This window comes from Citrobacter sp. T1.2D-1 (assembly GCF_950098555.1).
In the GTDB taxonomy this organism is placed as follows: domain Bacteria; phylum Pseudomonadota; class Gammaproteobacteria; order Enterobacterales; family Enterobacteriaceae; genus Citrobacter_A; species Citrobacter_A telavivensis.
Genome location: NZ_CATNHH010000045.1, coordinates 115344 through 173014, shown reverse-complemented (window position 1 = coordinate 173014; position 57671 = coordinate 115344). Strand labels below are relative to the sequence as shown.

Genomic DNA, 57671 nt, shown 5'->3' with positions numbered 1-57671 from the left:
GGTTCCAAGCCCCACCGGCACTCCGGCGGCCAGCATTTTCGCCACCGGCGGCGTATGTTTCACGGCCTCTTTCCCGTAGCGGTCGATAAAATATTCGCCCTGGAACGCCATGCGATGCTGTACCGCAATGCCGCCGCCCAGCGCTTTCACGCGATCGATATTGCGCTCGCTGATGGTTTCGGCGTGATCGAAGAACCAGTGCAGGCCATTGAACGGAATATCACGGTTCACTTTCTCGAACACATCCAGCATCCGGCTGATGGACTCATCGTAAGTGGCATGCAGACGGAATGGCCAGCGGTGTTCCACCAGATGGCGCACTACGCGCTCCAGCTCATCCTCCATCCCTTCCGGCAAATCCGGGCGCGGTTGCAGGAAATCTTCGAAGTCCGCGGCGGAGAAGACCAGCATCTCACCGGCACCGTTCGCACGATAGAAATCGGTTCCCTGGCCCGGCTTGAGCATATCGGTCCAGCGTTCGAAATCGTCCAGTTCCTGCTTCGGTCGCTGAGTAAACAGGTTATAGGCAATACGCACCGTCATCTGGTGATTAGCATGCAACTGCTCGATGATCTCGTAATCTTCCGGGTAGTTCTGAAAACCACCGCCTGCGTCAATGGCGCTGGTCAGCCCGAGACGATTCAGTTCGCGCATAAACTGGCGGGTGGAGTTCACCTGCATCTCCAGCGGTAGCTTCGGCCCTTTGGCCAGCGTCGAATAAAGGATCATGGCATTCGGTTTGGCGATCAGCATCCCGGTGGGATTACCGTTGCCATCGCGGACGATCTCGCCGCCCGCCGGATCGGGCGTTGCTTTGGTGTATCCCACGGCTTTCAGCGCCGCGCGGTTTAACAGCGCGCGATCGTACAGATGCAGAACGAAAACGGGGGTATCCGGCGCGGCGTCATTGAGCTCTTCCAGCGTCGGCATCCGTCGTTCGGCAAACTGAAATTCGCTCCAGCCACCCACCACGCGAACCCACTGCGGCGACGGGGTGCGGTCAGCCTGTTCTTTCAGCATACGCAGCGCATCGGCCACGGACGGTACGCCTTCCCAGCGCAGCTCAAGGTTGTAATTCAACCCACCACGGATCAGATGCAGGTGGGAATCATTAAGTCCCGGAATCACAGTGTGACCTTTCAGATCAACCACCTGCGTACCGTCAGCGGCAAAACGCATTACCTGATCGTGCGTTCCCGTGGCGAGAATTTTTCCATCCTTGATGGCCACGGCGTCAGCCTGTGGGCTGTGACTGTCGAGGGTATGTATTTTTCCGTGGGTCAGAATCAATGAGGCAGTTTGAGACATAACACTCTCCTGACGAACCGATCAGGCTTTTTTCAGCCAGCCGGCAAACAAACGGGTCACGATGGGCATCCACAACCAGACCACCAGCGCAACCACACAGGCATCGTTAATCAGATGCAGTAACAGCGTTCCCTTCAGCGAGGGCAATAGCATGCCGGTCAGCCACGGCACCAGATTGGTGCTGGGGAAGATAACCAACAGGGTGATCAGAAACTGCTTCCAGCGCAGCGGTTGACGAACATGCGGGGCGGGAGGCGTAAACCAGAACGCCGCTTCGGTGTGGATCTCGGTTTTATCGCCTTCCGCCAGCAGCGGGGCTATCTCCTCGACCAGAAGTCGCCGCGTATCCGACTGCGTCCAGTTGTAGAGATGCTCAAGCGTGTCGAAACGAATAATGATGTTCCACAGATTTTGCCCGTCCGTCGGACGAATCACATTCGCCCCGAGATGACCGGGAAACGAGGCGGCAATGGGCATAATTTTCCCTAGCCATAGCTCATAGCGCGCTGCCTGGTCAGGCTGCAGCGTATGCGTAATCACCAACGTCACATGTGTATTTTGCGCCATGACAGATTCCTTGCTGAAGGTTAATGACGGGTTGCCCCGCCATAAGCCATACGTTCACTACACAAAATCATTCATGATGCGTCGAGGCGGCAAGGTTGCGCATCCTCGGGAGCTCACATAAGTGAGTGACCGGGGTGCGCAAACAAAGCCAACAAAGAGGCAGCGTGAAGGATGAAGTGTATTTATGCTTTGCGTTCCGGTGCGCCATGTACCATGGTGTAGGCATAATCCACGCCCATACCGTAGGCGCCGCTGTGTTCACGAACCAGACTCATCACCGCGTCATAGGTCTCTTTACGCGACCAGTCACGCTGGTACTCCAGCAGAACCTGCTGCCAGGTCACCGGTACGGCACCGGCCTGCACCATACGGTCGATGGCGCGTTCATGCGCATCAACAGAGGTGCCGCCGGAAGTGTCTGTTACGACATACACTTCGTAACCGGCTTCCAGCGCCATCAGCGCCGGGAAGGTCAGGCACACTTCGGTCCATAGCGCAGAGATAATCAGTTTTTTACGTCCGGTCGCCGCCACGGCTTTCACAAATGCCGCGTCTTCCCAGGAGTTCATGGAGGTACGTTCGATAGGTTTCACATCCGGGTGCACAGCCAGTAACTCAGGCCAGATGTAACCACTAAAACTTTTTGTTTCGACTGAAGTATAAATGACCGGCACATTAAATATTTTGCCTGCCTTCGCCAACGCAACGGTATTATTTTTCAACGTCTGGCGATCAATATTAGCCACCCCAAATGCCATTTGCGGCTGATGGTCAATAAAAATGAGCGTCGAGTTTGATGGATTAATCAGTTCCCGAATAGACATAATATACTTCCTTAATTAATCAGTTAGAAATTAATGTTTGTATCTGTCGTCAACCATCAAATCCTGAATCAGAAAGCCTGTTTAGTATAGTTGGAAATTTCTAACAACTTATTAAAGAAAACTTACCGTCGTGTGAAATAAGCCTTGTCCGGACGATATATCTTTACACTTTCAAAAAAATGCGCATCTTCCATCTAATTTCTTCACTGGTTTTGTTTCTCGCCATTCGGTACAACAGAGGGGTTTACTTTCAGGGATATTTTCAGCCATGCGCATAAATCTGGACGTTCTGCTTATCCTGGACGCCATCGACAAATACGGTACTTTTGCCGCCGCAGCCGAATCGTTGTTTAAAACGCCTGCAGCACTCAGCTATATGATTCAGAAGCTGGAAAAAGACCTGAACATCGAACTGCTTGACCGCTCCGGGCATCGGGCCAAATTCACCGATACCGGGCTGATGATGCTGGAAAAGGGGCGCTTGCTGCTCAGTGCGGCAAAAGATCTGGAAAAGCAGGCGCTGCAGTTGAGCTCCGGCTGGGAGAAAGAGCTGGTCATTGCGCTGGATGTCTCCTTTCCCTTTGAGGTGCTGTTACCCCTCATCGACGCCTTTCACGCGCAGAACAAACAGACGCAGCTTAAATTTTCGTACCACACGCTGGCAGGGTCATGGGAAGAGTTAACGCATAATGGCGCGGATATCATTCTTGGCGCGATTAACGAACCGCCGACCTCCGCCGCGTGGTCCTACAAAATGTTAGGCACTCTGGATAATGTCTTTGTGGTGGCGCCCGATCATCCGTTGGCCGCAATCTCTGACAAATTGACGAATGAACAACTCTGCCTGCACCGCGCCATTGTCATTAGCGACAGCGCACGCTTTTGCCACCCGATACAAACCAACCTGATGGAAGAACAGCCGCAGATTCATGTCGATGATTTTCACAGCAAAGTGGCGCTACTGCGCGCCGGGATGGGCTGCGGGTTTCTGCCGCGGCATATCGCCAGCCCGTGGCTTGCCACGGGCGAACTGGTCGAAAAAAGCGTCATCTCTTTTCGTGAAAAAGATGTCGCCTATATGGCATGGCGCGATGGGCGAAACGGGCTGGCGCATCGTTGGTGGCGGGAAACGCTGCTTGCCAGCCACGACATCGCGCGGCTGTATCAGTGATTCAGCCAGAGCGTGGCGGAAATGGCCGGCAGCGTCAGTATGTCGTCAGACAACTGCCCTTTCCCTTCTTTACAGCCCCATTCTGTCACGTTCAGCAGCGGTGAGGCCGGGAGCACCACTTCACAGGCCTCGCCGCGGTTAATGGCCACCAGCACGCGCTGCTGCTGGTAGACGCGCAAAAACACCACCACGTTATCTTCTGCATAGATAACCTGACATCCGCCGTAACGCAGCGCCGGGATGCGATGTCTCAACTTCGCCATCCGCTGATACAGGGCAAGCAATGCGGCATCCTGTTTTTCCGCCTGCCAGGGAAACGTCTTGCGGCAGAACGGATCGTTATCGCCATCCAGCCCCACCTCATCACCGTAATAGATACAGGGCACACCGGGCCAGCTAAATAGCCAGACTACCGCCAGCGGCAGGCGGGCGGCATCTTTGCCCAACAGCGATTTGAAACGCGCGGTATCGTGGCTGTCGAGCTGATTGAACATCCGCAACTGCTGTTGATGAGAGAGACCGGCGCGGTAGTTATCCATCCACGCCATACAGGTTTGCGCGTCAATCTGCTGGGGATCGTAAGAGATATCGGTATTGGCAAGAAAGCCCCATAGCGGGAAGGTGAAGCCACGGTAGTTCATGGCGGCATCTTCAGCATCCGCCTGTAGCCACTGTCGCGCATCGCCAAAGTGTTCACCAAAGACGTAAGCTTCCGGCTGCGTTTCCTTTGCCGCCTGGGCGATCCCCGCGACGTGCTGAAGGTTATTACGCGCGCCGCCCGCTTCTCCCAGCATATGCACGACGTCAAGACGCCAGCCGTCCATGTTCCACGGCGCTTTCAACCAGTGACGAACGATGCTGTCTTCACCGCGATACATTTCATTGACCAGACTTTCGGACTGATAATCCAGCTTCGGCAGACTGGGGTAGCCCAGCCAGTCCAGCGCGACGCCGTCCGGCGAGAAGCTGTACCAGTCGCGCCAGGGGGAATCCGGATGGTGGCACGCGCCGCCAGAGCCACGATGATGACGATCGAACCACGCGTGGGAATCACCGCTGTGGTTAAACACGCCGTCCAGCACCAGGCGCATCCCCTGCTGTTGCGTTTTCAGCCGCAGTCGCATCAGCGCCGGGTCGCCGCCAAACTGCGGGTCAACGTGACGGTAATCCTCGGTATCATATTTATGCACGCTCGGGGCGGTGAATACCGGGTTCAGGTACAGCGCGGTGACGCCCAGCTTTTTCAGATACGGCAACTTTTCGCTGATACCGTCGAGATCGCCGCCATAAAACGTGGATCCGCCGGCCTGCGCGGTCAACGGTTCGTCCCACTCTCGCAGCACAATCTCCTGCCCGGCCGCGTGATGGTAATAGACCTTATCCTGCTGGGCGTCGCGTGACGAACTACGAGCAAAACGGTCAGGAAAGATCTGGTAGAAAACCTGATCGGCAACCCACTGCGGTCCACTGTCCGGCGCATCCACGGCAAATTGCTCCAGACGGGCAGGTGGAAAGCGGCTGAACCCTTGCGGCGTGAACCACAGCTGACGATCGAGCCAGAGCAGCTTGAAGCTGTAGCGTCGACGCGGCTGTCCGCTGCGAAGATCGATCGCCGCACGCCAGGCGGTCACGCCCGGAGACGGCGGCGTGCGCAGTTTGTGCATCGCCAGCGCGGTTTCTTCGTTGTCATTTTCCGCACGTAGCGTAACGCGCTGCGGCAGGTTCTCCCCCGTCAACCAGAGCGTAATGGTCAGTTGGTCTTTGTTTTGCTTAACAAATGGGGCAACCGGTAGGTGCCAGGCGTTCAACATCACGTATCCCCTTTGATGAAAATGAGCTCACCTTGCCATAGCGATTTACAGGATAACTCATCATCTGAAGGTTTATTGGGGGAGGAGTTCGGGGGAGGAGAAATGACCGGATGGCATTCATGCCACCCGGCACAACATTACTGCGCTTCGGCGACCTGACGGTCACGACGGCGCTTGAACATCCAGCCAATCATCAGCAGAACAATCCAGCCACAGCCAACGTACAGCGAAATGCGGGTGTCCGGATGATAGCCAATCAGCCCAATGATAAATACGAGGAAAATCAGGCCCACAATGGTCGTTGCCACACCGCCCGGCACTTTAAACTTCAGCGCCTTCACCTCTTCCGGCGGCAGACGACGACGGAAAGCAATTTGCGACAGCAGGATCATAATCCACACCCACACCGTCGCGAAGGTCGCCAGCGACGCAATCACCAGGAAGACGTTTTCCGGCATGATGTAGTTCAGATACACCGCGAACAGCAGGGCGATAGTCATCACCATCACGGTGACCCATGGGATCCCCCGGCGCGAGGTTTTAGCGAACACTTTTGGCGCACTGCCCTGCTCTGCCATCCCGTGCAACATGCGACCGACGCCAAAGACGTCAGAGTTGATCGCCGATAGTGACGCGGTGAGCACCACAAAGTTGAGAATGCTGGCAGCAAACGTAATGCCAAGATGCTGAAAGGTCAGCACAAACGGGCTGCCGTCGGTTCCCACCTGATTCCACGGGTAGATAGACATAATGACGAACAGCGTCCCCACGTAGAACACCAGAATACGCATCGGCACCGAGTTAATGGCGCGCGGAATGGATTTCTCCGGGTCCTTCGCTTCCCCGGCGGTGATACCGATGATTTCAATACCGCCGTAGGCGAACATCACCATCTGTAGCGACATCACCATCCCCAGCCAGCCATTGCTGAAGAAACCACCGTTGCTCCACAGGTTATGGATCCCGGTCGGTTGTCCGCCGTTGCCAATCCCCCAGATGATGATGCCGAAGCCGGCCACAATCATGATGATGATGGTGGCGACTTTAAAGAAGGAGAACCAGAACTCCAGTTCGCCAAACACTTTTACGCTCATCAGGTTGATGGCGCAGATGATCAGCACCACGCTAAGCACCCAGATCCAGTGCGGAACCGTCGGAAACCAGACGCCCATATAGATACCGAATGCGGTCACATCGGCAATGGCGACAATCAGAATTTCAAAGCAGTAGGTCCAGCCGGTAATGTAACCCGCGAGTGGGCCGAGGTTTTCCTGCGCATAGCGTGAAAATGAACTGGCAGAGGGATTGTGTACGGACATTTCCCCCAACGCGCGCATAATGATATAGGCCGCCACCCCGCCGATAATGTAGGCCAGCAGCACGCTCGGCCCGGCCATTTTGATGGCGTCCGCAGAGCCATAAAACAGCCCGGTGCCGATTGCTGAGCCCAGGGCCATAAAGCGAATGTGTCGGGTGCTTAGCCCACGCTTCAGCTTGTTATTACTTTCCATCGATTCCTAACCCATCAACACAATAAAAAACCACGGGGCCAGTAATAGCCCCGTGGTTAAAACAGATTTTCCGCAATCTTAGTGTGCGCTGGAGGTCACCTGCCGACCCGCCGCGCGATCCCAGACAACCGCCAGGACCACCATCACAACAGTGGGCATTAACCACGCCAGACCTTGTTCCGCCAGCGGTAAGCGCTGGGTCCAGGCCGGTAACACGTCGCCGATTGCCGATGCTTTAATACCATCAAGGATACCAAAAATCAGGCTGATAAACATTGCCGGTGCAATGACGCGGGTCGAATTATGCCACCATGAGCGGGTAAAACTTAACACAACGAGTGCGATACACGGGGGATAAATCGCCGTCAGCACCGGAATAGAGATCTGGATCAGATGGCTGAGCCCCAGGTTGGAAACCACCATCGAGAACCCACCAAGAATGAACACCAGCGTGCGGTAAGACAGCGGCACATACTGAGCGAAGAACTCTGCACAGGCGCAGGTCAGGCCGACCGCCGTCACCAGACAGGCGATAAAGATCAGCGCCGCCAGCAGCAGGCTACCCGCACCGCCAAAGGTGTGCTGGACATAAGCGTGCAGAATCGCTGCGCCGTTCGCCGACTGATCGACCAGCGTAGCGCTGTCTGACCCGAGGCGGAACAGCGCCAGGTACAGCAGCGTTAATCCGACGCCCGCCATCAGTCCCGCCCAGACGGTATAGCGGGTCAGCAGACGCGCTTCGGTCACACCGCGAGAGCGCGCCGCGTTAACAATAACGATACCAAAGACCATCGCGCCCAGCGTATCCATCGTCAGGTAGCCGTTAACGAAGCCATTGGAAAATGCCGCCGTCTGATAAGCTTCCATCGCATGACTGATCGGGCCAGCAGGCCAGATGATTGCCGCAACGGAAAGCACAATCAACGCCAGAATCTTCAGCGGCGCCAGGAAGTTCCCCACGGTATCCAGCAGTTTACCCGGATACAGCGACACCAGAATTACAATTGAAAAATAGACTACGCTGTAGATAAACAGCGGCAGAGTCGAGTCGCCGGTCAGTGGGGCAATGCCCACTTCAAAAGAGACCGTTGCGGTGCGCGGCGTAGCGAATAACGGACCGACGGCCAGATAGCAGACGGTCGCCAGCAGAACGCCAGCCACTTTGCCGATAGGCGTGCTCAGACTGTCAACACCACCACCGACTTTCGCCAGCGCGACAACCGTCAGCACCGGTAGCCCCACGGCCGTGATCAAAAAGCCGACAGCCGCCATCCAGACGTTTTCGCCAGCCTGCAAACCAACCATTGGAGGAAAGATGATGTTCCCTGCGCCGACGAACAGCGCAAAAGTCATAAAGCCCAGCGCAATAATATCGCGCGATTTTAACTGATGGGTCATAAAGCTTACGGCCTGTGGATGTGGTGTTGATTAAATTAACGTAATGTCTTTCCCTGTGGGAAGAAACAGCGGTTTTTTTAAGCAATTCCAGCGGGATATGCTCCTGGGCTGGGACTGCGAAGAATAGTTTTTCGATTTACCGCCTGAATGCAGTCAGTCTGACAGCATCTGGGGCGCAATTTAAACGCTTATAACGTTTTAAAGCAAGGAGGGATCTAAAAACTGGAAGATTATAGTGGTATCAAATAAAGAACCAGTGCAAAACACTATGTTAAAGAAAAAGTCATGGCTTATCATTCGAACAAAAAACAACCAGGCGCGGATAAATTCAGCAGACTTATCTTAGCCGCAAAGAAAATAAGCCAGCATTGGCTGGCTTATGGAAAGAAAACCTTACGATTGTACTTTAAGCACTTTTTTTGGCAATTAATCGTTCCGGCAGCACAAAACTAAAGCGCGTGCCTTTGCCCAGTTGACTCTCGATATTCAGGCGACTTTCATGATGATTCAGCGCATGTTTTACGATAGCCAGTCCCAGTCCACTGCCGCCCGTTTGCCGCGATCGCGCTTTATCAACGCGATAAAACCGCTCCGTTAACCGCGGGATATGTTCCGGCGCAATGCCTGGCCCGTTATCTTCCACGCTAAACTCCGCGCCGTACGGCGCCGCGTGCCAGCGGACGGTGATATGGGTTCCCGCTGGCGTATGATTCACTGCGTTATACACCAGGTTGGACATTGCGCTACGCAGTTGTTCTTCATTCCCCAGCACTTTGAGCTGGTTATCCACCTCAAAGCTGAACGTGTGCTTCTGCTGGCTGAGCGTCTGCGCTTCACGTTCGACCATACGCAGCATCATCGGCACATCGACCTGTTCATTGAGCAGAAGCGTCGGTGCGGCTTCAATTTTCGACAGCGTAAGCAACTGTTTCACCAGTCCTTCCATGCGCGAGGTTTGTTCACGCATTGTCAATAGCGCTTTTTCGCGCGTTGCCCCTTCCAGCGTCTGTTCGTGCATCATCTCGAGATAGCCCTGCAACACCGTTAGCGGGGTGCGCAGTTCATGGCTCACGTTGGCAAAGAAATTGCGTCTCGCGCCTTCAAGCTGGTGCATCTGTGTCATGTCGCGCGCCACCATCAGCAGTTGCTTATCGGTGTACGGCATGACGCGAATTTCCAGGTGTCGACCGGTATTGAGTACCAGATTTAACGGTCGGCTAAAATCCCGCAGCTTAAGGTACTGCGTAAACTCCGGGTAGCGCAGCAGGTTCAGGATGTTTTGTCCGCTATCGTCCGGCCAGCGTAAGCCCAGCACCTGTTGCGCGAGGCCATTACACCAGAAGATCCCACCCTCTTCAGTGGTCAACACCACCGCATCGGGCAGTGACTCTGCCCCGCTGCGAAAGCGTTTAATCAGATTGCCCAGCTCGCGACGGCGCTTTTTATTGCGCAGTTGCATCTGATGCAAACCGTACAGCAGCGGTTCCCAACTGCCTCGTCCCGGCGGCGGCGTCATGCTTCTGTCGACCCACAGCCACCATGAGAGGCGTAATAAATTCCAGAAATGCCAGATCAGCAGTCCTGTTACCGATGCCAGTAAAAACCACGGCAGGTAACCAAAAAATGCACTTAGGATCAAGGCCGGGATACAGCAAAGTATCAGTTCCAGCACCAGCCTTTTCCATGACAGCCGTTCCAGCACGGGTCACTCTCCCTTCAGAGCCAGGCTCTTATTTATTCTTGTCTTTCAAAAACGGGTCGAAAAACGATACCCTGTCCCGCGAACCGTTTGTACCATCCGATCGTGGCCGCTGGTTTCCAGCGCCTTGCGCAGACGGCGAATGTGCACATCGACCGTACGATCCTCAACGTAGACGTTGGTGCCCCAGACGTGGTTCAGCAGCTGTTCGCGGCTGTATACCCGTTCGGGGTGGGTCATGAAGAAATGCAGGAGTTTAAATTCCGTCGGCCCCATATCAAGCGGATTTTCGCCGGTCATCACGCGGTGCGATGTGGGATCCAGGCTTAGCCCCTGCATCTCGATGACTTCTTCCACCGCCATCGGCGAAATCCGGCGCATCACCGCTTTGATACGGGCAACCAGTTCTTTCGGGGAGAACGGTTTAGTAATGTAGTCGTCCGCACCGGTTTCCAGGCCACGTACGCGATCCTCTTCTTCCCCTCTGGCGGTCAACATCATGACCGGAATATCCCGGGTCATCGCTTCACGCTTGAGGTGTTTAATAAACTGTAGACCAGAACCGCCGGGCAACATCCAGTCAAGAAGGATCAAATCCGGCCAGGGTTCATTAAGCTGGTTCACCGCACTGTCATAATCTTCAGCTTCAACGGGCTGAAAACCATTTTGCTCAAGCACGAAACAGACCATTTCGCGAATTGGAGCTTCATCTTCTACGACCAGAATACGTCTCGCCATGATTTGCCCTGTTATATAAGTTGCTTATCATCATCTGTCTTAATGCGGCGTCATTATGCGTCAGTTTTATGACAGATTTATGAAAATGCGTGCTGACGTTAACCTTAGGTTGTTGATTTATGACACCCGAGAAACGAGATATTACAGCCCACGAATGGTTATAATCCCCTTTATGCTTTTTTGCCATGGAACCGTTATGCGCATCCTTCACACCTCTGACTGGCATCTGGGACAAAATTTTTACAGCAAAAGCCGCGCCGCTGAACATCAGGCCTTTCTCGACTGGCTGCTGGAAACGGCGGTCGAACAGCAGGTGGATGCGATAGTCGTTGCAGGCGATATCTTCGATACCGGCTCACCGCCAAGCTATGCCCGTGAGATCTACAACCGTTTTGTGGTCAACCTGCAGCAAACGGGCTGTCATCTGGTGGTATTAGCAGGAAACCATGACTCCGTCGCTACGCTGAATGAATCCCGCGAGATTCTGGCGTTTCTCAATACCACGGTTGTGGCCAGCGCTGGCTGCGCGCCGCAAATACTGAATCGTCGCGACGGTCAACCTGGCGCAGTGCTGTGTCCGGTGCCGTTTCTACGCCCGCGCGACATTATCAGCAGCCAGGCGGGCCTGTCCGGTCAAGAAAAACAGCAGCATCTGCTGGGTGCCATCACCGACTATTACCAACAGCAATACGAGGCTGCCTGCGCATTGCGCGGCGATCTCGCCCTGCCGATTATTGCCACCGGCCACCTGACCACCGTCGGCGCCAGTAAAAGTGACGCCGTTCGTGACATTTATATTGGCACGCTGGATGCTTTTCCGGCACAGAACTTCCCGCCCGCCGATTACATCGCGCTGGGCCACATCCATCGGGCGCAGAAGATTGGCGGCACAGAGCATATCCGCTACTGCGGCTCCCCCATCGCGCTGAGTTTTGACGAATGCGGCAAAAACAAATACGTGCATCGGGTGGACTTCCTGGACGGCAAGTTAGCCAGCGTCGAAGAACTCACCGTTCCGGTCACACAACCGCTGGCGGTGTTGAAAGGCGATCTCGCCGCGATTACCGAACAGCTGGAGCAGTGGCGCGATAGCGAGCAAAGCCCTCCGGTCTGGCTGGATATCGAAATCACCACCGATGAATACCTGCATGATATGCAGCGTAAAATTCAGGCGCTGACGGAAACGCTGCCCGTTGAGGTGCTGTTAGTCCGCCGCAGCCGGGAGCAGCGCGAGCGCATGTTGAGTAACGAACGCCGGGAAACGCTGAGCGAACTGAGCGTGGACGAGGTATTTTCACGCCGCCTGGCGCTGGAAGAACTTGAGCCGCCTCAGTGCGAACGTTTGACATCACTTTTTCACCGCACGTTACAGACACTTTCCGGGGAGCATGAGGCATGAAGATTCTCAGTCTACGCCTGAAAAACCTCAACTCACTGAAAGGGGAATGGAAGGTCGATTTCACAGCAGAGCCGTTTGCCAGCAACGGTCTGTTTGCCATTACCGGTCCCACCGGGGCCGGCAAAACCACGCTGCTCGATGCGATTTGCCTGGCGTTGTACCACGAGACGCCTCGCCTGAATACCGTGTCGCAATCGCAAAACGATCTGATGACCCGCGATACGGCGGAATGTCTGGCGGAAGTGGAGTTTGAAGTCAAAGGCGAAGCTTATCGTGCGTTCTGGAGCCAGAACCGCGCGCGCAACCAGCCCGACGGCAATTTACAGGTTCCGCGCGTTGAACTGGCGCGCTGCGCCGATGGGAAAATCCTTGCCGATAAGGTGAAGGACAAACTGGAGATGACGGCGGATCTGACCGGGCTGGATTATGGTCGCTTTACCCGCTCAATGCTGCTCTCGCAGGGGCAGTTTGCTGCGTTCCTCAACGCTAAACCGAAGGAGCGTGCGGAACTGCTGGAAGAACTGACCGGCACGGAAATTTATGGCCAGATCTCCGCCCAGGTTTTTGAGCAGCACAAAACCGCGCGCACCGAACTGGAAAAATTACAGGCGCAGGCCAGCGGCGTTACGCTGTTAGCGCCAGAGGCGTTGCAGACGCTGACAGAAAGTTTGCAGGCGCTCACTGACGAAGAGAAACAGCTGGTCGCCCAACAGCAGACCGGACAGCAGCAGTTAAACTGGCTGACGCGTCAACACGAACTACAGGCCGACGCAAACCAGCGTCAGCAGGCGCAGCGGGTTGCGCAGGAGGCGCTGGAAAACGCCCAGCCACAGCTGGCGACGCTCAGCCTGGCACAACCTGCCAGAGCGTTACGCCCACTGTGGGAGCGCATTCAGGAACAATCGGCTACCGTCACCCGCACCCGCCAGCAGATAAACGAAGTGAATGCTCGCTTACAAAGCAGATTCTCGCTGCGCGACCGCATGCGCCGCCAGGCTGAGCGGCAGTCCACCGCCCTGCTCGCCACGCAACAGACGCTGAACGAATGGCTAATCGCGCACGATCGCTTTCGCTTATGGAGCAACGAGTTAGGAGGATGGCGAGCCCTGTTTGCTCAGCAGGCCAGCGATAAGATTCAACTGGCAAAATGGCAGCAACAGCAGGTAAACGATAGCCGTAAGCTGGAAGCACTGCCGCCGGTGACGCTCAATATGACGGCAGATGAGGTTGCGACGGCGCTGGCGCAGCATGCGCAGCAGCGTCCTCTGCGCCAGCAATTGCTTTCGCTACACGGTCAGCTCGTTCCCCGGCTGGCGCGTCTGAGTCAACTTCAGGCAGCGATTGCGCACAACAAGCAAGAGCTGGCCCGGCGCAATACCCTGCTGGAGGCAAAGCGTCAGCAGTATAAAGACAAATATCAGCAGTATCAGGATGTTAAAACCCTTTGCGAACAGGAAGCGCGGATCAAAAACCTGGAAAGCCAGCGTGCGCTGCTACAGTCCGGTCAGCCCTGCCCGCTTTGCGGTTCAACCGCCCATCCCGCAGTCTCGGCGTATCAGGCGCTCGAGCCAGTCGTTAATCAGGCGCGACGCGACGCGCTGGAAAAAGAGGTTAAAGTGCTGGCTGACGAAGGTGCCGCCCTGCGTGGACAGTCAGAAGCGCTAAACCAGCAGCTACAGCGTGACGAAAGCGAAGCGCAGACGCTGGCTAAAGAGGAGCAAGCGCTCACTCAACAGTGGCAAACCGCGATCGGCGCACTGAACGTCACGTTACAGCCGCATGAGGATATTCAGCCCTGGCTGACGGTACAGGACGAGCACGAGCAGCAGCTCTATCAGCTCAGCCAACGCCATGAGCTACAGGCACAAATCACCGCCCATGCGCAACAGGTGGAGCAGTTCCGTCAGCAAATCGATCGGCGCCAGGCAACGCTGTCGGCGCAGTTAAGCCACTATACGTTGTCACTTCCTGAAGAAGGCAGCGAAGAAGCGTGGTTAAACGCCCGTGCGGCAGATGCACAAACGTGGCAGCAGCGGCAGACGGAGTTGACGGCGTTGCAGGCGCGCATCGCGCAGCTCACCCCGCTGCTCGAGACGCTGCCTGCCGCCGGTACCGACGCAGAAGATGATGAGAGCGTGACGCTGGAAAACTGGCGTCAGGTTCACGATGAGTGTGTATCGCTGCACAGTCAGTTACAGACGTTACAACAGCAGGAGCAGCAGGAGACTCAGCGCGCCGCCGATGCGCAGGCGCAGTTCGATACCGCGCTTGCGCACAGCCTGTTTGCCGATCGGGCGGCATTTCTTGCCGCGCTGCTGGATGACGAAGCGATCGCGCGTCTGGAACAGCTTAAGCAGTCGCTGGAAAACCAGCTTCAGCAGGCACAGACCCTCGCCGCGCAGTCAGCCCAGGCGCTGGCGGCGCATCAGCAACAGCCGCCTGCGGGACTGGATCTCACGCAGTCGATTGAACACATTCAGCAAGCCGTGGCGCAGCTAAATGACCGGGTGCGAGACAATGCCACACGTCAGGGTGAAATACGCCAACAGCTAAAACAAGATAGCGATAATCGCCAACAGCAGCAGACGTTGATGCAAAAAATCGACAACGCGATGCAACAGGTTGAGGACTGGGGCTATCTGAATGCGCTGATCGGCTCTAAAGAGGGCGATAAATTCCGCAAATTCGCCCAGGGGCTGACCCTGGATAACCTGGTGTGGCTGGCGAACAATCAGTTGACCCGCCTCCATGGACGCTATCTGCTGCAGCGCAAAGCCAGTGAAGCGCTGGAACTGGAGGTGGTCGACACCTGGCAGGCCGACGCCGTGCGTGATACCCGTACCCTTTCCGGTGGCGAGAGCTTCCTGGTCAGCCTGGCGCTGGCGCTGGCACTCTCCGATCTGGTCAGCCACAAAACGCGCATTGACTCGCTGTTCCTTGACGAAGGCTTCGGCACGCTCGACAGTGAAACGCTGGATACCGCCCTCGATGCGCTGGATGCGCTCAATGCCAGCGGAAAAACCATCGGCGTGATTAGCCATGTGGAAGCGATGAAAGAACGTATTCCGGTGCAGATTAAGGTGAAGAAAATCAACGGGCTGGGCTACAGCAAACTCGACAAAATGTTTGCAGTGGAATAGTGGGTGACGTCATGTCTGCGGGTGCCGCAGGCCGGATAAGGCGCACTGGCGTCGCCCTCCGGCCTCCCCCTGCCACTATTTCTGTGGCCACAGCCACGCGGCGCCACGCACGCCGCTGGAGTCGCCGTGCAGGGCTTTGCGCACCGGCGTTTCGCACTCCCCGCCGAACACAAACTGTTTAATCAGCGGCGGAATCGTTTTGTACAGGCGATCAATGTTGCTCATCCCGCCGCCGAGGACGAAAACATCGGGGTCGAGAATATTCACCACATGGGCCAGCGATTTCGCCAGACGCCGTTCATAGCGGCTGAGCGCCAGTTCAGCCAGCGCGTTTTGCGCCTCCACCAGGCGGATAATCTCACTGCCTTTAAGCGGATTGCCGCTCAGGCGATGGTAATCGGTGGCGAACCCGGTGCCGGAAATAAACGTCTCAATGCATCCCTGTTTTCCACAGTAACAGGGGACTTCTTCACGATAGCGAAGCTCATCCTCATCCATCCACGGCAAAGGATTGTGCCCCCACTCGCCCGCCGTACCGTTGCCGCCGATGTGCGCCCGACCGTTAAGCGCCACGCCCGCGCCGCAACCGGTACCAATGATCACCGCAAAAACCGTCTGCGCCCCGGCAGCGGCGCCATCGACCGCCTCAGAAACCGCCAGACAGTTCGCGTCATTCGCCAGACGTACGTCACGTTGCAGACGTGCGCTGAGGTCTTTATCAAACGGCTGACCGTTCAGCCACGTGGAGTTGGCATTCTTCACCACACCGGTATAGGGCGAAATGGAACCGGGGATGCCGATCCCCACCGTGCCCGTTTGCCCGGTGGCTTTTTCCGCCATCGCCACCAGCGTGGCAATGGTTTCGATGGTTTGCTGATAGTCGTTTCGCGGCGTCGGCAGACGATGGCGGAACCGTTGCTCCCCGGCCTCACTGAGCGCGATGACTTCCGTTTTGGTGCCGCCTAAATCAATCCCAATACGCACACGGTGTTCCTCATTTTTTAGGGAATATCAACAGAGTAGAGCGAGGCATTGGGAATGGCAATGCAAGCCCGCCGACAATTCGTTACTATACGCGCTGAATTTAACGACAAGGCCGTGGAAATTATCATGCTGTGGTTCAAAAATTTAATGGTTTACCGTCTTAGCCGCGATATTTCATTGCGTGCCGAGGAGATGGAAAAACAGCTAGCCTCGATGACGTTTACCCCTTGCGGTAGCCAGGATATGGCAAAAACGGGCTGGGTGCCGCCAATGGGATCGCACAGCGATGCGTTGACGCATACCAACAACGGCCAGATTTTGATTTGCGCGCGTAAAGAAGAGAAGATCCTGCCCTCTCCGGTGATCAAACAGGCGCTGGAAGCGAAGATCGCCAAACTGGAAGCCGAGCAGGCGCGCAAACTGAAGAAAACCGAGAAAGACTCGCTGAAGGATGAAGTGCTGCATTCGCTGCTGCCACGCGCCTTTAGCCGCTTTAGTCAGACCATGATGTGGATCGACACCGTGAACGGGTTGATCATGGTGGACTGCGCAAGCGCGAAAAAAGCGGAAGATACGCTGGCGCTGCTGCGTAAGAGCCTCGGTTCTCTGCCAGTGGTTCCGCTGGCGCTGGAAAACCCGATTGAGCTGACGCTTACCGAATGGGTGCGTTCCGGCACCGTGGCTCAGGGCTTCCAGTTACTCGACGAAGCCGAACTGAAAGCGATGCTGGAAGACGGCGGCGTGATCCGGGCGAAAAAACAGGATCTGGTGAGCGACGAAATAGCCGTCCACATTGAAGCCGGTAAAGTGGTGACCAAGCTGGCGCTCGACTGGCAGCAGCGTATTCAGTTTATGATCTGCGATGACGGTTCGATCAAGCGTCTGAAATTCAGCGACGAACTGCGCGATCAAAACGAAGATATCGACCGGGAAGATTTCGCCCAGCGTTTTGACGCGGACTTTATCCTGATGACCGGTGAACTGGCGGCGTTGATTCAGAATCTGGTAGAAGGGTTAGGCGGCGAAGCGCAGCGCTAAACAATATTCCCTCTCCACACGGAGAGGGAAAATCATTACAGATAGCGGCAAAGATATGAGGTCGGTTCGGCGACCTGTAAGTGAAACTCGCTATGACCCGGGACGTTGAACACCTCTCCTGCGGCATACACCTTCCATTCGGTAGCATCCGGCAACAACACATTCAACGCGCCGCTCACCACCGTCATCTCTTCAGGCTCTGCGGTGCCGAAGGTGTATTCCCCTTCCAGCATCACGCCCACACTGGCACGGCCAGTACTGCTGCTGGTAAAGCCGATTGATTTTACTTTGCCGGAAAAGTATTCGTTACTTTGAAGCATAAACGGGCCCTGTCTCGTTGGTAAATTGACAACCAATATAGGGGCCAGCCCTTTGGCCTGTCACGTAAAATTAAACCAGCAGTTCTGAAGCCAGCCGCGCGATCAGCACATTAGAGAGCAGCACCGGAACATCCAGCGATTTTTGCAGGACATCGCGGTGGTGCTGATGAAAACCAAGGCAGTCGAGCATAATGACATCCGCCCCTTGCTCCAGCAGCGCTTTGCCGGCATCAATCAACTGCTGCGTGCTTCCATGTACCGGATTTGCCAAAGAATAGACAGGAGGAGACTGCAAAACCTGCCATTTCTCCGTCTGGGCCGCCATCAGCTCTTCCACCGGCACAATCACCCCCACCTGATGCCCATCGACAATCGAGGCCACCAGCGGCGGAATAATGCGCAGCGGCTCCAGCAGAATACTGTTACGCGCCGTCATGCTGTTAATTGAAGCTGTACTCATCAACAGAATGACATCGTAGCCCTGGTTATCCAGCACTTCGACGACGCTTTGCAGGTCGCGTTCCACTTTCTGGCGCGAGACATAAGCCAGTTGATTATCGTTAAGCAGAGTGAGCAGCGGCTCCTCGCCGGAATCGATTGCGTACTCAGCCAGAACGTCATCACGGCTCATTTTTCCCAGCAGGCTGTGATGGGTGATATGTTGTTCGTCGATGTACTCGGTCAGAAGCGGTAAAACTTCACTCATGGGTACAACACCGATGGTGAGGATAGCCAACGACGCACTCATTTTTTCCACCTTCTTTTTTACTTCGTCGTTTATTCCCGGGTAAATGCGCTGCACCACTGCCGACACTTACCTTTGCAAATGCAAAAAAGCGTAGCAGGTGCAGCACAAATCGCTGTGTAAAGATTCCAGATAATTCCAGTAATAGATTGTTATTGTTTGATGTTAGTTTTCAGGTACAACGATTCTTCGGTGAAAAATGTGATGCTGGTAGGGTTTGCACTCACTCAGATTCCATTCCGAGCCGTTCAGTCATCAGGTTTTATCGGGATCTTCGTAACGGGCTTTCGCATCCATCGCTTCCTGCGCGCTGGGATGCTCGCTGATTAACGAATCCGGTTTCGGGTGATCGGCGCGCAGCTGATACCAGGTGACCGTCTGCCCCGGCGTCCCTTTCTCAATGGTGACAATATACGCTTTACGTGGATAAGGCGGTTTGGTTGGCATAGTGCTTCCTTCTGTCGAATGAAGTTTAAGTATAGACCCCGCCTTGTCTGCGCAGCGCGCACTGCGCCAGCCTGCGCTGAATTTCAGAAATCACCTGGCTGGGTGATTTCGCTGCATCAATGATGAAATGGGCCGCCTCGCGATACAACATGTCCCGCTGTTGCAGCACCTCCTGCACCTCTTCGCTCAGGGGTTTACCGGTCAGCGTGGGACGCAGCTCCTCTTCAGGCGACGCCTCAAGACGATTAACCAGCGTTGGGACCGGCGCGCTTAAATAAATGACGATGCCGTTATCACGCATAAAATGGCGGTTATAGTCGGTGAGAATAATTCCTCCCCCCGTCGCGACGACCGTCGACGGCGCGGTCACCGCCTCCAATGCGGCCGTTTCTCTGGCGCGAAATCCCGGCCAGCCTTCACGCTCGACGATTTCCGCCACGGTCATTTGTACCTGCGACTGCAGCCATTGATCGGTATCCACAAACCGACAGCCAATTGCCGTAGCCAGCGCCATGCCAACCGTTGTTTTTCCACAGCCGCGTGGGCCAACAAGATAAAGCGGTTGCGTCATAGTGGGCGTTCCCCAGAAAGCCGCAAAGCTGCGGGATCAGATGTCATTAAAGGAATAATCATACCATCAAACTAGTACAGCGTTAAGTGTAAAGAATTTATTCCACTCAAAGTAGAAACATCAATGCATGCCCTACTATATCAAGAAATGGCGCTGAGGAAAGTGTAAAAAATAAATTACATTCACGCTTTTCTGCGCTGAACTTCCAGCCACCACTTTTCCAGCTCCGCCGCAAAATGCTGGCGATCGCGCGCAGAGAGGCTATCCGGCCCACCCGTCTGGATCCCGCTGGCGCGCAACGTATCCATAAAATCGCGCATCGTCAAACGTTCACGAATGGTCGATTCGGTGTAGCGTTCACCACGCGGATTGAGCGCAGATGCGCCTTTCGCCAGCACCTCAGCGGCCAGCGGGATATCGGCAGTGATGACCAGATCGCCTGCCGCGCACTGACGCACAATCTCGTTGTCCGCCACGTCAAAGCCCGCAGGAACGCGCAGCGTACGGATATACGGTGACGGTGGCACGCGCAGGCTCTGGTTCGCTACCAGAGTCAGCGACATTTGCATGCGCCCGGCAGCACGATAGAGGATCTCTTTAATTACGTTCGGACACGCATCCGCATCCACCCATATGGTCATACTGTCTCCCGTTTCTTGTGCAATCGGCTATTGTCTCGTGCTTTTGCGCTGCGGCAAAGTGCTGTTTATCCTTCATGCGTCTTTCAATCCGCGCTAAGCTAGGCTTTATCAAACAAAACAACAACTATCACCCATAGGGAGTGACGAGATGGAGAAGAAAATCGGTTTTATCGGCTGCGGTAATATGGGGAAAGCGATCCTCGGCGGCCTGATTGCCAGCGGTCAGGTGCTTCCCGGCCAGATCTGGGTCTACACCCCTTCCCCCGATAAAGTCGCCGCGCTGCATGACCAGTACGGTATCAACGCCGCGCAGTCCGCTCAGGAAGTGGCCCAGGTGGCGGATATTGTTTTCGGCGCCGTGAAGCCGGGCATCATGATCAAAGTACTCAGCGAAGTCACCTCCAGTCTCAATAAAGAGTCGCTGGTGGTCTCTATTGCAGCAGGCGTAACCCTCGATCAACTCGCCCGCGCGCTGGGGCATGACCGGAAAATCGTACGTGCGATGCCGAATACGCCATCATTGGTTAATGCCGGGATGACGTCGGTGACGCCAAACGCGCTGGTTACCCCGGAAGATACCGCTGACGTGTTGAATATTTTCCGCTGCTTTGGCGAAGCCGAAGTCATTGCCGAGCCGATGATTCACCCGGTGGTTGGCGTCAGCGGCTCCGCCCCGGCGTATGTTTTTATGTTTATCGAAGCAATGGCCGATGCCGCTGTACTGGGCGGGATGCCGCGCGCGCAGGCTTACAAATTTGCCGCTCAGGCGGTCATGGGTTCGGCAAAGATGGTGCTGGAAACCGGCGAGCATCCTGGCGTACTGAAAGATATGGTCTGTTCGCCTGGCGGCACGACGATTGAAGCAGTCCGCGTACTGGAAGAGCGAGGATTTCGCGCGGCAGTGATTGAAGCGATGGCGAAGTGTATGGAGAAGTCAGAGAAACTCAGTAAGTCCTGAGTGAACAACCGGACGTCAGGCCGCCACTTCGGTGCGGTTACGTCCGGCATTCTTTGCTTTGTAGAGTGCCAGATCGGCTGATTTCAGCCATTCCCGATAGTGACCGAACTGCGGGGTTAACGGTGCAACGCCGACGCTGATATGCAAAATAACCTGCGGCGCGCAGGCCAGGCGTAGCCCTTGTAACCCCTCATGAACCCGCGACATCGCCGCTATGGCGCTCTCCGCTGGCGTACCGCACATGATCACCGCAAATTCATCACCACCAAAACGCCCGATCACATCGCTCCCGCGCAGGGTCATTCTCAACTGCTGGGTCAGCGCCAGAATGGCTTCGTCGCCAACGTCATGTCCCCAGGTATCGTTAATGCTCTTAAAGTGGTCGATATCGATGATCAGCAGCGTGGCATCCCGATGCTGGCGACGACTGTGCTCAAATTCATTGCGCAGTAATATTTCCCAGTGCCGCCGGTTGTAGACCCCCGTCATGCCGTCACAGGTGCTCATCACCTGCAACCGACGCTTGTGCTGCGCCAGTTTTGTCGCGGCCTGATAGCTGACCCAGGAGAATAACAGCGGGTATATCACCATGACCGGCAGCGTCAGCCCTCCTTCCAGTGGTGCGCTTCTTAAGGCCAGAGAGACGCCCGTCAGCTGCAGCGTGACCAGACAAGCGATCACCATCAGGGCAAGCCCGGTGATAAACAGTCGCGCGCCGCCTGCGCCCATCAGATTCATGCACATGATCATCAACAGCGCGGTGGAGGGCAGTGCATTGGCCCCCATCAGACCTATCCACATTCCGGCGAGGACCGCATCCGTTTTTAAATTGGCAAATTCCCGACTCAGCGGATCGACGGCCCTGCTGGCGATTTGCCAGGCCAGGTGCGGCCAGACGAACGCCCATCCCACCAGCAACAGCCACCAGACGCCGGATACGGGATTCGCGACCAGCGCTGCGGCGACAGGGAAAAACATCCCCCCCAACGCCACTGCACGCGGCACTCTCACTCGCCGGGCGAATCGCAGTCCAGAGCGTTGATGGTCATTTTGCTGCGATGAAAAAGACTCTTCATCCAGGTCGACCGCTTTTTTGTAAAAGTTTTCGTCATTCATTATTTTTTGGGAACATTCTGAAACAATTTTCCCAAATTATAGAGACGGGTCTGGCGGGGAAAGTATGATATTTCGGGTGAGCGTTTTTCTTTGCTCACCCGTTAGCACTACGTCGGGGCTACGCCGCTTTCTTCAGGCAGGCACTCATAAACTTACTGCGGTCGTCACCTTTCAGCGATTGTTCCGTCGCCTTGACGTTGCATTCGCGCATTTTTTGCTGTTGCGGCGTCAGGCTTTTTTCACCGGGAGCTGACTGACTGTTTTTAAGGCAATCGCTCATGTATGTCTTACGGGCATCGCCTTTCAACGTCTTCGCCGTCGCCTGTTGATTACAGGTGGTCATGCGCTGCTGCTGCGGCGTTAATGTTTTCTCCGCCGCACCAACGGTCGTTAAAAAGATCAACCCAAACAATAGGGTAACCAGTAATGTTATTTTCATAGCACCATCCTTTTTGAGTATTCACTCGACTATCTCCCGCAGGTAAACGCGGGGATATTCAGATAAGTCTGGCTGCTAACAATAAAAAAACCACCCGACAGCAAACGTTATCCTGCCGGGGGCTGGATTATTTCAGGCCTAACGCCGCTTTCATGGTATAGAACAGATCGGTTTGATCGGTCAGCCCGACCACGTTGGCCGCATGAGGACCGTAGGCCGCAATGCGCAGCTGGCTGCCCGTATGCTCCTGAGATTCCTCTTCGGAGTTACCGTAGCTGATTACCATCACGGCGCCATCTTTGGTGTTTAACGCCTGGGTCAGACCCGGCGCTTTTGTCTCCGGCGCGACGATCTGGCTGGCGTGGGCGTGATCGGCGGTGACGATCACCAGCGTGTTACCCTCTTTCTTCGCAAAGGCCAGCGCGCGCTGTACGGCTTCGTCCAGATCCACCGTCTCGCCAATCTGTCCGCAAGGATTGGCGGCGTGATCCTGTTTATCGATAGAGGCCCCTTCCACCTGCAGGAAGAATCCTTTCTCATTTTTACTGAGCAACTCAATGGCTTTGTCGGTCATTTGCGCCAGCGTCGGCACGGTATCGTCGCGTTTTGGATTCGGCGTACAGGTCACGGCGGGCTTATCAATATTGCCGTGATAAGACGCTTTAGGGCCTTCCCAGCGCACAGGCATGTTGCCGTCAGAGAACAGTCCCAGCAGCGGTTTGTCCTGGCTGGCTTCGCCGATTGCCGCCAGTGAGGCCGCGTCGCCGACCAGTTGGTAACCCCGGGCCAGAGCCTGTTCACGCAGCGTTTTCCCCTGCCACTCGCCCGCCGTCGCGGTTTCGGCGAACGTTTTCGCGCCGCCGCCCAGCGTCACATCCGCACGGGCATTCAGCAGTTGTTCGGTTATTGAGCCTTTGCCACCTTTTTCCAGCGCATTCGTCGGGCATTTCTCGCTCGTTACGCTCGGGCCATAGCATTTACGTGACGTGACGTGCGCCACCAGCGCGGCAGGCGTGGCATCCTGCAACTCTGCGGTTGAGACGTTACCCGTCGCCAGCCCCGCCGCTTTCGCCATTTCCAGCAGCGTCGTGTGATCTTTTTCGTGAATATCGACGCCCAGCGCGCCGTTATAAGTTTTCACGCCGGTTGTCCATGCGGTTGCCGACGCAGCAGAATCTGTCACGTAATCCGGCTTACCGGTTTTTTTATTCAGCGCATAATGGGTGTATTGACCGGTCAGCGGTAAGGCATCAATCCCTTTAAAATAACCACCTGCACCTTCAGCATAATTTCGCGCAGCGGTAATTTCTGAATCACCCATACCATCGCCAATCAATAAAATAATATTTTTTGCTGGTTTATCATTCAGTGATTCGCGCAATGCTTGTGTTTGATCGGCCGATAATCGGCGTGCTCCGCCTGGCGTTGTAATATCACCCTGCGCGGCACGGTTTTCCAGTACCGACATTGATGATGTTTCAGAATGACTAACGGGGATATACAGCAGCGGTAACAATGCAAGAGCGATAGCGCTTTGTTTCACTTTATTTTCTCCATGTACTTAATACACTTAAAATAAAAAACAAAGCGACTATAGGTCTCTGACATGACAGGTATATGACAGCGTAGAAGCTGAATAAAACTAGTAACGAGGATGCCTCAACAACTTCTGTACATACTGGCGCAGCAGCTCCGTATCGTTATCCGGAACGCTGGCATCGGGCTTTACGCCATCAAGTGCGCCCTCAACCTGATGAATCAACAGTTGCTGCTCGTTCTGAGCCATATTGCGCAGCATCGCTGTAACGATAATCTCTAATGCTTCTACCTGAGCAACCAGTTCTTTTGACTCTTCCTCTTTCTGGGCAAGCTTAAGCAACAACTCAGCTATTAGATTTTTCATGACCGCATTTCCTTATCTAAAGAAGGCTGACGGTATCACTATGAATCCATGCTGCCTAGAGGCTGAAAGTAGTATTTTTATAAGAAAGGAAAGACTTTGCGTAAATAATCACAGAATACGGTGAGCGAAACGTTTCTCGCAGAAAAACAGAACCCGAAATTAAAAGTCATGAATAAAATAGTCACCCCCGGCCATAAGTTAAAGTTATGATAAAAAAAATGACCAGTTTTACTTAAGTCATTTTTTAATCGTTTTACACCTGCTTACGGATATTTCGCCGCTGGCGCAGGACAAGGGCTAACTGACAAATGTTAATCATCACAATGACCGCAGTGGCAATAAATACCCAACGAAATCCCGCCATTGCCGACACCGTTGCCCCCATTAGCGGACCCGCGACATTACCAAGATACATAAACGATTGGTTATAACCAAAAATACGCCCGGTTATTTGGTCGCTGGAGTATTTGACCAGCAGCGTCTGGACGGCAGGCAGCATTGCGCCATCGGCAAAACCGAGCAGAAAACGTAAAACCCCAAGCTGGAAAGGCGTCGTGACCCACGACATGGCAAAGAACAGCACGACCGCACAAATCAGCGTCGCCATCAGGATCCTTTCGGTGCCGATGCGATCCCCAAGCTTACCAAGCCGGGGCGCAGAAATCAGTGCCGACACCCCAGGCACCGAGGCGATTAACCCACTCAAAAAGGCAATATTGTTACTGTCCGGGGCCATCGACTTAATAAATAGCGCCAGAATCGGGCTGATTGAACCATTGCACAACTGAATCACCAGCGTGGTGAAAAACAGACTGACAACCAACGCCGGATATGGCAGAGAAGCAAATACGGCTTTCCCGCTCAACCGCTCGCTCTTTTTCAGCGTCGGGCGGACACCTTCTTTAATCAAAAAGAGGGTGACCAGAAAGCTGACGACCAGCAGTATTGCGGTGATAAAAAAGACCGGGCGTAAGCCCACATGATCGGCAATAAAACCGCCCATCAGCGGGCCGCCAATCACACCGCTGATTTGCGCAGTCGCCAGAGTACTGAGTGCCCATCCGCTACGTTCACGAGGCACCTGAGACGCCACCAGCGCCATCGCATTTGGAATATAACCGGACGTTAAGCCCATGATGCCGCGCAGCAGAAAAAGCTGCCAGACGTTGGTGGCAAAGGCTTGCAGCAGTATCGCAATGGCCATGCCAAGCGAAGCGCGCAGCAGCATCAGCTTGCGACCTTTGCGGTCTGCCAGGCTCCCCCAGAGCGGAGAGACTATCGCGGAGATTAAGAATGTGACACTGAAAGTCAGACCAGACCACATCGAGAGCGCTTCATGGGAGGTCACCCCGAGCTGCGAAATATACAGCGGCAAAAATGGCAGGATTTGACTGATTGCCAGACCGGTAAAAAAGCAGCCGAACCAGACGGAAATGAGATTAACTTTCCAGGATTCCATAAACGCTCATCGTGATAAATAGCAGAAAACGCCGGTTAGTTTAACAATCTCCGCGTCTGTCAGGGGATCCAGAGGTGCGCTGTCGCGCAATTTACTATTTTATCTTCCCGTTCACCATTTTTGTGAAATACATCACATTAAAACCCAACAAACCACAGGGCTTTATGCTTAGCGACAGAGGCCAACTCCCCGCATTCCCAGATGAAAATGGTTGGCGTGGGCGGCGTTGTAGTCCGGTCCTAAGCCGTTGCCATAGTACTGACAGCTCACGCTGAGCAGTGCCCGCAGCCACGGTGCGCTTTCCTCCTGCTTCCAGCCGCGCAGAACGGTGAAGTGCCGGCCGTCGGCAAGGCTAAAACCGCTGATATCCAGGGCCTGCGCGCTGGCGTGCTCGCTACGACGCGCGTCAGGGCGATGGTAAATATTACGACAGGCGAAGCTGCCGAGATGCTCGATCCGGGTCAGTCGGCTCATCATCAGACGTTCCGTCAACGGCACAGCCTGTTGCCCGACATACAGCGCAGAACTCAGCGCTAACGAACAGGAAGCAAGGAAGCTGCTGCTCAGTTTGACGGCGCCGAAATCCCGCACCCGTACCACGTCGGTTAAGGGGCATTCGCCGGTACTGTCGGCCACGGGCTGTGACGTAATCAGCTTCTGCTGGTTTGCCTGCAGCAACAGCGCCTGGCAACGCGCTGGCGTCAGACGCTTAAGCTTAAATTGAGTGAGCCAGTTTGGCGGGTCAGATAACTCAAGAGGGGTGAGCGGGTTGTAATAAGACGGCAGATAGCGATATCCCACGCCGCACGCCACGCCCAGAAGCATCATCAACAGCCAGCCTTTTCCTTTCACGCACCCTCCCGTGCAATTCTCCCTAACATTATGGCAGAAGCCCGCGAATCCCTCGTTTTGTCGTGGTAATGTATACGCTTTGCGTTCGGGGGAATGGGTTTAAGATGGCAAAGTTGCGGGTAGGAATCGTATTTGGTGGTAAATCAGCGGAACATGAAGTGTCATTGCAATCGGCAAAAAATATTGTCGATGCCATCGACAAGACCCGCTTTGATGTCGTGTTGTTAGGCATTGATAAACAAGGGCAGTGGCACGTCAGCGATGCCAACAATTACCTGCTCAATGCAAACGATCCGGCGCATATTGCGCTGCGTCCTTCTGCGACCAGCCTGGCACAGGTTCCAGGCAGACACGAGCAGCAGTTGATTGATGCGCAGAATGGCCAGCCGCTGCCAACCGTGGACGTGATTTTCCCGATTGTGCACGGCACGCTGGGTGAAGATGGTTCATTACAGGGGATGCTGCGCGTGGCGAATCTGCCCTTCGTCGGTTCCGACGTACTGGGCTCTGCGGCGTGCATGGATAAAGACGTCACCAAACGTTTGTTGCGGGATGCCGGACTGAGTATCGCGCCGTTTATTACGCTGACGCGCGCCAACCGCAATACGATAAGTTTTGCAGAGGTGGAAGCCCGTCTTGGTCTGCCGCTGTTCGTTAAGCCGGCTAATCAGGGATCGTCCGTCGGCGTCAGTAAGGTCACCAGCGAAGCGCAGTACGCGCAGGCTGTCGCTCTGGCGTTCGAGTTCGATCACAAAGTGGTGGTAGAACAAGGGATCAAAGGGCGTGAGATCGAGTGCGCGGTATTGGGCAACGATCATCCGCAGGCCAGCACCTGTGGCGAGATCGTGCTCAACAGTGATTTCTATGCCTACGACACCAAATACATTGATGATAACGGCGCGAAAGTGGTGGTCCCTGCGGCGATTGAGCCTCAGATCAACGACAAAATCCGTGAGATTGCCATTCAGGCGTATCAGACGCTGGGCTGTGCCGGCATGGCGCGCGTCGATGTCTTCTTAACTGCCGATAATGAGGTGGTGATTAATGAGATCAACACCCTGCCAGGTTTTACCAACATCAGTATGTATCCGAAACTCTGGCAGGCCAGCGGTTTAGGTTACACCGATTTGATCACCCGTTTGATCGAACTGGCGCTGGAACGCCACGCTGCAGATAATGCGCTGAAAACGACGATGTAATCAGCGCTGTCCCGGTAAGCCTGATGGCGACTTTACTCATCAGGCTTATGCCGCTTCATCCTCCACGCGACGACGAATAATCAATCCTGCCAACCAGAAGCTGATGACCCAGGTCACCAGACCCACGGCATAGGTTTGCCAGCCTTTGGCTTCAAAGCCCAGCAGCCCAACAACACCGTTCAGAATGAAAATCAGTCCGATAGCAAAGGCATAGTAATGCCAGTCACGGCGTATTTTTACAGGCAGGTTCATGGCAACTCCCGAGCGAAAAAAAGCATCATTGCATATTACGGGAAACCGGTCTGTGTCGTATGCGGAATTTCTTAAATGTTGCAAAATTTAATTTAAGGTAACCAATTTGTGACAACCAACAAGAATCTGCAATCCAGGATTCATCCCAGACTGAAATTACCATCATTCTGATATTGACAAACGCGATGACCTGTCAGACTCACGGTAAGTTACTGGCATGGTGTCAGAGATGCAGAATTACTCGCGGAGGTCATTTATGGCTGATTTCACTCTCTCAAAATCCTTGTTTAACGGGAAACATCGAGAAACCGCCTCTACGCCAGGCAACATTGCTTACGCCGTGTTTGTTCTGTTCTGTTTTTGGGTCGGGGCGCAGATCCTGAACCTGCTGGTTCATGCACCGGGCGTATATGAGCACCTGATGCAGGTACAAGAGACGGGACGCCCGCGCGTGGAGATTGGGCTGGGCGTCGGGACCATCTTTGGTCTGGTGCCGTTTCTGGTCGGCAGTCTGATTTTCGGTGTCATCGCCGCCATCCTGCGCTGGCGCTACCGCCGCCAGTAATGGCCCGGCGATTACTGCCCCATACACGTCGCCCGACGATCGTCGACCCGTTTTGCAAACCAGGCCGTGGTGAGATTACGGGTGATTTTCGGGCTTTCCAGCTGAATACCTGGCAGCATTTCACGCGGTAACGCTTTCCCCGTTTTTGTCTCAGCAAGCTTAAACACGTTTTCGTAAAGCGCCGTTTCTTCAAATGCGAGACTGTCGCCTTTCTCCAGCTGCCGGCGGATCTCGCTCTCACTGAGACTCAGTTTGCCCGCCAGTTTACGCACCGCCAGCTCCGTTTTACCGGCTTCTTTACTGCCGTAAGCAATCAGATCACCATCCAGCGCCAGTTTGACGCCGCTGGCTTTACTGACCGCATTCTGAAATGCGGCGTTACGACTGGCATACCATCCGGCGTTAAAGTCGGCAAAGCGGAAAATCGGCGCGCTGTAGTTGGCCGGGTAATTGAGCAGATGATAGGTTCCGAACCAGAGTCCACCGCGACGGCTGAACACTTCCTGGCGTACCGTTCCCTCCATTTTCCACGGATACCCTTTGCTGTGCTGCTCGGCAAACGCAATGCTGACCTGCATCGGGCCGCCGGTGTGTACCGGATTGAGTGAACCAAACAGCGTCTGCCCCATTGGCACCATATTGATAAAATCATCAAAAATGGCACTGAGCTGTTTTTCCGTTTTTACCGTATCCAGCCGCTCGCTGTAGCTTTTCCCGTTCGGGGACGTGATTTTCAGCGCGGTATGCACGAGGAAAACCGGGATGTGCATCCGCTCGGCTCGTCGGTCTATTTCCCGCCAGGCAATTTTGCTCAATCCCGGAACGGCCGGATCGGCCTGATAGTTGGACTCCTGCTGCGCGACCGCCAGCACCGAACAGATATTTTCCACCGTGGGCGCCAGCTTCTGGCTTTCAAAGGTTTTGGCAATATCCTGCGCCCAGCCGTCCCGATCCTTCACGCTGGCCGGCATTTTCTGGCGCACCACGCTCGCGACGTCTACCGGTTTCTCGCCTTTCTTCAGCGGTTGCGAGGGCTGACTGCTACATCCGGCCAGCACCAGCCCGGCCAGCAATGACAATGGGAAAAGACGAGACACCGCCGACATAACGTTTCCTTTTGTTAACCAAGAGTGTGGGTGACAGCCTGAATATCCTGCTCGTCCAGTTCGCGCTCAAAGCTGCGCAGACGTTTATAGATAGACATCAGTTCGACCAGCGTCGTCCACGAGTTGATCAGGTACTGGAACGCGCCCCGCACCTGGCTAAAGACGTTGTTAATTTGCGTCATCAGACCCAGGGTAATCGTACCGGCAACAATCGACGGAAACAGCAGGAACAAACCGAAAACGTTGTCCACCTGCAGGTAGAGAATGCGCGCGATATTAAAATACATGTAGTGAAAATAGAGGCGGAAATAGTTCTGGCGCACCGCACTGAACAGCTCACGAACCGTCGGCGGGGTGGCGCGGTTGGCATCGTCTTCCCCGTATACCAGCTCTTTACGATAGGCCGCTTCCACTCGCTGATTTTTAAATTCCAGCCCCGGAAGTTTGAACCCGACCGCCGCCAGCATACCGGTGCCCATCAGCGACCAGACGATCGCCGCAATCACCAGGCCGTAAGGCACATGGCCGACAATCGGCAGCTCAGGCACGTGCGGAGAAAGCGCAACCAGCACCGGCAGGAAGGCGATCAGCGTCATGATGGCATTGATAAAGCCCACGCCCATGCTTTCCAGCGTTGAAGCAAAACGCATGGTGTCTTCCTGCACACGCTGCGCTGCCCCCTCGATATGGCGCAGATGCTGCCACTGCGCCATGTAATATTCGTTCATCGCCGTACGCCAGCGGAACACATAGTGGCTGACAAAAAAGTTGTTCAGCACGCTAATCACCACGGCAATCAGCGCGATGCCAAGGAAGATCCCCAGTTCGTTATAGAACTGGCTCATGGTGACTTTATGCGGCGCGCTGAGGGCGGTCTGGATCAGATCGTAGAACGGCGCGTACCAGGCGTTGACGGCCACCCCCACTTCAACCAGAAACCAGGTGACAAAGATAATCAGCGAGGTGCCAAGAATCGACCAGTACTGCCAGCGATGCGGACTGTAGAGAAACCAGAACAGCGCAAATAACCCGACACAAAGCACATAGTAGGCATAAAAAATCAGGTAGCTCAGCGACCAGAAGCGGGCAGCGCTAATAGGTACAGTGCCTGCGGCGCCAGTCAGTCGTGCAATCCAGTCACCCCCTCCAGCCTGCCAGAAAATAACCGCAACTAATGCCCAAATAAAAGCCGAAAGGAAAAAAGGACCCGGCTTTGGGAAAAAAGACTTAAACATGATGCTCTCCTGCTAACTTCTTATCGTTATGACAACTGCTGTGTTTTTCCACCGCGCGGGTTGAAAATAAACGGTCACAACAGGCGAAACCGCCCATTGTGACCAACATGGTGGCGCTTAGTTCGTTTTCCAGTCCTGAATAATTGTTTCGACGGGTTTCACCCACACCGGATTGTCCGGTACGATCAGATTGCGCCAGACATCATTATGGTGCGCAATCAGCGTCTGGGCCGGTGCGGCCGGACGATGGGCGGTGGTATGGGCATCTTCCGCAACCGTAATACGATAACCCCGACTGGCACCGTTTCTGATGGTGGTATCGACGCAATAGTCCGTCGCACAGCCGCAGATGACAAAGTGCGAAATCGCCTCATCGTGCAGTAACTGTTCGAGGGCCGTTTTGTAAAAGGAATCGCACGCGGTTTTCGTGACATATTTTGCATTCGCTGGCGTGTTCAGTTCTGGCAGCAGTGCGAACCCCACACTCCCCTCTTCCAGCCCTCCCGCCTCGGTATGCTGAATAAAAATCGTGAGATCTGCCGCCTGCGTGAGCTGATTAATGCGTTCCACGCACGCTTCCCGGCGAATACGCGGCGTGGCAAACACGCCGATTTGCATATCAACAACCATCACAACCCGTTTTTCAGACATCGTCAGCCCCATCAAAGAGTGGTAATGAAAGATTATTGCACGCCCAGGATCACAAAAGCGGACTTTCTTTCGCGGCAAAAATGGCGCGTTTACGTGCCGTTACGTTTTTCTCACTATCCTTGCTCTAATTAGCGCTTTGCAATGTGCCGTTGCGTAGTATAAATACGCATACACATCATCCTTCAGGCTGTCTCTTTGTTGGCAATGCTCATAACCCCCAGTCACATAGTTTACTATGCTGCTGGAGATTTACTCGCTTGCCGCCTCGAAGCATCCCGAATGATTTCGTGTAAAGGTTTTCACTTCATCTCATTCATGGACATCACCGTTGAAACGTAGTCTGCTTTTTTCTGCCGCGCTGTGTGCGGCGTCATTGACCTCAGTCCAGGCGGCTCAACCTGTCGCCGACCCAGTTTTTGCGTCTGATATTGTCGAGCGTTATGCCGATCATATTTTTTATGGCAGCGGTGCGACGGGGATGGCGCTCGTCGTGATCGACGGCAACCAGCGCGTCTTTCGCAGTTTCGGCGAAACCCGACCGGGCAATAACGTGCGCCCACAACTGGATTCGGTCATTCGTATTGCGTCACTCACCAAGCTGATGACCAGTGAAATGCTGGTGAAACTGCTCGATCAGGGTACGGTTAAACTGGACGATCCGCTGAGTAAGTATGCCCCCGTCGGCGCGCGCGTACCGTCATATGAGGGAAAACCGATCACGCTGGTCAATCTGGCGACGCACACCAGCGCGCTGCCCCGTGAACAACCTGGCGGCGCGGCAAAGCGTCCGGTGTTTGTCTGGCCGACGCGGGAGCAACGCTGGAGTTACCTCTCCACCGCGACCCTGAAAGCCGCACCGGGGTCGCAGGCGGCCTATTCCAACCTGGCGTTCGATCTGTTGGCCGATGCGCTGGCAAATGCCTCCGGCAAACCTTATACCCAACTGTTTGAAGAGAAGATCACCCGCCCGCTGGGCATGAAAGACACCACCTATACCCCTTCTCCCGATCAGTGCAAACGTCTGATGGTAGCGGAAAAAGGGGCCAGCCCGTGTAATAACACGCTGGCAGCCATCGGCAGCGGCGGCGTTTACTCAACGCCGGGTGACATGATGCGCTGGATGCAGCAGTATCTGTCCTCTGATTTTTACCAGCGCAGTAATCAGGCCGACAGAATGCAGACGCTGATTTATCAGCGCGCGCAGTTAACGCGGGTAACGGGCATGGATGTTCCCGGCAAAGCCGATGCGTTGGGATTAGGCTGGGTCTATATGGCACCGAAGAATGGACGCCCGGGAATTATTCAAAAGACCGGCGGTGGCGGTGGGTTCATCACCTATATGGCGATGATTCCGCAAAAAAATGTGGGCGCGTTTGTCGTCGTCACTCGCTCTCCGCTCACCCGTTTTACCAATATGAGTAACGGTATTAACGATCTGGTCGTCGAACTGAGCGAAAATACACCGCGCGTGGTTCCGGCATCTTAATCAATATTCAGAAGGCAAACGGTTGATACCCATCAGTTTGCCTTTATTCATTTCGATATAGCCGCCTTTACGCAATGCAGCCAACACCTCAGCCACCACGGAACGAGAAATGCATGTGCGCTGGTGAATATAATTCATGACGCCAATGCGGGAACGTAATCCGTCCTCCCATTCAATCATTGAAATCAGTGTCGAACGGATCTGTTCATAAGAGTTTTTACCGATTAACTGCCAATCTCGTTGTTCCATCATACGGTTCTGCCATGTCAACCAGTAGAATGCTTCACGCCACAACTGGCATTCTTCAATAATTGCAACGGTTTGTGAGGAAGAGAGGTGATATCCCGAACATATCCCCTCGCTAACGAGATCGTACTGAACATCATTTTTCATCACCCCATTGGTCAGTCCCATAATGAAAGGAGCCTGCCCAATACCAACCAGAATATGTTCATTACGTCTTAACGAGATAATCCCTTCCAGAATCACTAATGTCGTATCAGGGTTCTTTTCCGTGGAATAAAGAAGATGCTTTTCATTAGCATATGAAAAACGGGTGCCATATTTAGACAAGGACTTATCGAGCTGACCAAATTCTTTTAACGGTTTATTCAGAGATAACATCTGCGCGTTCCTTGCATTAATGCCCGTCAAATCCTTGACGGGCATTTTTTAGATTAACTACGCTATATCCATTTCCGTAAGGGAATGATTACCAGGTATATTTAACGCCCGCGTTGGCCGCCCAATTCTGATCAACATCGCCACCACCGAGGTAGTTCGCATCGGTATAGGCACTGAAGTTCTTGGTAAAGCTGAACTGCGTACCCAGACCAACACGAACCGCTGAACCTTCGGTGCCGTTGTCGATAGAGTCGCCGTTGACATCAGCATTGTTGTTCGCATCGTCATACACATAGGCCAGTTTGAAGTAAGGCGTCAGCGCCTGATCCTGGCTGTAGGTGAAGGTATAACCGGTATCTACACCCAGTTCATAGCGCATGCTGTCGTAAGACTGACCATCAGCCTGCATGTTGTTGCTCAGGCGATAACCATCGTCAGACTGGAACAAGCCAGACACGCTGCCGTATGGAGTAACATAACCCGCATCACCCACTTTCCAGTCGTAACCCAGTTTCAGACCGAAGCCCCACGCATCCGCAGAGGTGCTGCCATCAACATACTGACCGTCGCTCATATTGGCAGACAGATCGTTGTTAAAGTGAGAGTAGCTCAGGTTGCCATCTACAAAGATGTCATTGGCAAAGCGAGCTGAAGAGTAGAGGTAGGCAGACTGGCTGTCCTGATCCACTTGACCGGTATGGTCGCTCATGTCGCCTTTCGCGAAGCCCGCCGCTGCACCGACAATCCACTTCGCGTTATTACCATCAACTTTGGTATCCACACCCACCATGATGCCGTTGACATCCTGATCGTAGTTAATGGTGCCGTTATCGCCGTTGAAGTTGCCGCCAAAGTAACTGACCCATGCGCCGCCGTTATCCGCCAGACCATGACGAGAGTTGGTCAGACGCGTCCCAACCGTATCTTGCTCCAGGTTCCAGGTATTGGTATTCGCAGACGGAATGCTCAACGCCATGTTAGCGTAGTCGGTCAACTCCATCTGTTGCATAACAACGGTGTTGCCCTGCTGCTGGGCCTGATAGGTGTACGCGCCCAGGTCTGCTTTGTTCGCGGCAGAGAAGGTAGCGGTGCTGTTCTTATCGTTAACGTAGATCAGCTCTTTGTCTTTGTAATCTGCGATAGCGCCTTCACCGGTGGCGTTGTTGATACGCACTTTGTAGTTGCCGGTTGCCGCAGCAACATTGTCGCCCGCATTGTCCACTTCAGACTGGTCAGCGCTGTATGCATCACCGTTACCGTTAATGGTCAGGTGACCATCGGAATTCATGGCGATCACACCGTAACCATAGTTAGACTTCGTGGTGTCTGCGGTACGATCGTTGGTCAGATCGGCATCCAGCACATAGTTGTTACTGTGAATATCAAATACACCGGCATGCACATTGCCATTCGTATCGGTCGTGCTGGTCAGATTCAGGGTATCCGTCTGCAGCGCATAGTCCGCACTGTTACCGACATCCAGAACACCGTCATTTGTGACCTTAATGGTGTTGGCATACAGTGCAGCATCACCTACGCTCCAGCCTGCAGCCACATCATCAGCGATGGTGACAGTACTGTTGTCGACAGTCAGAGTATCCGTTGCCACATGACCGTCCTCGCTGATGTTCAGCGCTGCGCCACCGGTCAACGCAATGGTGTCAGAAACCAGTGAAGAATCGGCAACATTCACCACAGAACCGCTGTTGATGCTCAGAGTATCAATCAGAGAGGCTTTAGTGGTATCCCACTCAGAACCGCCGTTCAGCGTAACATTGAACAGGCCGCTTTGATAAACCTCGTTGCCAACAACGTGGCCATCTTCATCATAAGCGGTGTCGCCATTGTCAATACCATAGGTAGACGATGGCCACAGGCTATTCGCGGTAATGTCGATCAACGTAGCGGTAGCATCGGTACCCGCTGCAACACCGTCGTAAACGCCGTCACCATCGGTGTCCACCTGATGCACAGACATCGCCGCACCAACCCATTTGCTACCGTTATTCAGGGTAACATCCATGCGGTCAGTACCATCCCAGCCGTTAGTATCGACAGCAGAGTCGGTATCACGATAGCTGTCCGCGCCGTTCGGGAAGAAGTTTTCATCGAAGTTGCTGGAGAAAACCACATCGCCCATCAGGGTCGAATTACTGAGATTAACCGTCGTCTGCATTGCATTATCTGCAGACGGATTCGCAATGGCGGAAATCGCAACGTCATCAGCCGTCGCAGTATTGCTGTAGTCGCTTGCGTTACCGTTATTGCCAAACCAGCCTGAAGTCCCTTCATCTGACCATGAACCAGAGGTCACGGTAGAGTCCTTCACCGTAATGGTGTTATTGAACACTTCATTGCTGTTTACGCCCGTGCTAACGGTGTTGTCGTCAACATCACTCCACTCGTAACCCTGAGTCAGCGTAATGCCTGCCACGTGAGAGTTGTTAGTGATAGACAGGTCAACTTCCTGATCCAGGGTGATCGCGGTGCCCATGTTGTAGACATCAACAACGTGCGTATCTGCGGTGCCGTCAGTATTGGTACCGTTGTAGGTATAATGTTCGTAGTTATCGTCGATCGTTGAGTTATCAACGGTGAGCGCCAGACGATCGTAAACATAGCCCGTATCACGACCATCAGCACATTCGCTCGTCATGCACTCAGACGTAATCATTCCGTGTACAGTGCTGTTTTTAATCGTCAGACTGTTGCTATTGGTGTTGGTAGAAAGACCATCATCCAGATAGTAAGTTGAAATCACACCGTTTACGGTTGCGTTATTGATTACCGGATAGATATCTCCGTTATACACGCTGTCGGTGCCGTAGTTATTCCAGCCGACGTAACCATCGTAGTACACACCATCGGGGTTCGTCGCATCGTTATAGTGGTCAAATGTGGTGTAAGTCTTGCCAGAAATATCCGTTGAAGCATTCGCCTGAGAAGTGATTGCCAAAGTGCAGGCTAATGCTAATTGTGAGACTACAAGTTTCTTTTTCCAGGAGTGCATTTGTCATCCCTCCTCAGGGACGTAATAGTGTTGATCCATCAAATATCAATGCATAGAAAACATTATGTTTCGCAAGGAGGATTATGCGGTGTCTCCAGTGAAAGGTTCAATTATTCTTTCCCTTCAGTCCGAAACCGGACAATAATAAAAACCAGGAAAACGCTTAATTGAAAAACACATAAAACCATATAAATCAATGCAGTAGATTAAAAATAAAAGTAGAACTCATATAGTAAATCAATACTTAACACAGCGATAGATAACAATAATTAATAAATAAACACTCAATAAATTTAAATGCCAGCACATTTAAATAAATAGATATTTCAAATAAACAAAAAAAATGAATAAAATATCAAAATATAAATATCTAGCTATTCATATCAAAAAATTGCCAGGTCATCCCATTTATTTATCAATAAAACAAAATCATAAGGCCCATTTTCGTAAAACACTCGCACACGGCTTCAGGTATACTATGGCCTTCAATTTCACAAACATCAGGCATCTCATGACAGACTTAATCCATCGCCCTCGCCGTCTGCGCAAATCTGCAGCGCTGCGCGCCATGTTTGAAGAGACAACACTCAGCTTGAACGATCTGGTGTTGCCGATCTTTGTTGAAGAAGAACTCGACGACTACAAAGCAATTGAGGCCATGCCCGGCGTCATGCGCATCCCGGAGAAACACCTGGCGCGCGAGATCGAACGTATTGCCAACGCCGGCATCCGCTCCATCATGACCTTTGGCATCTCTCACCATACTGATGACACCGGTAGCGACGCCTGGAAGGAAGACGGTCTGGTGGCGCGGATGTCGCGCATTTGCAAGCAGACCGTACCGGAAATGATCGTGATGTCAGATACCTGCTTCTGCGAATATACCTCCCACGGTCACTGCGGCGTGCTCTGCGAGCACGGCGTGGATAACGATGCAACACTGGCAAACCTCGGTAAGCAAGCCGTTGTCGCAGCAGCAGCAGGCGCAGACTTCATCGCCCCTTCCGCCGCAATGGATGGACAGGTGCAGGCGATTCGTCAGGCGCTGGATGCGGCAGGCTTTACCGACACGGCCATCATGTCCTACTCCACCAAATTTGCCTCTTCGTTCTATGGTCCGTTCCGTGAAGCGGCAGGCACCGCGCTGAAAGGCGATCGCAAAACCTATCAGATGAACCCGATGAACCGTCGTGAAGCGATTCGTGAATCGCTGCTTGATGAAGCGCAGGGCGCGGACTGCCTGATGGTAAAACCGGCGGGTGCCTATCTGGACGTGCTGCGTGATATCCGCGAGCGCACGGAACTGCCGCTCGGCGCGTATCAGGTCAGCGGCGAGTACGCGATGATCAAATTTGCCGCCATGGCGGGCGCCATTGATGAAGAAAAAGTGGTTCTGGAAAGTTTAGGTGCCATCAAACGCGCTGGCGCGGATCTGATCTTCAGCTACTTCGCGCTGGATCTGGCAGAGAAGAAACTCCTGCGTTAATTTTTCCGTTACCTTGCCGGATGGTCTCGCCATCCGGCCCTTCCCCAAAACGTCACCCAAACGTCATACAAGCGACACTTGCCGCTTCTACTGTCAGCACAGAACAGAAGGAGATGCGGCTATGTTTAGTCTCGATAACGTACTCAACGACCTTTGGCCTGAGGCGAGGACCGCGCCCTGGCAAAAAAAGATGCTTCAGCGCGTATTGTATGAAAAAGAGTTCCAGCAGTTTGCCGCCCGCCACCGTCATCTGAAAGGCGTCGATATGGTGGAGCAGGTCCTGGAGCATCTGCAAATACGCTGTGAAATCCCCGAGCATCACATCGAAAACATCCCCGAAAATGGCCCCCTGGTGATTATCGCCAACCACCCCACCGGCGCGCTGGACGGACTGGCGCTCATCTATGCCCTCTCCCGCGTGCGTCGTGATATCAAAGTGGTGACCAACCGACTGCTTTCTCATCTGGAACCCCTGCGCTCGCTGTTCATCCCGGTAGACAATATTCAGGGACGGACGCCGAAATCGTCGTTACAGCAAATGGATAGCCACCTGCAGGCTGGCGGCGCGCTGGTTTTCTTCCCGGCGGGTGAAGTCTCACGGCTGACGCTGCAAGGGATCGCCGAGCGCCGCTGGCATTCCGGGTTTATCCGCATGGCGGAAAAGTACCGGACGCCGCTGCTACCGGTGCATATCCAGGCTTACAACAGTCCGCTGTTCTATGCCTGCGGGCTGGTTTCTTCCAGCGCCACGCTGCTGCTGTTAATGCAGCAAATGTTTCGCCGTCGCGATAGCACGCTGCCCGTACGCATCGGTCAACAGATTGCCTGGACACAGTGGTCCGCGAGCAAAAGCAACGTTCGCGAACAGGCGGAAAAGTGTCGAAAGCATGTAATTGCGTTGGGCAAAGGCCGACCTGGCGTTTTTCGCACCGAATCGACGATCGCCCCACCGGAAAACAGAGCCCGACTGAAACGCGAACTGGCACGAACGGAATGTCTGGGGCAAACCGCCGATGGCAAGCAGATTTACCTCTGGCAGCGCAACGGGCAGGAGGAAGCGACGATCCTGCGCGAGTTGGGGCGACTGCGTGAAATCGCTTTTCGCGCCGTTGGTGAGGGTAGCGGCAAACGCAGGGATATCGATCGCTACGATGATGACTATCTGCATCTGATCTTATGGGACGAGGAAGACCTTGAGATCGTCGGTGCTTACCGGTTCATTCCCTGTGCGCAGCAGCAGAAAAAGCAGGGGCTGGAGGGACTCTACAGCCACAGTCTGTTTGATTACGACGAGCGGATGTCGGACATCATGCAGTACGGTATTGAACTGGGACGCAGCTTTATTCAGCCGCGCTATTGGGGACGTCGCGGGCTGGATTATCTCTGGTCCGGAATCGGTGCCTGGCTGGCACGTAACCCGCAGTATCGTTACCTGTTCGGGCCGGTGTCTATCTCCGGGGGATTGCCGCCGGATGCGCGCGATCTGCTGGTGGCCTTCTATCGACTATGGTTCCCGCCGACGCATCCGCTGGCCGTTTCGCGCCAGCCGTATCCCGCTTCGCTGCCAGATGTGCTGGCACAGTTTGCGGGCAACGATTATCACGACGATCTGACGCGGCTGAAGTCGCTGCTGGGCAATCTCGGCTGCGGCATTCCACCGCTCTATAAACAATACTCAGAGCTCTGCGAACCCGGCGGCGTGCAGTTTATCGATTTCGGCAGCGATCCGGATTTTAACCACTGTGTAGATGGTCTGGTGCTGGTGGATTTAACGTATCTGAAGGCTAACCGCTATCAGCGCTATATTGGTGAGCACCTGTGATTTTTGCCGGGTGGCGGCTTCGCCTTACCCGGCCTACAGTTCGTAAGTCTGATAAGCAAAGCACCATCAGGCAATCAGCCCTACCGTTTCACAGGCCTGATAAGCAAAGCGCCATCAGGCAATCAGCGCTACAATTTCGTAGGCCTGATAAGCAAAGCGCCATCAGGCAATCAACGCTACAATTTCACAGGCCTGATAAGCAAAGCGCCATCAGGCAATCAGCCCGCGCGAAAATAAGGTTTGTCCCCCAGGATCGTCGCCCGGTGCATGATGCGCCGCTGTGGCAGGTAATCCGCATTTGCATAATGCTGCGTCACGCGGTTATCCCAGATAGCCACGTCATTTGGCTGCCAGCGCCAGCGCACCTGAAACTCTGGTTTCGTAATATGCGCAAACAGGAAGCCGAGCAGCGCCTCACTTTCTTTTTCCGTCACATCGACAATGCGTGTGGTGAAACCTTCGTTGACAAACAGCGCCTGCTTACCACTCACCGGATGGGTTCGAACCACCGGATGCAACAGCGGCGGATGCTTCGCCACCGCTTCACGCCAGCGCTGATGCTCCTCTTCTGTCTTACGGTACTTGTATTCCTGGAAGGATTTACGGAAGTCATGTTCCGCCCGCAGACCGCTCAACAGTTGGCGAAACGGTTCCGACAGCGCCTCATACGCCGCAATGCCGCTGGTCCATAACGTATCGCCGCCGGTTGACGGTAACGCCTTTGCCGCCAGGATCGCCCCGGCAGGCGGTGTCTCAATAAAGGTGACATCGGTGTGCCAGTTATCGTTATCCGGTGGATTATCGTTGTGCGTATCCAGCACGATAATCTCCTCCACGCCTTCGGCATGGGGATAGACCGGATGAATGTGCAGATCGCCAAAGCGCTGAGCCAGCGCGCGCTGCTGCTGTGGCGTGATAGCCTGTTCGCGCAGGAACACCACCTGATGTCGCAGTACCGCATGGTAAAGCTGCTCAAACTGATTGTCGCTCAGCGGACGGGTCAAATCCGCCCCCGCGATCTGCGCGCCGATGTACGGCCCCAGCGGGGTAATGCTCAGACGTTCACTCATTGGACTTCTCCATGCCAGGGCGTCAGGCGGCGCTGAAGCGCGCGCAGACCCAGTTCTAAAATAAAAGCGATAATCGCAATCACCGCGATCCCTGCCAGTACCACATCGGTCGCCAGAAACTCACCGGCCGACTGCACCATAAAGCCTAACCCTCTCGTTGCCGCAATCAGCTCCGCCGCCACCAGCGTTGACCAGCCCACACCGAGTCCAATGCGTAATCCTGTGAGGATCTCCGGCAGCGCGCCCGGCAGGATAACCAGCCACAGCACCTGCGCCCGGCTCGCGCCCAGCGATCGGGCGGCGCGGATCCGCACCTGCTGGGCGCTCTTCACGCCGGCCAGCGCAGACATCGCGACCGGGGCAAAAATTGCCAGGTAGATCAGCAGGATCTTGGACGTTTCACCAATCCCGAACCAGATCACCATCAACGGCAAATAGGCCAGCGGGGGTACCGGACGATAAAGCTCAATTATCGGATCGAGAATGCCGCGTAGCGTCGGGCTGAGCCCCATCGCAATCCCGACCGGAATGCCGAAAGCCACCGCGGCCAGCAGCGCCAGCACGATGCGGGTCAGACTGGCGGCCAAATGCTGCCACAGCGTGGCATCCATAAATCCTTGCGGTCCGGCGATGGTGATAAGCTTTTGCAGCACCTGGTCCGGCGGCGGCAAAAACAGGGGGCTTATCAGTTGCAGCGCCGCAACCGTCCACCACACCGCCAGAATCACCGTCAGCGTCGCAAGGCTCAGGGTTATCTGGCGCGAGAACGGCCAGCGCCACTTCAGCGGCCGTTGGCGCGGTTTGTCGTTGATCACCACACTCATGAGAAGGCCTCCCGTTGTTCAAAGACACGGCTTAAGACGTATTCGCGGGTCGCGATAAACTGTGGATCGGACTTAATGCTGCGGCTCGCTTCACCTGCCACAAAACGGCGGGCAAAGGTCAGCGGCAAACGCTCCAGTACCCGGCCAGGTCCTGGGGACAGCAGCACGAGTTCGGTCGCCATAAACACCGCTTCTTCAATATCATGCGTAATCAGCAGCACCTGCTTGCCGGTCTCATGCCAGAGTTTCAGCAGCAGGGTTTGCATCTGTTCGCGGGTAAAGGCATCCAGCGCGCCAAAAGGTTCATCCAGTAACAACAGCTGCGGATTCGCCGCCAGCGCGCGGGCAATACCAACGCGCTGGCGCTGACCGCCGGAAAGCTGCCAGATAAAACGTTTTCCCGCCCCCTCCAGCCCCACTTTTTTCAACATTTCCTGCGCGATGCTGACACGCTGCGCTTTCCCGATGCCGGCCAGTTGCAAGCCCAACGCGACGTTATCCTGCACGTTGCGCCACGGCAGCAGCCCTTCATGCTGAAACACCACGCCGCGCTCCGCCCCCGGTCCGTCGACGCGTTTACCTGCCAGTTGAATACTGCCGTGCTGATACGGCACAAATCCGGCAATCAGGTTCAATAGCGTCGTTTTGCCACATCCCGACGGCCCCAATACCACCAGCAGTTCACCGCTGTCGAGCGTCAGATTAATATCTTCCAGCGCCGGTTTACCGCCGTAATCGGCATACAGATGAGAGAGTTGCAGCATCAGCGCCTCCTTTATTGCACGAAGCGATCGGTGACGTACTGGCTGTAATCGCTTGCCACCGCAGGCACCTTGCCCTGCTCTTTCAGAAACTGCGCGGTGTCGATAATCGCTTTGTTCACCGGGCCGGTCAGTTCAGCCGTCTGCTGCTGAGGTGTGAGATAGGTATTACCTTTCACCAGCCCCGGCACATCGGCTTCCGGCACGCCGCTCAGGCGCGACAGCTTGCTGATGTTCTCCGGCTGTTTCAGCCATTCGTCGGGATTCGCAATATAGGGCTGCTGCGCGTCGATGGCGCTTTTCGCGAAGGCTTTCACCACCTCCGGATGCTTCTCGGCAAAGTCTTTGCGCACCACCCACACATCAAGGGTTGGAGCTCCCCACTCGCCAACTTTTTCCGAGTCGGTCAGCACCTTGCCGTCTTTTTCCAGAGCGTTAACAGCGGGAGCCCAGACATAAGCCCCGTCAATATCCCCGTGCTGCCAGGCGGCGATAATCGCCGGCGGCTGCAGGTTCACAATCTCCACCTGACCGGGTTTGATCCCCCAGTGTTTCAGTGCCGCCAACAGGCTGTAGTGGGTGGTGGAGATAAACGGCACGGCGATGCGTTTGCCGATCAGGTCCTCGGGTTTGCTGATACTTTTCTTCACCACCAGCGCTTCGGAGTTACCAAGTTTTGATGCCAGCAGGAAAACCTCGATCGGCACCTGCTGACTGGCGGCAACCGCCAGCGGACTGGAGCCGAGATTGCCGATCTGCACATCGCCGGAGGCCAGGGCGCGCACAATGCTCGCGCCGCTGTCGAATTTACGCCAGTCGACGGTAGCCCCGCTCTCTTTGGCGAAGGTGTTATCCGCCTGCGCCACTTTCGCTGGCTCGGCGGAGGTTTGATACGCGACGGTGACGTTCACCGCCTGCGCCTGAAAGGTGATGAATGCCAGTGCGGCAAGAAGTGTATTACGCGATGAACGTGCCATATTGTCTGCTCCCTTGTCTTGTTATGGAGGCAGTATTTCGTTGCGGTCGGATTTGATAAAGGAATTAAAAATTCTTGCTAAGAACAAAGCGTTTTTAGAAAAAAAGCGGGAATGGTTAGCGATTTTGCGCATGTTGAGACAGATGTAGTGTCGTAGGCCGGATAAGCGTAGCGCCATCCGGCATGGGCTGTTGACATGCGTCATGTCGTTTCTGGGAAGTGTTCCGTTCGTCTTATGTTTCTTACCGTGGGTCAGGTGTTTTCATGTCACTTCATCAAAGGGTTCCGTTCGCCCTACGAACCGTGATTCTCTGGACGTAAATTTCCCGCGAACGTGTTAAGGAGGCTCGTCGCCGCCTCCTTAACAATCCTGGCTCCCGGCAGGAAAATTGTCGCTTCGCGATACCCTCCGCTTATTCCTTCAGGCTACCGGGCCGGGCACGACTCAGCATCCCTGCTTCGCGCGCCCTGAACCCGCATCCTTGCGGGTTCTCCCGGCCTTACGGAAACGCGTCGGCAATTTTCAGCCGGCCCCATCCACACCTGTCCCTCTCTGCGGTTTGCTTTTTTTACAGCGAAATGAATTTTCCTGAAAGGCAGAGAATCGAAGCGATGCCGTTGGTCCGGCGTGAAAATCGATGAGCCGTTGACGGCTGACCGGGTCCGCCCGCAGGGAAGCGGGCGGAGGGGACGGCCTGCAGGGATGCAGGCTCGGCACCGACCCGAAAGGCAGACGGCATAAGGCGAATGGACCACAACGTGGCGATTTTCCTCGCCGGGAGCCGGGATTGTTAAGGGCGTGGCGGAGAACGCCCTTAACACGTTCGCGGGTGAGTGAGTTCCAAAGAAACAATGAACACAAGGCGAACGAAACCCTTTGATGAAGTGACATGAAAACGCCTGCCCCCTGCGCCCCCAAATATTGCCATTTTGTTACATTCATTCCATAACTGTACCTGATTGATTGCCAGCGCAGCGGCGCCAGGCATCATAGAGTCATTATCCGGCAAGAGAGCAAAATCATGATACGTGTGGTGCTGGTGGACGACCATGTGGTGGTGCGTTCTGGCTTTGCGCAATTACTCAGTCTCGAAGAAGACCTCGACGTCGCAGGCCAGTTCAGCAGCGCAGCGGAAGCCTGGCCTGCTTTACTGCGCGACGACGTTAACGTTGCGGTGATGGATATCGCCATGCCGGACGAAAACGGTCTGAGCTTACTGAAACGCTTGCGGGCACAGAGGCCGCAGTTTCGCGCCATTATTCTCAGTATCTATGACACGCCGACCTTCGTGCAGAGCGCGCTGGATGCGGGTGCCAGCGGCTATCTGACCAAACGCTGCGGGCCGGAAGAGTTAGTGCAGGCCGTTCGTTCCGTTGGCCTGGGCGGGCATTATCTCTGCGCCGATGCGCTGCGGGCGTTGCGCGGCGGCGAGCCATCATCACCCGTGCTGGCGGAACTGACCCCGCGCGAACGGGAAGTGTTTGATTTACTGATCAAAGGCGACAGCGTTAAGGAAATCGCCTTTAAACTCGATCTCAGCCATAAAACGGTGCATGTCCATCGTGCCAACGTGCTGGGCAAACTGAACTGCCACAGCACCATTGAGCTGGTCCATTTCGCCCTCGACCACCAACTGCTGGCGGGACATTGATGTCACGCAACCTCCGCCACGCCGTCATCTCGCTGTTTATTGTGCTGGCATGGGGCACCGGCTGGCTGATGCTGTGGACGCTCGGTTTTTATCTGACCCATAACGGCCAGCAGGCGGCGCTGTTCCTGCCGCACGGTGTCTATCTGGCGCTGTTGATCCTGCTTTCACGCCGCTATTGGCCCGCGCTGGTGCTGCCGCCGATGCTGATGCTGCTCTGGCTGCACAGTGAGCAACTGCTCAATGGCTATATTCTGCTGGCCACGCCGCTCATCAGCGTGATCCCTGCCAGTCTCGCGCAGACCTTCTGGTACCGTTTCCCCCTTTACTGGCAGCGGCTGACGCTGCTGCTGGCCACGGTAACGGCGGCCTCATTGCTCAACGCCGCCCTGCTGTCACCGTTTGTCAAAAGTCCGGCGATGCTGCTCGGCCTGGCGTCATTTACCGGTGGGGTACTGCTGACGCCGTTTGTCTATCTGATCTTCGAGTTTCTGCGCCAGCAGCATCGCTATCACCTGCTGGGGCTGGACACCAATAATCCGCCGTTGCGTACCTCGTTAATCATCTGGTGCAGTCTGTTTTTTATCATTGGCATTGGTACCCAGATGGTGCTGTCGCCAGAGATTGAGCGCCTGCTGCTGATCGTGGTGTTTCTGCCCAATGTAGTCATGGCGTGGAAGTTCGGCTGGCAGGGCGGCGTGCTCTCAGGGCTGCTGGGCAGCATGATGATCACCATCGCCCGCCAGGTCGGCGTGGGGTTCAGCAACCTGGTTGAACTGGAGATCTTTCTCGCGACGCAGTCGCTGCTCGGCATTGGTCTGGGGATCGCTATCAGTCGTCAGCAACATCTGGCGCAAAACCTGCACCATTACCGCCAGCGCCTGGAGGCGGAACTGGCGGCGCGGCGGGCGCTGGCCGAGAAGCTGGTGCATACCGAAGAAGATACGCGCAAGAGCCTGGCGCGCGAGCTGCATGACGAGATTGGACAGAACATCACCGCCATTCAGATCCAGTCGCAGCTGGTGAAACGGGCGCACGATCCGGCGCAAGCCCAGGCCGCCGCCAGCCAGATCAACGATCTCGCCCGACGGATCCACCACTCTACCCGCCAGTTGTTGCGCCAGCTTCGCCCCCCCGCGCTGGACGAACTGTCGTTCAAAGAGGCGTTGCTCCATCTGCTCAACGAGTTTGCCTTTACAGAGCGCGGTATTCGCTGCCAGTTTGATTATCAACTCACCGCCACGCCCGAAAATGAAACGGTGCGCTTCACTCTCTACCGGTTGTTACAGGAGTTGCTCAACAACGTCTGTAAACACGCCAGAGCCAGCGAGGTGCGGATTGTCCTGCGTCAGCAGGGAGATGTGCTGCATCTGGACGTGACCGACAACGGTGTGGGGATCAGTGCCGACAAAATGGCCGGTTTTGGCATTCAGGGGATGCGCGAGCGGGTCAGCGCCCTCGGGGGCGAACTGGCGCTGGAGTCGCGGCACGGTACGCGGGTAAGTGTTAACTTGCCCACAAATTTGCAACAAATCGCCTTCTGACCAGGAAAAAGTCCTAGTCACTCCGGACTTTCTCTCATCCCCTTTTGATTTCTCTTTCTTATAGTCAGCAAAACGGAGACGGCTATGCACGCAGGCGCAGCATCTGAAATCAATCAACGGTACCGCACGCTGCGTCCGCGACTGCTGATGTGCATGGTCATCGGTTACGCCGCGTTTTATCTGACGCGTAAAAGCGTGAACTACGTGCTGCCAGCGCTGCAAACCGATCTCGGGCTGGATAAAAGCGACATTGGGCTACTGGGTTCCCTGTTTTATCTGACCTACGGCCTGTCGAAATTTACCGCCGGACTATGGCATGACAGCCACGGACAGCGTGGGTTTATGGGCGTAGGCCTGTTCGCCACCGGCCTGCTGAACGTGGTGTTTGCCTTTGGTGAGTCGCTGACGCTACTGCTGGCGGTCTGGACGCTCAACGGATTTTTTCAGGGCTGGGGATGGCCCCCCTGCGCTCGCCTGCTGACCCACTGGTACTCGCGCAACGAACGCGGCTTCTGGTGGGGCTGCTGGAATATGTCTATCAACATTGGCGGGGCGATTATCCCGCTAATCAGCGCCTTCGCCGCTCACTGGTGGGGCTGGCAGGCCGCGATGCTGATGCCAGGGATAATCAGCATGGCTCTGGGAATCTGGTTAACGCTGCAACTAAAGGGCACGCCCCAGGAAGAGGGGTTACCGTCCGTCGGCAACTGGCGTAACGATCCGCTGGAATTGCGCCAGGAGCAGCAAAGTCCGCCGATGGGGCTGTGGCAAATGCTGCGTACCACGATGCTGAAAAACCCGATGATCTGGCTGTTGGGCGTTTCGTATGTGCTGGTCTATCTGATCCGCATTGCCCTCAACGACTGGGGCAACATCTGGCTGACGGAAAGTCACGGCGTCAACCTGCTCAGCGCCAACGCCACGGTGATGCTGTTTGAAGTAGGCGGTCTTCTCGGCGCGCTGTTTGCCGGCTGGGGTTCGGACCTGCTGTTTAGCGGTCAGCGGGCGCCAATGATTTTGCTGTTTACGTTGGGACTGATGGTCTCCGTCGCCGCGCTATGGTTGGCGCCGGTTCATCATTACGCCCTGCTGGCAGTCTGTTTCTTTACGGTGGGCTTTTTTGTCTTTGGCCCACAAATGTTGATTGGCCTGGCGGCGGTGGAATGTGGACACAAAGCGGCGGCAGGTTCAATCACGGGTTTTCTCGGCCTGTTCGCCTATCTGGGGGCAGCGCTGGCGGGCTGGCCTCTGTCGCTGGTCATTGAACGCTACGGCTGGTCGGGAATGTTCAGTTTGCTCTCGGTCGTCGCGGTACTTATGGGTTTACTGCTGATGCCGCTGCTGATGGCGGGCATCACCACCACTCTCAGTCAAAGGATAAAACAATGAAAATGACCCTTACCTCTACTCTGATTGCCTCCGCCGTTGCGCTGGCGACCTTATCGGGCGCGGCGCACGCCAAAGGTCGTCTGGTGGTCTATTGCAGCGCCACCAACGAGATGTGCGAAGCAGAAACCAAAGCCTTTGGCGATAAATATGACGTGAAAACGTCGTTTATCCGTAACGGCTCCGGCAGCACGCTGGCGAAGGTCGATGCCGAGAAGAAAAACCCACAGGCTGACGTCTGGTACGGCGGCACGCTGGACCCGCAGTCGCAGGCCGGTGAAATGGGTCTGCTGCAGCCGTACAAATCCCCGAACCTGGAACAGGTGATGGAGAAATTCCGCGATCCGGCGAAAGTGAAGGGCAACCTCTCGTCGGCGGTCTACGTGGGGATCCTCGGTTTCGGCGTCAACACCCAGCGCCTGAAAGAGAAAAATCTGCCGGTGCCGAAATGCTGGAAAGATCTGACCAAACCGGAATACAAAGGCGAAATTCAGATTGCCGACCCGCAAAGCTCCGGCACTGCCTACACCGCGCTGGCGACGTTTGCCCAGCTGTGGGGGGAAGATCAGGCCTTTGATTACCTGAAACAGCTGAACGCCAACGTCTCGCAGTACACCAAATCCGGTATTGCCCCGGCGCGTAACGCCGCCCGCGGTGAAACGGCCATCGGCATCGGCTTCCTGCACGACTACTCGCTGGAAAAAGAACAGGGCGCGCCGCTGGAGCTGATTTCTCCGTGTGAAGGTACTGGCTATGAGATCGGCGGCGTCAGCATCCTGAAAGGGGCACGCAACCTCGACAATGCCAAACTGTTCGTCGACTGGGTACTGTCGAAAGACGCACAGGAACTGGCATGGAAGAAAGGTAAGTCCTATCAGATCCTGACCAACACCACCGCCGAAACCTCGCCGAACTCGCTGAAACTCGACGACCTGAAGCTTATCAACTACGACATGGATAAATACGGCTCAACAGACGTCCGTAAGGCGCTGATCAATAAGTGGGTCAGCGAAGTGAAGATGGGTAAATAAGCTCACACGATGACTTCCTGACGTTAAGGTTACGCAGGCCGGGTAAGGCAACGCCGCCACCCGGCAATCATCGTCACCCTGAATGCCGGATAGCGCTCACGCTTATCCGGCCTGTTCGGGATTGAACAGCGGAAAACGTATGTCACACACACTTGCACTCCATCCCGTGAAAAAGCGGGATGCGATATTCCTTTGGGTCTTACTCGGCTGGCTGGCCTTCGTCCTGCTGCCGAGCTGGAGCCTGGATTACGGTCTGCTGGAGTCCACGGGCGATGAAATCCTCGAGGCCTACGGTTGGTCACAGTTCAATATCAGCTGGCTATGGTATCTGCTGCCAGGCCTGCTGCTGGTGCGCCCGGTCCACGAAGCCAGACGCGAACAGCGTAGCCGCCACTACTTCGATGCCAGTTGGGCCTTTTTGTGCATCGCTTTTATCGTCATCAGCGCGACCGTTGAAGGGCGCGGTTTAGGCTACGCCACCATCGTGCTGTTTGTCGCACTGGGCGCAATCATGACCCTGGCGCTGACCCGTCTCGAATGGCTGGGCGGCGACCGGTTTGTGATTGGTTCGCTGGTCACCATCGTGGCGCTCATCGGTATCTTTATCGTCTGGCCGAGCATCGCCATTTTCATCCCGATGTTCACCAATGACGCGGGGGCGTTCGCGCCGCTGGCGTTTATGAATGTGCTATCGCAGGCGCATATCATTCAGGTGATCCTCAACTCTATCGCCCTGTCGATTGCCGTGGGCGTCGGCTGTACCTTCTTCGGCCTGGTGCTGGCCATTTACACCACCCGTATCGCCCAACGCAGCGCCGTTATTGGCCGTATCTTCTCAATCCTGCCGATCGTCACGCCGCCGTTTGTCGTGGGGCTGGGCGTTACGCTGATGATGGGCCGTTCTGGCTACGTGACCGAATTGATGGTGGAGTGGTTCGGGCTGACCAATACCAACTGGCTGTACGGGTTTACCGGCATCTGGCTGGCGCAGGTGCTGGCGTTTACCCCAATGGCGTTTATGATCCTCGACGGCGCGATCAAAACCATTCACCCGTCGCTGGAAGAGGCGTCATACACCCTGCGCGCCAGTCGCTGGCAGACGTTTAACGGCGTGTTTGTCCCCCTGCTGAAACCGGCGCTGGCGAATGCGTTCTTAATTGTTATTGTCCAGTCGCTGGCCGACTTCAGTAACCCGCTGGTGCTCGGCGGCAACTTCGATGTGCTGGCGACGCAAATTTACTTCTACATCACCGGTTCACAGCTCGATTACCAGGCTGCCAGTACCCTCGGTGCCTTCCTGCTGCTGTTCTCGCTGTTGGTGTTCTGCGTACAGTACATGTGGATTGGCAAGCGCTCTTACGTCACCGTCTCCGGGAAATCATACCGTGGCGACGTGCAGCCGCTGCCGGTCACCCTGGTCTGGAGCGTGGTCGCTATCCTGGCGATATGGATTGCCTTTAACGCCCTGCTCTACGGCAGTATTTTCTACGGCAGTTTCACCGTGAACTGGGGCGTGGACTACACCCTGACGCTGGATAACTTTATCAAGCTGTTTGGTCAGGGGATGAGCGACGGCGCATGGCCTTCGCTGCTCGATACCCTGTTGTATGCCGGAATTGCCGCGCCGATCACCGCCGCCTTCGGCCTGCTGATCGCCTGGGTTGTGGTGCGCCAGCAGTTCAAAGGCAAAAAGACCATCGAGTTCACCACCATGCTGTGCTTTGCCGTACCGGGCACCGTGGCGGGCGTCTCTTACATCCTTGCCTTTAACAGCGCCCCGGTGTACCTCACCGGCACCGCGGCCATTGTCATTATCTCGATGGTGATGCGTAACGTGCCGGTCGGCATTCGCGCCGGGATCGCCGGACTCGGCCAGATCGATAAATCACTGGATGAAGCCTCGCTCAGTCTGCGTGCCGGGAGCTTACGCACCATTACGCACATTCTGCTGCCGCTACTGCGTCCGGCTATTCTCTCGGCGCTGATCTACAGCTTCGTGCGCGCCATCACGACCGTCAGCGCCATTGTCTTCCTCGTCACGCCAGACACCCGCGTGGCAACGGCCTACATCCTGAACCGCGTGGAAGACGGCGAATACGGCGTGGCGATAGCCTACGGGTCGATTCTGATCGTGGTGATGCTGGCGATTATTTTCATCTTTGACTGGCTGATTGGGGAAGCACGTATCTCCCGGTCTAAAGCCAAAAACCAGGCGTAATGGAGCGCACTATGAGTCAGAAAAATTTCGTTGAACTGCGCAACGTCACCAAACGATTCGGCAGTAACACGGTCATCGACAATATCAATCTCACCATCCCGCAAGGGCAGATGGTGACGCTGCTTGGTCCGTCCGGCTGTGGCAAGACCACGATTCTGCGCCTGGTCGCCGGTCTGGAAAAACCAAGCGAAGGGCAGATTTTTATTGATGGCGAGGACGTCACCCATCGCTCTATTCAGCAGCGTGATATCTGTATGGTGTTCCAGTCGTATGCCCTGTTCCCACATATGTCGCTGGGAGAAAACGTCGGCTACGGTCTGAAGATGCTGGGCGTGTCGCGCGCCGATGTGAAGACGCGGGTGAAAGAAGCGCTGGCGATGGTCGATCTGGAAGGATTCGAGGACCGCTATGTGGATCAGATTTCCGGCGGCCAACAGCAGCGCGTGGCGCTGGCGCGCGCGCTGATCCTCAAACCGAAGGTGCTGCTGTTTGACGAACCGCTGAGTAACCTCGACGCCAACCTGCGCCGCAGCATGCGCGATAAGATCCGTGAGCTGCAAAAGCAGTTTGATATCACCTCGCTGTACGTTACCCACGATCAAAGCGAAGCCTTTGCGGTTTCCGACACCGTGCTGGTGATGAACAAGGGACATATCATGCAGATCGGGTCGCCGCAGGATCTTTATCGTCAGCCTGCGTCCCGCTTTATGGCCAGCTTCATGGGCGACGCTAACCTATTCCCGGCCCATTTTAGCGATGACGCGGTCGATATCTACGGCTATCGCCTGCCCCGCCCCGCGCACTTTGCGGCCCAGGGTAAGGGTACCGTGGGCGTACGCCCGGAAGCGATTACCTTAAGCGATCGCGGCGAGGAGAGTCAGCGCTGTGTGATTCGGCATGTGGCCTATATGGGACCGCAGTATGAGGTGACGGTGGAGTGGCATGGGCAGGAAATTCTGTTACAGGTCAACGCCACTCGTCTGCAACCGGATATTGGCGAGCAGTATTTCCTCGAAATCCATCCGTACGGGATGTTTGTGTTAGCGGACGCCGCGTAGGTTTTCGATGTTTTCGATGCCGGAGAAGCGTAAGCGCCATCCGGCAACCGCTGTATATGTTTACCAGGGAGATCTTTCCGTTCACCTTATGTGCGTCGCCTCTCTGGAATTATCGTGTACGTGAACGGGCAAGGGAGGCTCGCCGCCGCCTCCCTTGCAACCCAGGCTCCCGGCCGGGAAAATTGTCGCTTCGCGATACCCTCCGCTTATTCCTCCGGGCTACCGGGTCGGGCGCGACTCAGCATCCCTGCTTCGCGCGCCCTGAACCCGCATCCCTGCGGGTTTCCCCGGCCCTCCGGAAACACGTCGGCAATTTTCAGCCGGACCAATCCACACCTGACCACCTGAGCGGTTTACTGGTGCTCAAAGCGAAAAGAACTTGTTTGTAGAGCAGAGAATTGAAGCGATGCCGTTGGTCCGGCGTGAAAATCGATGAGCCGTTGACGGCTGACCGGGTCCGCCCGCAGGGAAGCGGGCGGAGGGGACGGCCTGCAGGGATGCAGGCTCGGCCCCGACCCGAAAGGCAGACGGCATAAGGCGAATGGACCACAACGTGGCGATTTTCCTCGCCGGGAGCCGGGATTGTTAAGGGCGTGGCGGAGAACGCCCTTAACACGTTCGCGGGTGAGTTGTTTCCAGAGAAGCAATGAACATAAGGCGAACGGAACCCTTCTTTGAAAGGGCATAAAACATGTCTGATGGCGCTACGCTTATCAGGCCTACGTTGATCCCGTTAACCCTGAACCAGCCGCAGCCGTCCGCGCGGCGCGCTTAATAGCGGGAATGGGTTAACAATAAGGAACAGAATAGGTCGCCAGCTCATAACGCCTCCAGATCAGGGGGTTATCTATACTCTGGCAGTGGCAAAGCAGAGCGACACTAAGACGAAAGTAGGAATGCCGCGCAATTGTTCATACAACGGAGTGATAACAGAAAGGTATTCGCAAATTTCAGTGAATATTTACCGCGCAACGTGGCGGTAAGAATAAAACGTCAACCCGGCTTCTCAGCCGGGTTGACGGGAGGCATATCGGACGGTTAGAACTGGTATTTTATCCCCAGCACACCGCTCGTGTCGTGAAAGCCGTTATTACCCATTTGTTGAGCCACGTTGCCCCACACGCTGAGATCCCGGGTCAACCGCCCCTCGACGCCCACTTTCACCTCAGCGACGTTTCGACTTCCCTGCAGGGAAGTACTCGTGTCATTCATCCTGACGCCGTACTGCTTCGTGTTGTGTATCCAGTTCGCCTCGATAAAGGGTTCAAACTCGCGTACGGTTCCTTTTTCCGCGGCGCTTTTTCCATTAGCGTAAAGGCGCATGCCCAGACGGGTCTGAATATTATTGTCACCCTGGCCCTGAACCCGCGTACCATTTTTCTCGGTATGGTCGTTAGCCTTCACCCCCATCCAGGTGACCTGCGCCTGTGGGCGAAGATAGACGCTACTTTCTATGTCGCCTGCCGTCGTGAATGACCCCATGTGGAAAGCGTAACCCGACTCCAGCGACGCCGTCAGCCCCTTGCTTTTATAGCGCTCCTGAGCAATCTCATCGCCTTTAACCGTATTATCAAACCAGTTATAGAGTACCCAGGAATCGACATACAGCCCGGTTTTATCCACGGCGTTCTGGTACCAGGTTCCGTACAGACCGGCGCTGTAGCCGCTCACCTCGCCACGAGAACCGTAGCCTGAGAGCCTGTTATGGGTGTCGTTATCCTGCTTACCATAGCCCGCCATTGCGCCCAGTTGATAGCTATCGGTACCGTTCGCGCTGCCCTGGAGCAACGCGCCGCCGACCTGCACGACAACGCGGTTGGACGAGGATGTGTTCTGATCGTCAGACATCCGGCTCTTGTTGCGCCCGCCTGCCGTGCGCAGCCACAAGCTGGTCATATGGCGTTCCCCGGTAGCGGGGTCGGTATACCATGCTCCTCCCTGACGGTCCTGCAGCCGGGTGTTAAACAGCGTATTCGCTGCCGCCAGGTTGCTGGCATAGCTTCCTGCCTCAGGGCGATAGATGTGGACTGCATCAGAAGAATCGCCTGGTGCAGGCCGATCGTTGTTAACAACCTCAGAGGAGTCGTCAGGATCAGGAGTGTCCGTCAGACTGGTTAAATACCAGTTATTCCTGTCACTACCGGAAGCCGTTCCCTGCTTCACGTGATATTCATAGCTTCCCGCCACGATACGACCTCGTTGTACAAAGGCATCTGCCGTAGAACTCCCGGTCTCAATGATTTTAATCCCTTCATGTAGCAACGCCCCTGAGCCATTCTCATTGCTAACCTGCACATAGGTCGTACCGGTCGCGTTGCCGGTAACCACCAGCTTATCCGTCAGGCTACTGTCGCCGCCGAGAACGGTGCCCAGCGAAAGGTTACCGCCGTTACCCGTATAGTCGCCATCGATGGTCAGCGTATTCCCGGCGCTGGTTGCGCTGTTGTTGAGAATAATATTGCCGCTGTTAGTCACGTCGCCAGTCAGCATGACGCTAAGAGGGGAAGAAGGCGGAACACCATCATCATCAATCAGCAGAGTTCCACGGTTATCCAACGCGTTGACGGTCTGGCTGTTGCCGTTCAGGTTAAGCGTCCCTTCCTCACCGACGGTTACGCCGGAGGTATTGGCGAATGCATTCGACGTCGTCGTCTTCAGCATGCCTTCGCTGACATAGGTCGACCCCGTATAGGTATTTTCCGCTGACAGTATCAGCGTGCCTTCTCCTGCTTTGGTCAGGCTTTTACCGTCCCAGGCCGGGTTGACGTGCGCCGTATTGTCAGCCAGGGCAACGCCGAGATCGAAGGTTCTGCCCTCATCAAGCGTGAACGTCCCGTGCGCATCGGCGTCCAGACCGTTCCAGTACAGGGAGTATTGAATGATCCGAGAACCGGCGTTGATATAGGCAAAGTCAGGTTGGCTCATGCCCGCGACGAGGGCATTACTGTAAGAAAACGCGCCCGTAATACCGTTCGTGGTTTCAACCAGAAGAATGTCGTGCATATCCCAGTGGGTGATATTGGCATTAAGCGACGCGTTATCGCCAACCGAGAGAGACGCCGCCTTGAGGCTGACGCCTTCGCCAAGGGTGAGCGACGACTCGTCGGCAAACGACGCGTTACCGGAAAATTCAATCGGTTGTTCTGCCAGCGTTACGCTTGCCGCCTGACCCACCGTCAGATTACCGTTGATGGCCCGGTTTGCCGCATCATTACTGACTACCTGCAACGTTGTCGCGCTGTCGCTTGTACCGTCGGCCAGCCGGATATCACCAGTGATAATCGAGCCGGTATTCAGCGTCAGCGTGTTGCTGCCGCCGGTAAGACTGAGAGCCGCCCCCGCTTCGCCACCGCTCCGGTAGGGAGCACCGCCGGTGATAACGCTGTTATTAATGAGCCAGATTACTGCCGGATATCGCTGCGCCACCTGCACCGTTAGCGCCGCCGTTGCTGCCGAAACTGCCTCTGCCCCCAACGACAGAACCGCTGTTGTTAATCCTCAGGCTGTCACCGAATATTCCGACGCCGCCGTTGCCGCCGTCGCTGGTGTTAGTATTATCTCTGCTGCCGCTGTAATTGCCCTCTCCGCCAGTGATGACGCCGCCAGCCAGATTGCTGATGGTCAGGTTGTGACCGGATATAGCCGTGCCGCCGTCTGCGCCGTCCGGGCTTGTCGTATCGCCGCCGGCATAGGCGCCTTCGCCACCGGTGATGGAACCACCGTTGGTGATGGTCAGATTATCGCCAAGTATTCCCGTGCCGCCTGCGGTAGGCATTCCGGCGCCACCGAGGCCGTCCGAACCGCCACTGCCGCCTTCACCGCCGGTAATAGAACCTCCGGCTAAATTATCAAGGATGATCTCGCTACCAGATATTGCAGCGCCAGCATTTCCGCCATTGCCTCCATTGCCTCCGCCGCTAAACCCCCCTTCGCCACCGACAATGGATCCGCCGTTGGTGATTCTCAGACTGGTACCCGATATTCCCGCCCCGGCATTGCCACCGAGCGCTCCATAGCCATATCCCCCTTCGCCGCCGACAATGGATCCGCCGTTGGTTATGGTCAGAGCGGAACCCGATATGGCATCGCCCCCTAAGCTTCCGGAATTGCCTCGGCCACCCGTAATTGACCCACGGGCAATATTGTCAATGACCATATTGCTGCCGGTAATTCCGGCACCGGCATTGCCACCTTCAGCTCCATCGTAACCATATCCCCCTCCGCCGCCGAGAATAGCGCCGCTGTTGGTGATGGTCAGCGCGGAACCCGATATGGCATCGCCTCCCTCGCCACTGGAATCACCGTCACCACCGGTAATACGGTAAGTATTAATAATTGTGAGATCGGTACCTGATATTCCAGCGCCGCCAATGCCGCCCGTACCACCGTTGCCATCAAATCCGAAACTGCCATCGCCTCCGGTAATCGCACCATCGTTGGTTATCATGAGACGGTCACCAGAGATACCCGCACCGCTAGCGGAATATCTATCCCCTTCGCCACCGGTGATGGAGCCGGTACGAGAATTGGTTATCGACAGGTCAGTACCCGATATTCCCACACCACCGGCACCAATGCCGCTAACGCCATAGCTACCTTCACCACCAATAATCTTTCCGCCGTTAGTGATTGTTGCATTGTTACCGGACATTCCGTCGCCGCCGTCGCCGCCCGCGTCA

The 57671-nt window shown here is 55.2% G+C and carries 48 protein-coding genes (2 of these 48 cut by a window edge); 16 read left to right on the top strand and 32 right to left on the bottom strand.

Annotated elements, in window-relative coordinates; translation table 11 throughout:
• From QQZ17_RS20530 to QQZ17_RS20520, 3 genes are all read right to left on the bottom strand, one after another.
• A protein-coding gene (locus QQZ17_RS20530; RefSeq protein WP_152405675.1) for an amidohydrolase crosses the window boundary here: on the bottom strand, positions 1 to 1308 show its 5' portion. Its footprint begins 561 nt before the window's first position; the window shows 1308 of its 1869 coding nt (coding positions 1-1308); the start codon lies at positions 1306 to 1308; the stop codon falls past the left edge of the window.
• Between the two features lie 21 nt (positions 1309 to 1329).
• Complete coding sequence (locus tag QQZ17_RS20525; protein ID WP_152405676.1) at positions 1330 to 1875, bottom strand: antibiotic biosynthesis monooxygenase; 546 nt, start codon at positions 1873 to 1875, stop codon at positions 1330 to 1332.
• A gap of 182 nt (positions 1876 to 2057) precedes the next feature.
• Positions 2058 to 2699, bottom strand: coding sequence for a hydrolase (locus QQZ17_RS20520; protein ID WP_152405677.1), 642 nt, complete (start codon positions 2697 to 2699; stop codon positions 2058 to 2060).
• A 268-nt stretch (positions 2700 to 2967) separates the two neighbouring features.
• On the opposite strand from QQZ17_RS20520, the gene QQZ17_RS20515 reads away from it, so the two are divergent.
• Positions 2968 to 3870, top strand: coding sequence for a LysR family transcriptional regulator (locus tag QQZ17_RS20515; protein WP_152405678.1), 903 nt, complete (start codon positions 2968 to 2970; stop codon positions 3868 to 3870).
• Here QQZ17_RS20515 and malZ read toward each other — a convergent pair.
• From malZ to phoB, 5 genes are all read right to left on the bottom strand, one after another.
• The gene (gene malZ, locus QQZ17_RS20510) at positions 3864 to 5681 is read right to left on the bottom strand and encodes a maltodextrin glucosidase (protein WP_152405679.1); all 1818 of its coding nucleotides are present in this window, start codon (positions 5679 to 5681) and stop codon (positions 3864 to 3866) included. The two genes, QQZ17_RS20515 and malZ, sit on opposite strands and share 7 nt — an antisense overlap.
• 137 nt (positions 5682 to 5818) lie before the next feature.
• Positions 5819 to 7192, bottom strand: coding sequence for a proline-specific permease ProY (gene proY / locus QQZ17_RS20505; RefSeq protein WP_152405680.1), 1374 nt, complete (start codon positions 7190 to 7192; stop codon positions 5819 to 5821).
• 78 nt (positions 7193 to 7270) lie between these two features.
• Entirely contained in the window at positions 7271 to 8590 is a 1320-nt protein-coding gene (gene brnQ / locus QQZ17_RS20500) for a branched-chain amino acid transporter carrier protein BrnQ (RefSeq protein WP_152405681.1), read from the bottom strand.
• Between the two features lie 406 nt (positions 8591 to 8996).
• A complete protein-coding gene (gene phoR, locus QQZ17_RS20495; protein ID WP_152405682.1) occupies positions 8997 to 10292 on the bottom strand; it encodes a phosphate regulon sensor histidine kinase PhoR in 1296 nt (431 codons plus the stop codon).
• A 45-nt stretch (positions 10293 to 10337) separates the two neighbouring features.
• Positions 10338 to 11027, bottom strand: coding sequence for a phosphate response regulator transcription factor PhoB (gene phoB / locus QQZ17_RS20490; RefSeq protein WP_042286011.1), 690 nt, complete (start codon positions 11025 to 11027; stop codon positions 10338 to 10340).
• A gap of 196 nt (positions 11028 to 11223) precedes the next feature.
• Here phoB and sbcD point away from each other — a divergent pair, with 196 nt between their 5' ends.
• Positions 11224 to 12426, top strand: a complete 1203-nt coding sequence (gene sbcD, locus QQZ17_RS20485; RefSeq protein WP_152405683.1) for an exonuclease subunit SbcD — start codon at positions 11224 to 11226, stop codon at positions 12424 to 12426.
• Positions 12423 to 15566 carry an exonuclease subunit SbcC gene (gene sbcC / locus QQZ17_RS20480; protein WP_152405684.1) on the top strand — a complete coding sequence of 1048 codons (3144 nt, stop codon included), beginning with the start codon at positions 12423 to 12425 and terminating at the stop codon, positions 15564 to 15566. Before sbcD ends, sbcC begins: the two co-directional genes overlap by 4 nt.
• 75 nt (positions 15567 to 15641) lie before the next feature.
• On the opposite strand, the gene mak is transcribed toward sbcC, so the two are convergent.
• Positions 15642 to 16550 carry a fructokinase gene (mak, locus tag QQZ17_RS20475; RefSeq protein WP_152405685.1) on the bottom strand — a complete coding sequence of 303 codons (909 nt, stop codon included), beginning with the start codon at positions 16548 to 16550 and terminating at the stop codon, positions 15642 to 15644.
• A gap of 126 nt (positions 16551 to 16676) precedes the next feature.
• Between mak and rdgC the strand changes: the two genes are divergently transcribed.
• Positions 16677 to 17588 carry a recombination-associated protein RdgC gene (rdgC, locus tag QQZ17_RS20470; protein WP_042324859.1) on the top strand — a complete coding sequence of 304 codons (912 nt, stop codon included), beginning with the start codon at positions 16677 to 16679 and terminating at the stop codon, positions 17586 to 17588.
• Positions 17589 to 17623: 35 nt separating this feature from the next.
• Here rdgC and ppnP read toward each other — a convergent pair whose 3' ends face one another.
• From ppnP to QQZ17_RS20445, 5 genes are all read right to left on the bottom strand, one after another.
• Positions 17624 to 17908 carry a pyrimidine/purine nucleoside phosphorylase gene (gene ppnP, locus QQZ17_RS20465; protein ID WP_046476127.1) on the bottom strand — a complete coding sequence of 95 codons (285 nt, stop codon included), beginning with the start codon at positions 17906 to 17908 and terminating at the stop codon, positions 17624 to 17626.
• A 70-nt stretch (positions 17909 to 17978) separates the two neighbouring features.
• Positions 17979 to 18656, bottom strand: a complete 678-nt coding sequence (locus QQZ17_RS20460) for an AroM family protein (protein WP_152405686.1) — start codon at positions 18654 to 18656, stop codon at positions 17979 to 17981.
• Positions 18657 to 18908: 252 nt separating this feature from the next.
• On the bottom strand, positions 18909 to 19100 hold the full coding sequence (gene yaiA, locus QQZ17_RS20455; RefSeq protein ID WP_152405687.1) for a protein YaiA: 192 nt from the start codon (positions 19098 to 19100) through the stop codon (positions 18909 to 18911).
• A gap of 25 nt (positions 19101 to 19125) precedes the next feature.
• Complete coding sequence (gene aroL / locus QQZ17_RS20450; RefSeq protein ID WP_152405688.1) at positions 19126 to 19671, bottom strand: shikimate kinase AroL; 546 nt, start codon at positions 19669 to 19671, stop codon at positions 19126 to 19128.
• A gap of 182 nt (positions 19672 to 19853) precedes the next feature.
• Positions 19854 to 20312, bottom strand: a complete 459-nt coding sequence (locus QQZ17_RS20445; RefSeq protein ID WP_152405689.1) for a YaiI/YqxD family protein — start codon at positions 20310 to 20312, stop codon at positions 19854 to 19856.
• A 148-nt stretch (positions 20313 to 20460) separates the two neighbouring features.
• Here QQZ17_RS20445 and proC point away from each other — a divergent pair, with 148 nt between their 5' ends.
• Positions 20461 to 21270: a pyrroline-5-carboxylate reductase gene (gene proC, locus QQZ17_RS20440; RefSeq protein WP_152405690.1), complete on the top strand. Its 810-nt coding sequence runs from the start codon at positions 20461 to 20463 to the stop codon at positions 21268 to 21270.
• A 15-nt stretch (positions 21271 to 21285) separates the two neighbouring features.
• Here the strand turns inward: proC and adrA are convergent, their stop codons facing one another.
• The 6 genes from adrA to QQZ17_RS20410 form a co-directional block, all read right to left on the bottom strand.
• Positions 21286 to 22386, bottom strand: coding sequence for a diguanylate cyclase AdrA (gene adrA, locus QQZ17_RS20435; protein WP_152405691.1), 1101 nt, complete (start codon positions 22384 to 22386; stop codon positions 21286 to 21288).
• A 118-nt stretch (positions 22387 to 22504) separates the two neighbouring features.
• Positions 22505 to 22825, bottom strand: a complete 321-nt coding sequence (gene psiF / locus QQZ17_RS20430) for a phosphate starvation-inducible protein PsiF (RefSeq protein ID WP_152405692.1) — start codon at positions 22823 to 22825, stop codon at positions 22505 to 22507.
• Positions 22826 to 22952: 127 nt separating this feature from the next.
• A complete protein-coding gene (phoA, locus tag QQZ17_RS20425; protein WP_152405693.1) occupies positions 22953 to 24368 on the bottom strand; it encodes an alkaline phosphatase in 1416 nt (471 codons plus the stop codon).
• A 99-nt stretch (positions 24369 to 24467) separates the two neighbouring features.
• On the bottom strand, positions 24468 to 24728 hold the full coding sequence (iraP, locus tag QQZ17_RS20420) for an anti-adapter protein IraP (RefSeq protein ID WP_152405694.1): 261 nt from the start codon (positions 24726 to 24728) through the stop codon (positions 24468 to 24470).
• Positions 24729 to 24981: 253 nt separating this feature from the next.
• A complete protein-coding gene (locus QQZ17_RS20415) occupies positions 24982 to 26187 on the bottom strand; it encodes a multidrug efflux MFS transporter (protein ID WP_152405695.1) in 1206 nt (401 codons plus the stop codon).
• 168 nt (positions 26188 to 26355) lie between these two features.
• Positions 26356 to 27015, bottom strand: a complete 660-nt coding sequence (locus QQZ17_RS20410) for an extensin-like domain-containing protein (protein ID WP_152406386.1) — start codon at positions 27013 to 27015, stop codon at positions 26356 to 26358.
• A gap of 128 nt (positions 27016 to 27143) precedes the next feature.
• Here QQZ17_RS20410 and ddlA point away from each other — a divergent pair, with 128 nt between their 5' ends.
• Positions 27144 to 28238 (top strand): D-alanine--D-alanine ligase, encoded by a 1095-nt coding sequence (gene ddlA / locus QQZ17_RS20405; RefSeq protein ID WP_152405696.1) that lies wholly within the window; start codon positions 27144 to 27146, stop codon positions 28236 to 28238.
• Positions 28239 to 28283: 45 nt separating this feature from the next.
• Here ddlA and QQZ17_RS20400 read toward each other — a convergent pair whose 3' ends face one another.
• Entirely contained in the window at positions 28284 to 28490 is a 207-nt protein-coding gene (locus tag QQZ17_RS20400; RefSeq protein WP_046476092.1) for a DUF2754 family protein, read from the bottom strand.
• Positions 28491 to 28746: 256 nt separating this feature from the next.
• Here QQZ17_RS20400 and QQZ17_RS20395 point away from each other — a divergent pair, with 256 nt between their 5' ends.
• Entirely contained in the window at positions 28747 to 29055 is a 309-nt protein-coding gene (locus tag QQZ17_RS20395) for a YaiY family protein (protein WP_152405697.1), read from the top strand.
• 11 nt (positions 29056 to 29066) lie between these two features.
• Here QQZ17_RS20395 and QQZ17_RS20390 read toward each other — a convergent pair whose 3' ends face one another.
• The 3 genes from QQZ17_RS20390 to QQZ17_RS20380 form a co-directional block, all read right to left on the bottom strand.
• Positions 29067 to 30161 carry a DUF1615 domain-containing protein gene (locus QQZ17_RS20390; protein WP_152405698.1) on the bottom strand — a complete coding sequence of 365 codons (1095 nt, stop codon included), beginning with the start codon at positions 30159 to 30161 and terminating at the stop codon, positions 29067 to 29069.
• 14 nt (positions 30162 to 30175) lie between these two features.
• Positions 30176 to 31396 (bottom strand): peptide antibiotic transporter SbmA, encoded by a 1221-nt coding sequence (sbmA, locus tag QQZ17_RS20385; protein WP_152405699.1) that lies wholly within the window; start codon positions 31394 to 31396, stop codon positions 30176 to 30178.
• A gap of 117 nt (positions 31397 to 31513) precedes the next feature.
• The gene (locus QQZ17_RS20380) at positions 31514 to 32047 is read right to left on the bottom strand and encodes an isochorismatase family protein (RefSeq protein WP_152405700.1); all 534 of its coding nucleotides are present in this window, start codon (positions 32045 to 32047) and stop codon (positions 31514 to 31516) included.
• Between the two features lie 328 nt (positions 32048 to 32375).
• Here QQZ17_RS20380 and ampH point away from each other — a divergent pair, with 328 nt between their 5' ends.
• A complete protein-coding gene (ampH, locus tag QQZ17_RS20375) occupies positions 32376 to 33533 on the top strand; it encodes a D-alanyl-D-alanine-carboxypeptidase/endopeptidase AmpH (protein WP_152405701.1) in 1158 nt (385 codons plus the stop codon).
• Here ampH and iprA read toward each other — a convergent pair whose 3' ends face one another.
• The gene (iprA, locus tag QQZ17_RS20370; RefSeq protein ID WP_152405702.1) at positions 33534 to 34157 is read right to left on the bottom strand and encodes a hydrogen peroxide resistance inhibitor IprA; all 624 of its coding nucleotides are present in this window, start codon (positions 34155 to 34157) and stop codon (positions 33534 to 33536) included.
• An 88-nt stretch (positions 34158 to 34245) separates the two neighbouring features.
• Positions 34246 to 37167, bottom strand: a complete 2922-nt coding sequence (ehaB, locus tag QQZ17_RS20365) for an autotransporter adhesin EhaB (RefSeq protein ID WP_152405703.1) — start codon at positions 37165 to 37167, stop codon at positions 34246 to 34248.
• A gap of 511 nt (positions 37168 to 37678) precedes the next feature.
• Here ehaB and hemB point away from each other — a divergent pair.
• Both hemB and QQZ17_RS20355 read left to right on the top strand, forming a co-directional pair.
• Positions 37679 to 38653 carry a porphobilinogen synthase gene (gene hemB / locus QQZ17_RS20360; protein ID WP_152405704.1) on the top strand — a complete coding sequence of 325 codons (975 nt, stop codon included), beginning with the start codon at positions 37679 to 37681 and terminating at the stop codon, positions 38651 to 38653.
• Between the two features lie 121 nt (positions 38654 to 38774).
• Positions 38775 to 40475 (top strand): lysophospholipid acyltransferase family protein, encoded by a 1701-nt coding sequence (locus QQZ17_RS20355; protein WP_152405705.1) that lies wholly within the window; start codon positions 38775 to 38777, stop codon positions 40473 to 40475.
• Positions 40476 to 40693: 218 nt separating this feature from the next.
• On the opposite strand, the gene tauD is transcribed toward QQZ17_RS20355, so the two are convergent.
• The 4 genes from tauD to tauA are packed head-to-tail and all read right to left on the bottom strand — an operon-like array spanning position 40694 to position 44107.
• Entirely contained in the window at positions 40694 to 41545 is an 852-nt protein-coding gene (gene tauD / locus QQZ17_RS20350) for a taurine dioxygenase (protein WP_152405706.1), read from the bottom strand.
• Positions 41542 to 42369: a taurine ABC transporter permease TauC gene (gene tauC / locus QQZ17_RS20345; RefSeq protein ID WP_042324634.1), complete on the bottom strand. Its 828-nt coding sequence runs from the start codon at positions 42367 to 42369 to the stop codon at positions 41542 to 41544. The genes tauD and tauC overlap by 4 nt, the downstream gene beginning before the upstream one ends.
• Positions 42366 to 43133: a taurine ABC transporter ATP-binding subunit gene (gene tauB / locus QQZ17_RS20340; RefSeq protein WP_152405707.1), complete on the bottom strand. Its 768-nt coding sequence runs from the start codon at positions 43131 to 43133 to the stop codon at positions 42366 to 42368. The genes tauC and tauB overlap by 4 nt, the downstream gene beginning before the upstream one ends.
• Before the next feature lie 11 nt (positions 43134 to 43144).
• Positions 43145 to 44107, bottom strand: a complete 963-nt coding sequence (tauA, locus tag QQZ17_RS20335; RefSeq protein ID WP_152405708.1) for a taurine ABC transporter substrate-binding protein — start codon at positions 44105 to 44107, stop codon at positions 43145 to 43147.
• Positions 44108 to 45128: 1021 nt separating this feature from the next.
• Here tauA and QQZ17_RS20330 point away from each other — a divergent pair.
• The 6 genes from QQZ17_RS20330 to fbpC all read left to right on the top strand — a co-directional run bounded on the left by QQZ17_RS20330 (position 45129) and on the right by fbpC (position 52992).
• Positions 45129 to 45758 (top strand): response regulator transcription factor, encoded by a 630-nt coding sequence (locus QQZ17_RS20330; RefSeq protein WP_152405710.1) that lies wholly within the window; start codon positions 45129 to 45131, stop codon positions 45756 to 45758.
• Positions 45758 to 47299 (top strand): MASE1 domain-containing sensor histidine kinase, encoded by a 1542-nt coding sequence (locus tag QQZ17_RS20325; RefSeq protein ID WP_152405711.1) that lies wholly within the window; start codon positions 45758 to 45760, stop codon positions 47297 to 47299. The genes QQZ17_RS20330 and QQZ17_RS20325 overlap by 1 nt, the downstream gene beginning before the upstream one ends.
• A 60-nt stretch (positions 47300 to 47359) precedes the next feature.
• Positions 47360 to 48688 (top strand): MFS transporter family glucose-6-phosphate receptor UhpC, encoded by a 1329-nt coding sequence (uhpC, locus tag QQZ17_RS20320; protein WP_284554162.1) that lies wholly within the window; start codon positions 47360 to 47362, stop codon positions 48686 to 48688.
• Positions 48685 to 49716 carry an ABC transporter substrate-binding protein gene (locus QQZ17_RS20315; RefSeq protein ID WP_152405713.1) on the top strand — a complete coding sequence of 344 codons (1032 nt, stop codon included), beginning with the start codon at positions 48685 to 48687 and terminating at the stop codon, positions 49714 to 49716. The genes uhpC and QQZ17_RS20315 overlap by 4 nt, the downstream gene beginning before the upstream one ends.
• Before the next feature lie 139 nt (positions 49717 to 49855).
• Positions 49856 to 51934 (top strand): ABC transporter permease, encoded by a 2079-nt coding sequence (locus QQZ17_RS20310; protein ID WP_152405714.1) that lies wholly within the window; start codon positions 49856 to 49858, stop codon positions 51932 to 51934.
• A gap of 11 nt (positions 51935 to 51945) precedes the next feature.
• A complete protein-coding gene (gene fbpC, locus QQZ17_RS20305; RefSeq protein ID WP_152405715.1) occupies positions 51946 to 52992 on the top strand; it encodes a ferric ABC transporter ATP-binding protein in 1047 nt (348 codons plus the stop codon).
• A gap of 1038 nt (positions 52993 to 54030) precedes the next feature.
• Here the strand turns inward: fbpC and QQZ17_RS20300 are convergent.
• Positions 54031 to 56466: an autotransporter outer membrane beta-barrel domain-containing protein gene (locus QQZ17_RS20300; RefSeq protein WP_152405717.1), complete on the bottom strand. Its 2436-nt coding sequence runs from the start codon at positions 56464 to 56466 to the stop codon at positions 54031 to 54033.
• Positions 56381 to 57671: the 3' portion of a hypothetical protein gene (locus tag QQZ17_RS20295; protein ID WP_152405718.1), read on the bottom strand. 257 nt of this gene lie beyond the right edge of the window; the window shows 1291 of its 1548 coding nt (coding positions 258-1548); the start codon falls outside the window, past its right edge; it ends in the stop codon at positions 56381 to 56383. Before QQZ17_RS20295 ends, QQZ17_RS20300 begins: the two co-directional genes overlap by 86 nt.

What these genes read in the sequence shown, in the direction of transcription:
- QQZ17_RS20525 (WP_152405676.1), bottom strand. Translation starts at nt 1,875, where the DNA reads ATGGCGCAAAATACACATGTGACGTTGGTGATTACGCATACGCTGCAG.
- QQZ17_RS20520 (WP_152405677.1), bottom strand. Translation starts at nt 2,699, where the DNA reads ATGTCTATTCGGGAACTGATTAATCCATCAAACTCGACGCTCATTTTT.
- QQZ17_RS20515 (WP_152405678.1), top strand. Translation starts at nt 2,968, where the DNA reads ATGCGCATAAATCTGGACGTTCTGCTTATCCTGGACGCCATCGACAAA.
- malZ (WP_152405679.1), bottom strand. Translation starts at nt 5,681, where the DNA reads ATGTTGAACGCCTGGCACCTACCGGTTGCCCCATTTGTTAAGCAAAAC.
- proY (WP_152405680.1), bottom strand. Translation starts at nt 7,192, where the DNA reads ATGGAAAGTAATAACAAGCTGAAGCGTGGGCTAAGCACCCGACACATT.
- brnQ (WP_152405681.1), bottom strand. Translation starts at nt 8,590, where the DNA reads ATGACCCATCAGTTAAAATCGCGCGATATTATTGCGCTGGGCTTTATG.
- phoB (WP_042286011.1), bottom strand. Translation starts at nt 11,027, where the DNA reads ATGGCGAGACGTATTCTGGTCGTAGAAGATGAAGCTCCAATTCGCGAA.
- sbcD (WP_152405683.1), top strand. Translation starts at nt 11,224, where the DNA reads ATGCGCATCCTTCACACCTCTGACTGGCATCTGGGACAAAATTTTTAC.
- sbcC (WP_152405684.1), top strand. Translation starts at nt 12,423, where the DNA reads ATGAAGATTCTCAGTCTACGCCTGAAAAACCTCAACTCACTGAAAGGG.
- rdgC (WP_042324859.1), top strand. Translation starts at nt 16,677, where the DNA reads ATGCTGTGGTTCAAAAATTTAATGGTTTACCGTCTTAGCCGCGATATT.
- ppnP (WP_046476127.1), bottom strand. Translation starts at nt 17,908, where the DNA reads ATGCTTCAAAGTAACGAATACTTTTCCGGCAAAGTAAAATCAATCGGC.
- QQZ17_RS20460 (WP_152405686.1), bottom strand. Translation starts at nt 18,656, where the DNA reads ATGAGTGCGTCGTTGGCTATCCTCACCATCGGTGTTGTACCCATGAGT.
- yaiA (WP_152405687.1), bottom strand. Translation starts at nt 19,100, where the DNA reads ATGCCAACCAAACCGCCTTATCCACGTAAAGCGTATATTGTCACCATT.
- aroL (WP_152405688.1), bottom strand. Translation starts at nt 19,671, where the DNA reads ATGACGCAACCGCTTTATCTTGTTGGCCCACGCGGCTGTGGAAAAACA.
- QQZ17_RS20445 (WP_152405689.1), bottom strand. Translation starts at nt 20,312, where the DNA reads ATGACCATATGGGTGGATGCGGATGCGTGTCCGAACGTAATTAAAGAG.
- proC (WP_152405690.1), top strand. Translation starts at nt 20,461, where the DNA reads ATGGAGAAGAAAATCGGTTTTATCGGCTGCGGTAATATGGGGAAAGCG.
- adrA (WP_152405691.1), bottom strand. Translation starts at nt 22,386, where the DNA reads ATGAATGACGAAAACTTTTACAAAAAAGCGGTCGACCTGGATGAAGAG.
- psiF (WP_152405692.1), bottom strand. Translation starts at nt 22,825, where the DNA reads ATGAAAATAACATTACTGGTTACCCTATTGTTTGGGTTGATCTTTTTA.
- iraP (WP_152405694.1), bottom strand. Translation starts at nt 24,728, where the DNA reads ATGAAAAATCTAATAGCTGAGTTGTTGCTTAAGCTTGCCCAGAAAGAG.
- QQZ17_RS20415 (WP_152405695.1), bottom strand. Translation starts at nt 26,187, where the DNA reads ATGGAATCCTGGAAAGTTAATCTCATTTCCGTCTGGTTCGGCTGCTTT.
- QQZ17_RS20410 (WP_152406386.1), bottom strand. Translation starts at nt 27,015, where the DNA reads ATGATGCTTCTGGGCGTGGCGTGCGGCGTGGGATATCGCTATCTGCCG.
- ddlA (WP_152405696.1), top strand. Translation starts at nt 27,144, where the DNA reads ATGGCAAAGTTGCGGGTAGGAATCGTATTTGGTGGTAAATCAGCGGAA.
- QQZ17_RS20400 (WP_046476092.1), bottom strand. Translation starts at nt 28,490, where the DNA reads ATGAACCTGCCTGTAAAAATACGCCGTGACTGGCATTACTATGCCTTT.
- QQZ17_RS20395 (WP_152405697.1), top strand. Translation starts at nt 28,747, where the DNA reads ATGGCTGATTTCACTCTCTCAAAATCCTTGTTTAACGGGAAACATCGA.
- QQZ17_RS20390 (WP_152405698.1), bottom strand. Translation starts at nt 30,161, where the DNA reads ATGTCGGCGGTGTCTCGTCTTTTCCCATTGTCATTGCTGGCCGGGCTG.
- sbmA (WP_152405699.1), bottom strand. Translation starts at nt 31,396, where the DNA reads ATGTTTAAGTCTTTTTTCCCAAAGCCGGGTCCTTTTTTCCTTTCGGCT.
- QQZ17_RS20380 (WP_152405700.1), bottom strand. Translation starts at nt 32,047, where the DNA reads ATGTCTGAAAAACGGGTTGTGATGGTTGTTGATATGCAAATCGGCGTG.
- iprA (WP_152405702.1), bottom strand. Translation starts at nt 34,157, where the DNA reads ATGTTATCTCTGAATAAACCGTTAAAAGAATTTGGTCAGCTCGATAAG.
- ehaB (WP_152405703.1), bottom strand. Translation starts at nt 37,167, where the DNA reads ATGCACTCCTGGAAAAAGAAACTTGTAGTCTCACAATTAGCATTAGCC.
- hemB (WP_152405704.1), top strand. Translation starts at nt 37,679, where the DNA reads ATGACAGACTTAATCCATCGCCCTCGCCGTCTGCGCAAATCTGCAGCG.
- QQZ17_RS20355 (WP_152405705.1), top strand. Translation starts at nt 38,775, where the DNA reads ATGTTTAGTCTCGATAACGTACTCAACGACCTTTGGCCTGAGGCGAGG.
- tauD (WP_152405706.1), bottom strand. Translation starts at nt 41,545, where the DNA reads ATGAGTGAACGTCTGAGCATTACCCCGCTGGGGCCGTACATCGGCGCG.
- tauC (WP_042324634.1), bottom strand. Translation starts at nt 42,369, where the DNA reads ATGAGTGTGGTGATCAACGACAAACCGCGCCAACGGCCGCTGAAGTGG.
- tauB (WP_152405707.1), bottom strand. Translation starts at nt 43,133, where the DNA reads ATGCTGCAACTCTCTCATCTGTATGCCGATTACGGCGGTAAACCGGCG.
- tauA (WP_152405708.1), bottom strand. Translation starts at nt 44,107, where the DNA reads ATGGCACGTTCATCGCGTAATACACTTCTTGCCGCACTGGCATTCATC.
- QQZ17_RS20330 (WP_152405710.1), top strand. Translation starts at nt 45,129, where the DNA reads ATGATACGTGTGGTGCTGGTGGACGACCATGTGGTGGTGCGTTCTGGC.
- QQZ17_RS20325 (WP_152405711.1), top strand. Translation starts at nt 45,758, where the DNA reads ATGTCACGCAACCTCCGCCACGCCGTCATCTCGCTGTTTATTGTGCTG.
- QQZ17_RS20315 (WP_152405713.1), top strand. Translation starts at nt 48,685, where the DNA reads ATGAAAATGACCCTTACCTCTACTCTGATTGCCTCCGCCGTTGCGCTG.
- QQZ17_RS20310 (WP_152405714.1), top strand. Translation starts at nt 49,856, where the DNA reads ATGTCACACACACTTGCACTCCATCCCGTGAAAAAGCGGGATGCGATA.
- fbpC (WP_152405715.1), top strand. Translation starts at nt 51,946, where the DNA reads ATGAGTCAGAAAAATTTCGTTGAACTGCGCAACGTCACCAAACGATTC.